Below are 45,314 nucleotides of genomic sequence, written 5' to 3' on the forward strand. Positions count from 1 at the left end.
GGGCCACGGCGTGGGCGCGGGCGCGCCGGGGCGGAGGCGCTCTCACGGCCCACCGGGCTCAGCGTCTCGGCCTGCACGAGCATGACGGCCGTGGTCTGGGCGAGCGTGTCGTGCAGCCGCCGGGCCGCGCGCTCGGCCCGGTCGGCGAGCGCGCGGCGGCGTTCGGCGCCCAGCAGCCAGGCCACCGCGGCGATCGTGACCGCCAGGACCGTGCCGTCGAGCGGGCCCTTCGCCGGGAACACGGCGGCGCCGACGGCCAGCGCCGCGGACGCCGCGAGCCACCGCTGCGGCGCGCTGTACAGGGCGAGCAGCACCGGCACGTACATCGTGTTGCGCGGCTGGTCGAGCAGCAGGTGCCCGGCCGTCGCGAGGGTCACCACGGCGAGCACGAGGGCCGGGGCGCGGCGCGACCACAGCAGCGGGACGAGCTGGGCCGCGCTGAGCCCGGCGGCGAGCCACCCCTGCTGCGGCGTCCACGCCCCGCTGGCGAAGAACACCGCGGCGACGGCCGCCGTCGTGACGAAAGACTGGCGCATGGGCCGACAGTAGAGTGCGGGCATGATCCGGGTTCAGGTCGTCGACGACCACGCGCTGGTGCGCGAGGGCATCGCGCTGATCCTGGGCGCGCAGCCGGACCTCGAGGTGGTCGCACAGCACGCGAGCGGCCCGGAGCTGCTCGCTTCGGCCGTCGAAGCCGACGTCGTCCTGCTCGATCTGTACCTGCCCGGGATGGACGGCCTCGAAGTCCTCCGCCGGCTCGGCCCGGCGGCACCCCGGGTGCTGATGCTGACGACGGTCGGTCGTCCCCGCGAAATCCGCGAAGCCCTCAGCGCGGGCGCGGCCGGGTTCGTGCTGAAGGACGCCTCGGGCGACGAGCTCGCGGCCGCCGTCCGGGCGGCCCACCAGGGCGTGACGGCACTGAGCCCGGCGGCGGCATCGGCACTGAGCGGCGGCGGTGCGCTGACGCCGCGGGAGCGGGACGTGCTGGAGCTGCTGGGCGAAGGACTGTCCAATCGCGACATAGCGGCCCGGCTCCGGCTGGCCGAGCGGACGGTGAAGGCGCACGTCGGCAACGTCCTGGCCAAGCTCGGCGTCACCAGCCGCACCCAGGCGGCCCTCGTGGCGAAGGACCGGTGAACCGGCTTTCGTCCTGGTGCGCGGCGCACCTGGGCGCGGCACCGGTCGAAGTGTTGTTCGAGCTGCAGTCCCTTTCGACGGTGTCCGGGCTTCGGCTGGCCGACGGACGGGACGTCGTCGTGAAAGCTCGTGAGGACGACGGCCGGGCGGAGTCGTGCGTCGCCGCGCAGGCCCGGCTGGCGGAGCGCGGGTTCCCGTGTCCCCGGCCGCTCACGCCTGTGACGGTTGTCGACGGGCTGGCCGTGCACGCCGAGGAGTTCCGGCCCGGCGGCGAGGTGCTGCCCGGCGACTCGCCGGAGATCGCCGAGCGATACGCCGCGGTCTTCGCTCGGTTGCTGGCCGAGCTGGCGACCGTGACCCTCGCGCCGCCCCTGCCGAACCCGCGCTGGGCGCGATGGGACCACCGCGATCCCGGCCTGTGGCCCTCGATCGGGTTCCTCGACGAGCAGGACCAGAGCGTCGTGCCCGCGTACGTCGTCGAGACGGCTACGCGAGCGCGCAAACGTTTGCTGGCCGCGGACCTGCCCTGCGTGCTGGGCCACGCCGACTTCGAAGCGCAGAACCTCCGCTGGCACGACGGCGGGATCGGGGCCGTGCACGACTGGGACAGCCTGGCGTGGCAACCGGAAGCGGCGCTGGCGGGAGCGGCGTGCGGCGCGTTCGCGAACGTGTCGCCGCCGACCCTGGCGCCGATCGGGAGTTCGGCCGGCTTCCTGGCGGCCTACCAGGTCTTCCGGGGACGCCGGTTCACCGAGGAGGAACAGGAAGTCGCGTGGGCGGCGAGCCTCTGGCCGGCACTGCACAACGCCCGGTGGGAGGCGCTGCACGGCGACCGCCCGGTGTGCCTGACCGCCGTCCGCGCCCAGGCGGCCGAACGCCTGCGCCGGGCGGACGCCTGACTAACGGCCGTACGCGGCCATGAACATGTCCAGCAGGTCGTCGACCGCCTTCTCGTCCACCGCGCGGGTCGAGAGCAGGTGGCGGTAGTAGAGGGTGCCGCACAGCACCTCGGCCGGGAAGGTCAGGTCCACGCCCTCGACGAGCTCGCCCGCCTCCTGGGCGCGGGTGATCCGGTTGAGGGTGCTCTGCTCGACGGTCCGCAGGAACCGGTCGTGCAGCGTGGCCCGCAGGGTTTCGTCGGCCTGCGCCTCGGCGATCACCGCCCGGTAGACCGGCCCGATCGGCGGGGCGGCGAGCGCGGGGGCCGAGCGCAGGAACTGCTCGCGCAGGTCCGCCCGGACGTCGCCGGTGTCGTGGTAGTCGAGGTCGGTGGTCCAGGCGTGGCTGAGCGCGTCCAGCAGGAGCGCCGCCATGGACGGCCAGCGCCGGTAGATCGTGTGCTTCCCGACCCCGGCGCGCCGGGCGACCGCCTCGACGTTCAACCCCGCGTAGCCGACCTCACCGGCGAGCTCGAGCGTCGCATCGAGGAGCCCGGCGGTCCGGGCGGCGCCCCGACGTCGCGGCGGTGCGGATTCGGCGGCCATGCCCCGGATCTTAACGGCACGCACCGTGCCATTGACAGCCGCCACGGCCAGGCTCCAAGATTTCCGCCAACGGCACGGGTCGTGCCGATAAGACGAAGGAGAACCACCATGGGGACGTTCACGGCCGAAGAACGCGCCGCGATGAAGGAGCACGCCAAGGAACTGAAGACCGCGGCGCGCCGGGCCTCCCAGGCGGACAAGGCGGCGCAGGCGGAGCAGGACGTGCTCGCGAAGATCGCCGAGATGGCGCCGTCGGACCGGGTCCTGGCCGAGCGCGTGCACGCCATCGTCAAGGCCAACGCCCCGGTCCTGGAACCGAAGCTGTGGTACGGCATGCCGTCCTACGCCCTCGACGGCAAGATCGTCTGCTTCTTCCAGAGCGCGGAGAAGTTCAAGGCGCGCTACGCGACCCTCGGCTTCAGCGACCAGGCGAACCTGGACGACGGACCGATGTGGGCGGCCGGCTTCGCGCTGACCGAAGTGACGCCCGCAGTCGAGAAGAGGATCGCCGCGCTGGTGACACAAGCGGTGAAGTGAGGCGGAGCCGGGCCTTGTACGTCACGTGTACCGGCCCGGCTTACCGTCGCCGACCATGTCGAACCAGTGGAAACTGCTCTCGCTCGGCGTGCTCGCCGCCCTCGTGGCCGGCACAGTCACCACGGTCACCGCCACCGAGGCCGGCGCCGCGCCGAACACCTACTACGTCGACCAGGCCCTCGGCAACGACAACGCCGCCGGGACCCAGGCCGCGCCCTGGAAGTCGCTCGCCAAAGTCGCCGCGACCGAACTGAAACCCGGCGAAACCGTGCTGCTGCGCCGTGGCCGGACCTGGACCGGCGGGCTCAGCGTCTTCGGCAAGGGGACGGCCTCCGCGCCCGTGACCATCGGCGCCTACGGTGACGGCGCCCGCCCGATCGTCCAGGGCAACGGAGAAGCCTGCATCAACCTGCCCGGCGACTACCTCACGGTGCAGGACCTGCAGGTCGGCGTCGCGGCCGATGCCGGGCGCTGCTCCTGGGCCGGCGTCGAGGTCGGCGGGGACCACGACAAAGTCCTCTCGAACTACATCACCGGAGCCGGCGCGGGCGTCTACATCGCGCCGAGCGCCGACGGCACCGAAGTCACCCAGAACGACCTCGTCGACAACAACCACATGACCGTCGTGACGCCGGGTGGCAACGACGACTCCGGCGCGTTCGCGATCCTCGTGCAGGGCAACGGTTCCGACATCGGCTGGAACCGGATCAGCGGGTCGATCGCGGTCAGCGACGACTTCGGCGGCCTCGACGGCGCCGCGGTCGAGGTCTTCTGGGGGTCCGACAACATCATCCACCACAACATTTCCGAGGACAACGAGTCCTTCACCGAACTCGGCACCGACGCCAAGGACCCGGATGGCGTGTCCCGCAACAACGTCTACGAGTACAACGCGGTCTTCGGCGCGAAGACGCGCGGCGGCATCGTGACGCGCGGCGCCCAGGACGGCAACGGCCCGGTGACCGGCACGGTCTTCCGCAACAACTCCGTCCGGCTCGGCAACGCCGAATCCGAAGGGTTCGTCTGCTACGGCGGCTGCACCAACCAGACGCTCACGCTCACCCAGAACGTCATCCAGGCCGCGATGAAGATCGGCTACGCCGACACCGGCTGGACCGCGACCGACCACAACGTCTTCTCCGGCGGCCAGCGGCAGTTCACCCCGGGCGCCACGGACAAGGTCGCCGATCCGAAGTTCACCTCCGCGACGAACCTGGTCCTCAAGACCGGCAGCCCGGCCATCGGGCTCGGCGTCAAGAAGTACGCGGACATCGACGTCGACGGCAACACCGTCGGCACCCGGATCGACGCGGGCGCCTACCAGTTCACCCCTTGACGTACCGCGTCAGCATCGCGACCATCTCGTCTTCGAGCCGCCGGGCGTCGATCGGGTCGGGCTCGGCCAGCAGGTCGTGGACGGCCAGCTCGATCGTCGCGATGACCAGGCGGGCCGCCGTCTCGGTGTCGGCGACGCGGACCTCCGGGTGGCCCTCCAGGAGGTCGCGGGTGTAGCCGACCATGGCCCGCTTCAGCCGGCCCATCCTCTCGAGCAGCTCGGTCGACCGCGGGGCCTGCTCGATCAGCATCCGCAGCAGGTGGGGGTCGTCCAGGTGGGATTCGACCGTGAGCCGGACGAAGACGCGGAAGACCTCCTCGATCGGACCGGGCAGCGGGCCGGTCAGGACCTTCGCCGCGGCCGCCGTGCCCTCGTCGAGGTGCCGGGTCAGCAGTTCGGCGAGGATCGCGTCCTTGTTCGGGAAGTACTGGTACAGCGAGCCGATCGAGATCCCGGCGCGCTCGGCGATGCGGTTGGTGGTGCCGGCCGCGTAGCCGTGGTCGGCGAAAACGTGAGCAGCCGCGGTCAGGATCCGCTGCCGGGTCAGCTCGGCGCGCACCTGACGCGGCTGTTTACGAGGCTGGATGCGGCGCTGGTCCGACGGCACGGATCCCTCCGGGAAAGCGAGTAGTCAAGAGCTGAGTATTTGCTCATAATTGTGCCATGACCAGCACAAACATGCTGCACCGCGTCTCCCCGGCCGAGGTGGCGGCCCGGCTGGGCGAGCCGGAGGCGATGATCAAGGCCAAGATCGGCGACCGCATCGACCGGCACGCCCGCCGCTTCATCGCGCACTCGCCGTTCCTGACGCTGGCCACCGCCGACGCCGCCGGCCGCGCCGACTGCTCGCCCCGCGGCGACTACCCCGGCTTCGTCAAGGTCCTCGACGAACGCACGGTCGCGCTGCCCGACCGGCCCGGCAACAAGATCGCCGATTCCTTCCGCAACATCGCCGAGAACGACGGCGTCGGCCTGCTGTTCTTCGTCCCCGGCATGCGGGAAACCCTGCGGGTCAACGGAAGCGCGTACGTCACCGACGACCCGGACGTGCTGGCCCGGATGCGCACCGAGGCGAAGGCGCCGATGCTGGCGATCGTCGTCGACGTCGCCGAGGTGTACTTCCACTGCGGCCGCGCGCTGATCCGGTCGCGCCTGTGGGACCCGGCGAGCCGGGCGCTGGCGGCGGAACTGCCCTCGGCCGGCGAGATCGCCGGCGAGAAGATGAACGTCGACCCGGCGCTGCTCGACCAGCTCCTCGAAGACGGCTACCGGAAGCTGTACTGAGGTGCCCGACATGCAGAAAACCATCCTGGAACGCGTCGAGCACGTCACCGGCGACGTCGTCGCCCTGGTCCTGCGCGGTGACGAAGGTCCCTTGGCCCCGTGGGAGCCGGGCGCGCACATCGACCTGGAGCTGCCGAACTGGCTGACGCGCCAGTACTCGCTGTGCGGCGACCCCGGTGACCTCTCGGCCTACCGCGTCGCGGTCCGCCACGACCCGCTGAGCCGCGGTGGCTCGGAGTACGTCCACCTGTTCCTGCAACCGGGACGGACACTGCGGGTTTCGCGGCCCCGCAACCACTTCCCCCTGCTCCCAGCGGCGGAATACCTGTTCGTGGCAGGCGGGATCGGAATCACGCCGATCGTGCCGATGCTGCGGTCCGCCGTCGCTTCCGGTGCCGCGGTGACGCTGGTGTACGCGGGCCGGTCCCGGCCGTTCGCCGCGGAACTCACTTCGCGGTACGGCGATCGCGTGCGGCTCGAGCGCCCCGATTTCGCGGCGCTGGCGACGGAGTTCCCGGCCGCGGAGGTGTACTGCTGCGGCCCGGCGTCGATGGTGGACGCGGCCGAGGCGATGTTCCCGCGGGTGCACACCGAACGGTTCGAGCCCACCCGGCGGACGTTCGGGCCGGACACCCCGTTCGAGGTGGTGTGCGCCCGTTCCGGGGGGACGATCCAGGTCCCGGTGGACGAGTCGCTGCTGGACGCGCTGAACCACGCCGGCCGCCCGGTGCCGGCCGCGTGCCGGGAAGGGGTCTGCGGGAGTTGCGAGATCACGGTCGTCGAGGGGGAACCCGAGCACCGCGACGACATCGGCGCCGCTGCGGGCCGGATGTACCCGTGCGTGTCCCGCGCGCTGTCACCGCGGCTCGTGCTGGACCTCTGACCGGATCCGCCGGCTGATCAGCGGCCAGGCGACGACATAACCGGCCGCCGCGAGGGCGCCGCCGCGGACCGCGCCGATCAGCAGGCACCGCACCCAGTCGTAGCCGCTGACCCGGCTCACCGGGTCGGTCAGCCCGAGCAGCGCTCCCACCACCAGCCCCGCGCCGAGCCCGGCCGCCACCACCGTCCGGCCGGCGCGGGGCAACGCCGGCCACGCCCGCTCGGCCCGCGGTGCGCGGCGGTACCAGCGCACGACCAGCACCGCGAGCAGGAACAAGCCGCCGGCCGACGACACGTACCCGATCACGTTGTACAGCCGGTGCGGGCCGGCGACGGAGACCCGCAGCCACGCCCAGTGCCGCACAGCGAAGCCACCGGTGTGGGTGAAGGCGTCCCAGAGCAGGTGGGTCGCCGCCCCCACGACGACCGAGACCACCGAGCCGAGCCACGGGACGCGGCCGGCCGGGCGCGGCACCCGCTCCCGCCAGCCGGCCGGCCCGAACGCCAGGACCGGCGCGAGGACCGCGTACCCCGCCGCCACCAGCGCCAGCCCGAGCAGCAGGTCCACGCTCACCAGGCCGACGGGCTCGTGGGTCAGGGCGCCACCCGGGACGGGCAGGTAATAGGCGACGTCGGGCGCGAGCGAACCCGCGACCAGGCCGGGCAGCCACAGCCACCGGGCCAGCGGCACCACGGCGGCCGGGTGCGCGAAGGTGAAGGGCAACGGACTCCCCCGTGTCTGATTGTCCGGCCGCCCAGCTTAGGGCGGGTACCATCGCGCTCAGCCTCGACGTCGAGGAGGCAGCGTGGGCGAACTCGGGCCGGCCGACACCAACGGCATCCTCGCGCTGCCCTGGGTCCGCCCCGACCGGACCAGCGCCGGCCTCGGCTGGGACCGGGTCTACGTCTCCCGCCAGCGGGAACGTCCCTATCGCGCCCAGTTCGGGGCCGCCCGCAGCCACCAGCTGATCCTGCACGTCGACGGCCCGGTGACCGTCCGGCGCGGGGTCGGGACCACGCGCGAGCAGAGCCGGCGGATGCCCGCCGGTGGGCTCTTCCTGCAGCCGTCGCACGCCGAGCTGTCCGTCGAACTCGGCGGCGCGCTCGACACCGTGCACGTCTACCTCACCGACGACGCCGTGCAGGAGGCCGCCGGGGAACACGCGCCCGTGCGGCTCGCCGAGGAGCTCGGCAGCCACGATCCGCTGCTCGAACAGCTCGTGCTCGGCCTCGACGGCGTCGTCCGCGACTGGGAGCCGGGCGCTCGCACCTACGCCGACCAGCTCGGTGCCCTCGTCGCCGCGCAGCTCGTGCGCCGGCACCGGGCCGGGCGGGTCCCCGGGCCCGAGCCGGCGCGCGGCCTCTCCGACCGCCAGTTCGCGCGGGTCCGCGACCTGATGGCCGAACGGCTGGCCGAGCCGGTGCCGCTGGCGGACCTGGCCGCGCTCGCCGGGCTGAGCGTCAGCCAGTTCTCCCGCCGGTTCAAGGCCCGCACCGGCTTGCCGCCGCACCGCTACCTGCTGCGGCTGCGCGTCGAACAGGCCGGGCTGCTGCTGCGCACGGGCGACGACCCGATCGCCGAGATCGCCGTCCGCTGCGGGTTCTCCCACCAGGAGCACCTCACGCGGGTGCTGCGCGCCCAGCTCGGCACCACACCGGCTGCGCTGCGCCGATCCCGCTGACACACCCTCTTGGGGGGGGTCCGGGTGGCGGAGCCCCCGGCCGGGGCGAAGCCCCGAATGACACACGCGTTTCGTGCCGTGGGACAGCACGAACGTGCAGGACCGTGCCTCGGCACCCGCCTGATACTCCGTCGCATGACCTCGTTCAGCTACGCCGCGAACCCCGTCCGGGTGGTCTTCGGCTCGCTCGACACCCTCGGCGCGGAGGCGGACCGCCTCGGGCTCGGCCGGGTCCTGCTGATCGGCCGTCCGCGCCACGGCGACCGGGCCGCGGCGGCGCTCGGGCCCCGGCTGGCCGCGCGCTTCGCAGACGCCACCATGCACACCCCGGTCGACGTCACCGAACGCGCGCTCAAAGTCGTCGCGGAGCACGACGTCGACGGCGTCGTCGCGATCGGCGGCGGCTCGGCGACCGGGCTGGCCAAGGCGATCGCTCTGCGGACGGGCCTGCCGCAGCTGATCGTCCCGACGACGTACGCGGGTTCCGAGCTGACGTCGGTCCTGGGCGAGACGGCCGACGGCCGCAAGACCACCCAGCGGACCCCGGCGGTGCGGCCGGAGACCGTCCTCTACGACGTGTCGCTCACCCTCTCGCTGCCGGTACCCGTGTCCGCGGCGAGCGGGCTGAACGCGCTCGCCCACGCCGTCGAAGCGCGTTACGCCCCGGACGCCAACCCGATGACCGACCTGCTCGCCGCGGAGGCGACGAAGCTGCTCATGAACGCCCTGCCGCGGATCGCCGCCGATCCGTCCGATGTGGACGCCCGCACCGACGCGCTGCGCGGCGCGTGGCTCGCGGGGACGTGCCTCGACGCCGTGTCGATGGGCCTGCACCACCGGCTCTGCCACCACCTCGGCGGCAAGTTCGGGCTGCCGCACGCCGAGACGCACGCCGTCCTCCTCCCCCACGTCATGGCGCACCAAGGCCTCGACGACGCTTCGGAGGTTTTCGAACTGGCCGCGTCGCTCCCGATTCCGCATTCGCTGGCCGAACTCGGGCTCACCGAAGCCGATCTCGACGGCGAACCGGAAGCGGACCTGCTGCGCCAGGCGTGGCGCGGCACCCGCCCGCCCGCGCGCCCGAGCCTCAAGGTGCTCACGAAGCAGGTCGTCGACAGCTTCGCCGGGGCACCGGACCGGGTGCGCCTGCTGGTGACCGACCTCGTCGAAACCCTGCACGGCTACGTGATCCGCACCGACCTCACCCAGGACGAGTGGGAGTACGCGATCGGCTTCCTGACCCGCGCCGGGCACATCACCACCGACACGCGGCAGGAGTTCATCCTGCTGTCGGACACCCTCGGCGTGTCGAGCGTGGTCGACGTCCTGACCAACTCGCGGACGCCGGACACGACGCCGTCGGCCGTCCTCGGCCCGTTCTACGTGGACGGCCCGCCGGAGACCCCGCAGGGTGCCGACCTCGCCTCCGGCTTGCCCGGGACGCCCCTGTCGGCGGACATCCGCGTGGTCGACACGGCCGACGTGCCGGTCGCGGACGCGATCGTCGACGTCTGGCAGTCCAATGAGGACGGTTTCTACGACGTCCAGCTGCCCGACGTCGACGGGCCCGTGCTGCGGGCTCGCTTCCGCACCGACGCCGAGGGGCGGCTGCGCTTCCGGACGATCGTGCCGAGCGCGTACCCGATCCCGGCCGACGGCCCGGTCGGGCAGCTGCTCGACGCCGTCGGGCGGCACCCCTACCGGGCACCGCACGTGCACTTCATGATCGCCAAACCCGGCTACCGCACGCTGATCACGCAGCTGTTCGTCGCCGGCGGCGAGTACCTCGACTCGGACACCGTGTTCGGCGTCAAGGACGGCTTGATCGTCGACTTCAGCGATGGGCTCGACTTCACCTTCCGGATCTCGGGGAGTACCGAATGAGCTTCGACACCGACGTCATCGTGGTCGGCAGTGGCCCGGCCGGCGGCTCGGCGGCGCTGCTGCTCGCCACCTACGGCGTGCCCACGGTGCTGGCCACCAAGTACGGCTGGACGGCCAACACCCCGCGAGCCCACATCACCAACCAGCGGACCATGGAGGTGCTGCGCGACCTCGGCGTCGAGGACAAGGCTCTCGCGGCGGGCACGCCGCCGGAGCTGATGGGCGACACCGTGCTCTGCACGTCGCTGACCGGGCCGGAGATCGGCCGGATCGCCAGCTGGGGCACCGGCGACCGGTCGGCGTCCGAATACGCCGCCGCCAGCCCGTGCCACATGATCGACCTGCCGCAGACCTACCTGGAGCCCATCCTGGTGAGCGAAGCCGCCGCGCGGGGCGCGAAACTGCGGCTGGACACCGAATTCCTCGACTTCACCCAAGACGCCACCGGCGTCACGGCCCGCTTCCGCGATCGGGTGCGCGGCGACGAGTTCACGTTGCGCGCCAAGTACCTCATCGGCGCGGACGGGGCCCGCAGCCGGGTCGCCGAGCAGGCCGGGCTGCCGATCGCCGGGCAGACCGGCAAGGCCGGCAGCATGAACATCACGTTCACCGCCGACCTCGCGCGGTACGTCGCGCACCGGCCGAGCGTCCTGTACTGGGTGATGCGGCCGGGCGCGCACCTCGGCGGGATCGGCATGGGCCTGGTCCGGATGGTGCGGCCGTGGAACGAATGGCTGCTGACCTGGGGCTACGACATCACTCAGCCGCCACCCGAGGTCGACGCCGAGGAAGCGACGCGGCTGGTGCGGGACCTGGTCGGCGACCCTTCCCTGGACGTCGAGATCACTTCGACGTCACTGTGGACGGTCAACCACAACTACGCGACCGAATACCGCGCCGGCCGGGTGTTCTGCGCCGGGGACGCCGTGCACCGGCACCCACCGTCCAACGGGCTGGGCTCGAACACGTCCGTCCAGGACTCCTACAACCTGGCGTGGAAGCTCGCGATGGTGCTGCGTGGCGAGGCGGGCGAGGGGCTGCTGGACAGCTACACCGCCGAACGGGCACCGGTGGGCAAGCAGATCGTCGACCGGGCGAACCTCAGCCGCGACCAGTTCGGGCCGATCTTCGCCGCGCTCGGCATCTCCGGCGACACCGACGCCGACGGCATCACGGCCGGGCTCGAGACCTGCCTCGCGCCGACGGCCGAGGGGGCGCGGAAACGGCGTGAACTGGAGCAGGCGATCGAGCTCAAGCACTACGAGTTCAACGCGCACGGCGTCGAGCTGGATCAGCGGTACGTGTCCGGGGCCGTGCTGCCCGACGGCGTCCCGCCGGTTCCGGGCCCCGACCCCGAGCTGTTCCACCGGCCGAGCACCGAGCCGGGGGCGAAGCTGCCGCACGCGTGGCTGGTCGGGCCGCACGGAGGTCGGGTGTCCACTTTGGACCTCGTCGGCGGCGGCCGCTGGACGGTCCTGACCGGGCTCACCGGCACGCCGTGGCTCGACGCGGCGGCCAAGGTCGGCGCCGACCTGGGCCTGGACCTGCGGACGGTCCGCATCGGCGACCCGGGCGTCCGCGACGCCTACGGCGACTGGTCGCGCCTGAGCGGCATCGACGAGGACGGCTGCCTCCTGATCCGTCCCGACGGCTACGTCGCCCACCGCCACGCCACGCAGTCCCCCACCCCCGCCAAAGCCCTCCAGAACGCGTTGCGGAGTCTCCTCGACCGCGCGTGACCGGGCACGGTCAAGAAACGCGGGTGAAGGTCACCGGAGTCTTCGGCGGACCGCTGCCGTCGCCGATGCCCGGCTTCGACGTGTCGATGCCGCCGCGGGCGACCCGATCCAGGACCTCGAGGCCGGGGTCGTCGATGCTGCCGAACACCGTGTACTCGGGCGGGATGTTCGTCTCGCCGAAGACCAGGAAGAACTGGGAACCGCCGGAGTCCGGGGCGGTCGTCTTCGCCATCGCGACGACGCCGCGGCCGTAGGTCAGCTCGGGGAACAGCTCGTCGCGGATCGTGTAGCCCGGGCCGCCGGTGCCGTCGCCGACCGGGTCGCCGCACTGGAGCATCTGCAGTCCCGTCGTCACCGACAGCCGGTGGCACGACGTGCCGTCGTAGAAGCGCTGCTTCGCCAGGCTCAGGAAGTTCACCACGGTGCACGGCGCCAGCGCGCGGTCCAGGGTGAGGCCGAGGTCGCCCGCGGTCGTCGCCAGCCGCACGCCGATCGTCCCGGTCGACGGCCCCGGCCCGTCGGGCGGCAGCGCGACCTTCTTCGGCGCCGGTGAGCCGGAGTCGGGGGTGAACGCGCACGTCACCGGGTCGGCCAGCGGCTTCGTCCGCTTCGGCATCGGGGCCCGGCCGCCCGGCAGCGCCACCGGGGTGCTCGGCCCGGTGGGCGTCGGGGTCACGACCGTCGCCGAAGCGGCGGGCCAGTGTCCCGGCGTGACGTCCCCCCGCCCGTCCGGCTCGCGCAGGAACCCGGGATACCCCCAGGCCAGGAAGGCCAGCACCATCAGGATGACGACCCCGACCGACCCGCTGATCAGCACCACGGCGGCCGGGGACGTCTGCTTCGGCGGCACCGGTGGCTGCCACTGCGGGTAGTGGTACGGCGGTTGACCGTGCTCCGGTCTGCCGTCCGGCTCACTCATCCACGCTCCCCTCGTCGGAGAGCACCATACTGCCGTCAGGACCGCCTCTCCGGGGCGGAAACGCCGATCACGGCAGGCCCCAGGGCGCACTCGCCCCGCCCGGCGCGACCGGCCGGACGCCGAAGTCCGGCCGATCCCCCTTCCGGTACACGAACGCGTCTTCGCCGCACCCGAGTTCGACCTGGACGTCCCCGCCGGCCAGCCGCCGCCAGCGCCGGGCCCGGCCCCGGGCGTCCGTCACCGCGAGTTCGCCGTCGATGCCCGGCCGCAGCACGCACGGCGCTCCGGCCTCGCTGTGCACTTTCAGCCAGCGCGTCTTCCCGCCGGCGCGGGACGCGCTGAGCAGGAACGCGCCTTCGGTGCGGAAGTCCCGCAGCGCGACGTCGCCCCAGGCCGCGGGCACCGCCGGGAACAGCCGGACCACCCCGCCCCAGCTCTGCACCAGCATGTCCTGCAGGGACTTCGCCGCCGAAAGCGGCGTCTCGATGACCGGACCGGACTCCTTGTACATCGTGTTCGGCTGGATGTACCGCCGCTGCAGTTCGCCCAGGTAGAACGCGGCCTGCTCGCCGCGCAGCATCTGGGCCGAGATCGACGCGGCCCCGGTGAAGGTGTAGCCCTGCAGCGCCCCTTCGAAGCCGACCCAGTGGTTCAGCGACGTCTCGATGATCGCCCGGTGCTCCGGCTGCTCCCAGGTGACGTCGTAGAGCGGGTAGATCTGCAGCAGGTGCGAGTAGTGCCGGTGCGACTTCGCGAACGGCACGCCGGCGCCGATCATGTAGCCGTTGGCGTCGGCCGGGTAGTCCACCAGGGTCGCCAGGACGTTCCGCCACTTCGGCGCCAGCGGATCGCCGGGCGCCGTCTGCAGCAGCGTCTTGCAGCCCCAGCGGATCAGCGAGAGGTCGTAGTTGCAGTCCGGGGCGTTGACGCCGTACTCGGGCGAGAACGTCGGCGGGAGGTGGAGCTTCCCGTCCGGCCCGGGCGCGAGGAAGTGCAGGTAGTAGTTGATCGCCTTGCGCAGCAACGGGAACAGCGTGCCGTGCAGCAGCTTCCGGTCCATCGTGTGCCGGTAGGACAGCCACACGTTGTGCAGCGCCCAGGTCAGGTTGCCGACTTCGGGCGTCGGCGTGTCCTGCCCCGGCACTCCGACGGGGAACCCGCTGGTGGCGTTCGAGACACCGTTGAGCAGCGTCATGTCGGTCGTCCGCGGGATCCCCGCCGAATCGGCCTGGTACGGCTGCGCCACCTGGCTGGTGAGGTTGGCGCGGTACTTGTCCAGCGCGTAACCGACCGCGTCCAGTTCCAGGTGGTTCGAGCCGTGGATGAGCCAGTATTCGAGCTGCACGTTGAGGTTCCACCACGTCGCCGGCCACGGCGTGTTCTCCAGCCACGGCCCCGAGGTCGCCATCACCGGCGCCTCGCGCCGGGCCGCCGAAGCCACCTTGTACAACTGGATCCAGTAGAAGCCCTGCAACCGGGTGTCCGGAATGGACAGGAAACTCTGCCGGTAGTAGCCGTGCCACCAGCGCCGGTGGTCCTGGGTGAGCGCGCCGAACTCCGCCGCCCGGCGGACCGTGCCCAGCGCCCGCGTCACCGACGTCTTCTCCGGGTGTGACCACGCCACCGACGTGTACAGGGTCCGCGCGCCGCCGCGCGTCACTTCACGCCACGCCGTCACGTGCTCGCCGCCGGCCAGCAGCGGCTGGACCGCCAGCCGCGCGTCACCACTCGCCGACAGCTGCACCGGCGGGTTCGCGGTGTACCCGGCCGGCGGCGGCTTGTTCCACACCGGATCGGCGCGCGGACTGACCGCCACCGCCGGGTGGAACACCCACCGGAACCCGCGTTCACCTTCGGACGGGCGGATCTCGACGGCGAGCAGTGACTGTCCGGTATGGACGATCGCGCGCAGGCTCAGGCTGCCCGCGGCGGTGGTGATCGTGCCGGTCAGCTCGGCGTTCCACAGGTCCATCCGCCAGTCGATCGCGGTGATCGCCCCGACCGGCTCGAGCGTGAAGTACCCGATCGGCAGCCGCGCCAGGCCGAACAGCGAGCCGAACTCCGGGCGGTGGTCCTGGACCTGGCTGTGCTGGACGTTGAACCGGATCGCGTTCTGCCCCGGTTCGGCGTAGATGCCGGAGCCGAGGAACCCGTTGCCCAGGAACGGGCCCTCGTACCAGGTCTTCGGCAGCCGCCGCCAGTACAGGTCCGCGGTGCCGAGGAACCCGGCCCAGCCGAAGTCGTCGCTTCCGGGCGCCGCGGCCGCGGCCGCTTCCGCGAACGCGGGGGTCAAGCCGGCGGTGGCCAGCCCGGCGAGCGCTCCGCCGAGCACGGTCCTGCGGGTGATGTCCATTCGACCTCCTTGTCGAAGAGCGGGTTCAGCTCGGCAGGCCCCACGCCGGGGCGGGGCCGAGCGCGGGGACGTCCCGCGGCGCGAAGTCCGGCCGGCCGCCCCGCGGGGTGACGACGGCGGTGCCACCGCGGCGCAGCGCGATCGCGATCCGGCCGGGCCCGGCGGCCCGCCACGACAGCCGGCGGCCGTGCTCGTCGCGGACGTCGACGTCCCCGCTGACGCCGTGCTGGAGAACCAGCGGCTCGCCGGCTTCGCTGTGCACGCGGACGAACTCGGTCTTGCCGTCGCGGCGGGAGGCGTCCACGAGGAACGCGCCTTCCGCGCGCAGCCCGGCGATCGAGGCGTCACGCCAGGTCGCCGACACCGACGGGAAGACCTTGAGCACGCCACCGGATCCCTGCATCAGCATGTCCACCACGGACTGGGCGGCGGTGATCGGGCTCTCGATCGCGAAGTTGGACCCCTCGCGGTACATGGTGTTCGCGGTCAGCCCGGTGTCGGCCACGACGTTCCGGTCGAGGAAGAACTTCAGATACCGCAGAGCTTCCTCGGGCGCGTCCATCACCGAGCTCATCGACGACGCGGCCGCGTAGCTGTAGCCGTGCCACGCCGTCTGGTCGGCGGCCCAGTGGGTGAAGGTGCGCGTCATGATGTCGCGGTCGCCCGGTCGGTCCCAGACCTTCTCGCGCAGCGGGTACAGCCACAGCAGGTGCGAGAAGTGGCGGTGCGACGCGGCCAGCGGGACGCCGTCGCCGATCAGCACGCCGTTCGCGGGGTCCTCGTGGTACGGCACGAGTTTCGCGCCGATCTCCCGCCAGATCGGCACGCGCGGCTCGTCGAGGCACAGGATCCGGGCGGCATCGACGAGCGTGCGGGCCGCCCACCGGATCAGCGAGAGGTCGTAGGTGCAGTCGGGCGCGTCGGCGTACTCCGGCGACCGGGTCAGCGGCAGGTGCAGCGAGCCGTCCGGGCCGGTGAACAGGAAGTGCCGGTAGAAGTTCAGCGCCTTCGCCAGCGTCGGGTACAGCACGTCGCGCAGCACGCGCTTGTCCAGGTGGTGCCGGTAGGCCAGCCACACGTTGTGCAGGCCCCACAACAGGTTCCCGGTCTGGTCGGTCTTGGACGTCGTCCCGGGGACGCCCACTGAGCGCGTGCCGCCGGGGCGCAGCCGCCAGTCGCCCGGGTGCGAGAGGGCGAACGTGTCGCCGTCGCGGTACGCGGGCGGGACGGACACCTCGAGGTTCGCGTGGTCGCGCCGGAAGGTCTCGGTGACGGCGTCGAGTTCGGGGTGGTTGCTGCTGTTGACGATCGGGTAGGTGACCTGGACGTTGAGGTTCCACCAGACGGCGGTCCAGCTGTTGCCGACCTCGGGGAACCACGGCCCCCATTCGGACACGACCGGCCCGTCCGCGCGGGTGGCGGCCGCGATCTTGTACAGCTGGATCCAGTAGAACCGCTGCACCTGCTTGTCGGGCACCGAAACGAAGCTGCGCCGGTGGTAGTCGTTCCACCAGCGCCGGTGGCGGGCGAGCAGGGCGTCCGGGTGGGCGGCAAGCGCTTTCCGGACGGCGGCCCGCGCGTCGGCGGTGTGCGTGGTGCCCGGGAAGCTGTAGGCGATGGCGGCGACGAGCAGGCGCCGCGTGCCGATCGCGCGTTCCTGCCACGCGGTGGTGTACCCGCCGCCGGCGAGCATGGGCTGCGCGCAGTACCCGGCACCGAGCTCGGGCGCCGGGTTGGCGACGTACTCGGGCGGCTTGCGGACGGTCCGGGTGGTCGCCGACTCCAGCGGCTGGAACGCCCAGGTGGCGCCCGTTTCCCCGGCACTCGGCGTCAGCGAAACGAGCAGCACGCTCAGGTCGTTGTGCACGACGGCGGAGAAGGCGACCGAGCCCCGCGTGGTGGTGATGGTGCCGCCGAGCTCGGCGTTGTAGAGGTCGAGGGTCCAGTCGACGGCGGTGATCGCGCCGGCCAGGGTGAGCGTGAGGTAGCCGATGGGCAGGCGGGACAGCCCGATGCCCGCTTCCCACTGGATCCGCTGGTCCTGCACCTGGGTGTGGCTCAGCATGAGCTTGAGCTCTTGCGGGGTCTTCCCGGCGTAGACCTGCGCGCCGAGGTAGCCGTTGGCGAGGAAGGGGCCTTCCTGCCAGTTCTTCGGCAGCCGCCGCCAGATCATCCGCGCGTCGGCGGCGACATCCCGGTGGGGATTCCCGCCGGTGGCGAGCGCGGGTGGGGCGGCCCGGGCCCACAGGCCCCCGAAGGCGGCGGCCCCGGCCAGGACCGAGGCAGAGCGGAGCACCGTCCGCCGGGACACTGCGTCCATGAAGCATCCTCCGAATTCATACTACGTTTCGGCGAGATCATGCGGCGGCGTGCGGTCATACTTGCAGAGAGGCACCCAAAAGGCCAGAGGTGTTCACTCGGAAAGCGGCAGAGACATCCGATGAATCGGGGAAGCGGCGAGCAGCGTCAAGAGTCGCTCTCCCGGCGGCAGAGCTGGGCGGCCAGGGTGTCGCCGGCCCACTTCTCCCACTGCTCGGCCGACCAGCCGCGGTCGCGGACGAACACCTGGTAGAGCTCCGGACTGAGCACCCCGAACAGCACATCGGCAGCGTGCTCGGCGGTCACCCCGGCGCGGGCGCCGGGCTTGGCGACCAGCGCCCGCGCGGCCTCGAAGTGCACCCTGAAGCGCGGGTCGCCGTCGTCCCACTGCCCGGCGAGCGCGGGGTCGGCCGCGGCGGCGGCGCGCAGCATCTCGACGATCGGGGCGACGCGCCCGAGGATCTCCCGCGTGCCCCGGACGTGCAGCCGCAGCTGGGCTTCGGCGACCGGGGCGGCGAGCGCCTCCCGGAACCACGGCCGGTCCATCGTCGCCACCGGCTCGGCGTCGCCGGCGATCGCCACGTCGACCAGTTCCTTGAGCAGGACCCGCTTGTTGCCGAAGGTGAAGTAGATCGTCTGCACGGCGACGCCGGCCTGCTCGGCGATCTCCTTGAGGGTCGTCGCGCCATAGCCCTGGCGCACGAACAGCTCGCGCGCCGCGTCCAGCATTCGCCGCCGGGTCTGCGTGGCGTTGCGAGTCCCGGGAGGCACTCATGCACGCCACCGCGCCCGGTACAACGCCATGGTCGGCGCCTTCAACGACAGCTTCTTCCGCACCGCCGCGATCGCCCCGGATGACCACGTCCTCGACGTCGGCTGCGGCACGGGCCACGTCACGCTGCTGGCGGCCCAGCGGGCCGCCCGCGGACACGTCGTCGGCGTGGACCTCTCGGCTCCGATGCTGGAACGCGCCCGCGCCGACGCGGCCGCCGACGGGATCGGCAACGTCCGGTTCGACCAGGGAGACGCCCAGGTCCACCCCTTCCCCGCCGCCGGCTTCGACGTCGCGATCAGCCGGGGCGGGGTGATGTTCTTCGGGGACCCGGTGGCCGCGTTCGCCAACATCCGGCGGGCGCTGCGGCCCGGTGGCCGGCTGGTGTTCCTCGGCCCGCAGGGCGGCGGCCCGGAAAGCGACTACGCCCGCGCCACCGCGGCGCTCAAGCCGCTGTTGCGCGCACCCTCGCCCGCGTCGCGCGGCATGGGATCCCTGGTCGAGCCGGAGCGGATCCGCGAAGTGCTGGACGCGGCCGGGTTCGGCACGATCGACGTCGAACCGATCACCGCACCGATGGACTACGGCCGGGACGCCGCCGACGCGGCCGAGTTCATCCTCGGTCAGGGCCCGGTGCGCGTGAACCTGGCCGGCCTCGCCCCGGACGTCGTCGAACGGACGCGGGAACAGCTGCGGAAAGGGCTCGAGGCGTACGAAACTCCCGAAGGCGTCCGGATCACCGGCGCGGTCTGGCTGGTGCGCGCGACCCGCCCCTGACCGGCGGACCGCTTCAGGGAAGCGGCGGCAGCGCCGGCGTCTCCAGCCAGCGGGTGAAGAACCCGCGCAGCGAACGCCCCGCGTGCGCCTCGGCCGCGGCGACGAAGAGGTCCGTCGTGACCAGCCCGTGCCGGTGTTCCTCGGCCCACGACTTCAGCAGCGCGAAGAACGCCGGGTCCCCGATCTCGGCCCGCAGCGCGTGCAGCGTCAGCCCGCCGCGCTTGTAGACGCGCTCGTCGAACATCCGGGCCACCCCAGGGTCGGCGATCCGGACGTCCGCCGGCTTGGCCTTGATGCGGGTGTACCAGCTGCGGGCCAGGGCCGAAGCCGGCTGGCCGCCCGACTCCTCCGACCACAGCCACTCGGCGTACGTCGCGAAGCCCTCGTTCAGCCAGATGTGGCGCCAGTCGGCCACCGTCAGGCTGTTGCCGAACCACTGGTGGGCCAGCTCGTGCAGCACCAGCCGCTCGTGGGTGCGGCGGCCGTCGACGTGGTTGGCGCCGAAGATCGCCATGCCCTGGGCCTCGATCGGGTCGTCGAGGTCGTCGTCGGTGACCACGATGACGTACTCGCCGAACGGGTACGGGCCGAACAGCCGCTGCAGGAACTCCATCATCCGGCCCTGCCGCCCGAAGTCCCGCTCGAACGCCCGCCGCAGCCGCGGGGGCACCGCCGCGCGCTGCGGCACAGCCGGGGTGACCGACTCGACGCCGCCGCGGCCGAAGCCGAGGCTCAGCACGCGGGCACCGAGGCCGGCGGGTGATCCCCAGCCGCGGCCGGTCAGCTCGACGTCGTCGTAGCGGCCGATCTGGACGCTCATCAGGTAGGTCGCCGTCGGCTCGGGCCGCTCGAAGACCCAGCGGCTCGTGCTGGCCGACGTCGAGCGCTCGACCAGGGTGCCGGTGACCGCGACCAGGTACGGCGACGCCGTCGTCACGCTCACCCGGTAGGCCGCCTTGTCCGACGGGTGGTCGTTGCACGGGAACCACGACGGCGCCCCGACCGGCTGGCTCGCCACCAGCGCGCCGTCGGTCAGCTCGTCCCAGCCGACGTCACCCCAGCGGCTCCCCACCGGGCGCGGGTTGCCGACGTAGTGGACCTCGACGATGAACGCCCCACCCGCCGGGATCGACTTCGCCGGCTTGACGTGCAGCTTGGTGCCGCGCTTGAGGTACTTCGCGGGCTTCCCGTCGACGAGCACGCGGTTGATCCGGAACTCGCCGAAGTCGAAGCTGACGCGGGAAAGCGCCTGTGTCGCCTCCGCGGTGATCACCGCCGCCGCCGAGAGCCGGTTCGGCGCGACCTTGTAGTCGAGACTCAGGTCGTAGTGCCGGGTCCGGTACCCGCCGTTGCCGTGGGCGGGCAGGTAGGGGTCGCCGGAGGTGTCCGCGCCGGGAGCGGGAGCCTTCGAAATCACCCGTGGCGAACCTTTCGTCGTGCGTGCTGGAACCAGGCTCGCACGGATGGGTGAGTCCGGCGCGCCTGGTCCTGCTTTCGTTACTTACCCGGCCAGGCCGAGATCGGGTTGCCCAGCCAGCGCGTGTCGGCCGGCACCTCGTCGCCGCGGGTCACCAGCGAGCCCGGGCCGACCGTCGTCCGGGCGCCGATGCCGGCGCCGGGCAGCACGATGCCGTGCGGGCCGAGCGTCGCGCCTTCGCCGAGGGTCACCGGGGACATGCTCATGATCCGGTCGTGGAACAGGTGGGTCTGCACGACGCAGCCGCGGTTGATCGTCGCGCCGTCACCCAGCGAGACGAGGTCCGCCTCGGGCAGCCAGTACGTCTCCAGCCAGACGCCGCGACCGATCTTGACGCCCATCGTGCGCAGCCACGCGGTCAGCAGCGGCGTGCCGCCGACCGAACCGATCAGCCACGGCACCGCGAAAGCCTCGACGAAGGTGTCGGCCAGCTCGTTGCGCCAGACGAAGGAGCTCCACAGCGGGTGGTCGACCTCGCGGAACTTCCCGACCAGCAGCCACTTCATCACCGTCGCGGTCAGCGCCGCGACGATCCCGGCGGCCAGCAGCGCGGGCCCGGCCAGCAGCGCGGCGACGCCGAAGCCGAACGCCGTCGCCGTCCACAGCAGCCCGAAGGCGACCACGACGGTCAGCGCGACCCCGCACATGACCGGGACGATCCGGCACAGCTCGACCAGCGCCCGCGCCGCCTTGAGGTGCAGCGCCGGGGTGTAGGTGCGGCTCGTGTCGGCGTCGCCGATCGCGCGGCGGACCGGCAACGGCGGCATCCCGAGGTACGACGAGCCCTTCTTCGCCTTCAGCGGCGTCGAGGACAGGACGCCGACCAGGCCGCGCTTCGGCACCGACCGGCCCGGCGCGGTCATCCCGGAGTTGCCGAGGAAGGCCTGCTTGCCGATGCGAGCCGGAGCGACGTGCAGCCAGCCGTGCCCGAGCTCGTAGGTGGCGACCATCGTGTCGTCGGCCAGGAACGCGCCGCTGTCGACCTTGGTCATCTTCGGCAGCGCCAGGACCGTCGACGCCTCGACGTTGCGGCCGACCTTCGCGCCCAGCAGCCGCAGCCACACCGGCGTGAACAGGCTGGCGTACAGCGGGAACAGGCCTTCGCGGGCCATGCTCATCAGGCGTTCGGTCGCCCAGACCTGCCACGCGACGCGGCCGTGCACCGGGTGGTAGCCCTCGACCATGCCGATGCTCAGCGACCGGACGCCGACCAGCACGAGCAGCATGTACGTGCCGAAGTACGCCACAGTCGCGACCGGGACGAAGACCAGCGCGCGGGTGAAGGCGTCCAGGAGCGTCGGGGCGCCGGCGATCGCGTAGCCGAGCACGGCGACGCCTGCCAGCGCGGCCACGCCGGGCAGGAACCCCAGCGCCAGGGAGGTCACGCCGTAGACGGCGGACCAGAAGTGCGACCGCGGCGGGCGGCTCGACGGCCACTTCAGCGCGTCCTTCGCGTCCTTGCCGTCCTTCCCGACGGGCGCCGCGGGTGAACCGGCGAAGTGCTGACCGGCCTTGACCACGCCGCGGACGGTCGACCCGGCCGCGATCTCCGCGCCCTTGCCGACGCGGACACCCGGGAACAGCGTGCTGCGCGCGCCGACGCGGGCTTCGGCGCCCACGTGGACCTTGCCGATGTGCACGACGTCGCCGTCGACCCAGTGGCCGGTCAGGTCGACCTCGGGCTCGATCGCGGCACCGCGGCCCAGCTTCAGGAAGCCGGTGACCGGCGGCGGCGAATGCAGGTCGACGTCCTTGCCGATCCGCGCGCCGAGCGCCTTCGCGTAGGTCGTCATCCAGGACGCCCCGGCGACGCTGTCCGCACCGGAGAACTCCGCGAGCTTCTCGGCCGTCCAGAGTCGCAAGTGGACACTGCCGCCGCGCGGGTAGGTGCCGGGGCGGACACCGGAAAGCAGCACGCGCGCGCCGCCCGCGGCGATGGCGATCCGGCCCGCCGGGCTGAACAGCACCACCCAGGCCAGGCCGATCCACGCCCAGCTCAGCGTCGGTGCCCAGGCGAACCCGAGCAGGGACAGGACGTTCGACAGCGCGGCGGCGAGCGTCGCCCAGCGCAGCCCGGCCAGGCCCATCAGCGGGACCATCAGCAGCGTCTGGACCACCCCGGCACGGCGCTTCGTCGGCGCGATGTCCCGGCGTTCGGTGGCCTGGCCGCTCAGCGCGTCCAGCATCGCGGCCAGCGCGCCCAGCCTGGGGTGGGCGTAGATGTCGGCCACCGACACCTGCGGGTGCCGGGTGCGGATGCGGGCGACCACCTGGGCGGCGGTCAGGCTGCCGCCACCGTGGGTGAAGAAGTCCGCCTTCGGGCTGTCGACCGAGACACCGAGGATCTCGGCCCAGCCTTCGGCGAGCCACGTCTCGGTCGGGGTCAGCCCGGAAGCCTCCACTGTGGACAGTGGCCACGGGAGGGCGTTGCGGTCGACCTTGCCGGAAGTGCGGGTCGGCAGGTCGCCGACGACGGCGAGCAGCGGGACCAGCGCGGCGGGCAGGTGCTCGCGCAGGCGCGTCGCGGCCTGGTCGAGGTCGAAGCCCGCCGACGCACTCTTCCCCGCGGAGGCGGCATCCAACACAGCGCTGCCGGGGACGACGTACCCGACGAGGACCTGGTTGCCCGCCTTGGTGCGGCGGACCGCGGCGGCCGCTCCCTGCACGCCCGGCAGGGCCTGCAGCGCGGCGTCGACCTCGCCCAGCTCGATGCGGCGGCCGCCGAGCTTGACCTGCTCGTCGAGGCGGCCGAGGAACAGCAGGCCTTCCTCTTCGGCGCGGACCATGTCGCCGGAGCGGTAGGCGCGCTGCCAGCCCAGCGACGGCAGCGGCGCGAACTTCTCGGCGTCCTTGGCCGCGTCGAGGTACCGGGCCAGGCCGACACCGCCGATGACGAGCTCGCCGGTCTCGCCCATGGCGACCGGCTCGCCCTCGTCGTTGACCACGGCGAGCTGCCAGCCGGCGAGCGGCAGGCCGATCCGGACCGGGCCGTCACCGGTCAGCTGCGCGGCGCAGGCGACGACGGTGGCTTCGGTCGGGCCGTAGGTGTTCCAGACTTCGCGGCCTTCGACGGCGACGCGTTCGGCCAGCTCCGGCGGGCACGCTTCGCCGCCGAAGATGAGCAGGCGGACGTCTTCGAGCGCGTCGGCGGGCCACAGCGCGGCCAGCGTCGGCACGGTGGAGACGACGGTGATGCGCTGCGCGACCAGCCACGGGCCGAGGTCGACGCCGGTGCGGACCAGCGCGCGGGGCGCCGGGACCAGGCAGGCGCCGTGGCGCCAGGCCAGCCACATCTCTTCGCAGGAGGCGTCGAAGGCGACGCTGAGCCCGGCCAGGACGCGGTCGCCGGGGCCGATCGGCTCGTCGGGGAGGAACAGATCGGCTTCGGCGTCGACGAAGGCGGCCGCACTCGCGTGGGTGACGGCGACGCCCTTGGGCTTGCCGGTGGAGCCGGAGGTGAAGATGATCCACGCGTCGTCGCCCGGGCCGGGGGCGCCGTCGCGGCCGCCCGGCGTCGAGTGGACGTGGATCTTGCCGCGGAAGTTTCCGGGGCTTCGCCCCGGGCCGGGGGCTTCGCCACCCGGAGCCCCCGAAAAGACATCGGTCGCGACGGCGGCGACCTGGGCTTCCTCGAAGACCAGCTCGGCACGTTCGTCCGGGTCGTCGGCGTCGACCGGCACGTACGCGGCGCCGACGGACAGGGTGGCCAGGATCGCGATGTAGAGCTCGGCGGTGCCGGAGGAGATCCGGATGCCGACGCGGTCGCCGAGGCCGACGCCGTAGCCCTTGAGGCGGCGCCCGTAGGCATCGATCTCCTCGAGGAGCCGCCGGTAGGTCAGGGTGGTGGTGCCGTCGTCGATCGCGGCGGCGTTCGGGTGCCGCTCGGCGGTGGCGGCGAGGACGTCGAGGAGGGTGCGCTCGGCCGCGCCGAGACCGGACCGGAACAGGGCCCGGTCGGCGACCGGGGGAGGCGTCACCTCGGCGGCGGATCCCGTGGGTTCGATGGTGACGGTCATCGGCCACTCACCCCGGGCAGGACAAAACCATGGGCGCGCAAGCCCACCACTCACCTTTCGGGAGCCTCAACCGGGCCAGCTCTCCGATTGAGGCGCCCGCAACGACCTTTCACCATACCCCCGGATCACCAAAAGATATCCACAGGGTCACGCGAGCGTGTCGGACCTCACGATCATCGCCCTGACCAGCGTGATCCAGCTCGCATCTCGCGTGATTGAAGCCGGAATCCGCGTGATTGGGGCCGTAACTCGCGAGTTCCGGCCCCAATCACGCGAGTTACGTCCCTGATCACGCGAGTTCCGGCAAATGGCTCACCGGGATTTGGTGGACCGGGCCGCTTTTCCGCCGACCGGCCGGGCCTTCTTTTCGCGGACCCGGACGTTCACCCGGACGGGGGTGCCGGTGAAGCCGAACTGCTCGCGGAACTTGCGCTCGATGAACCGGCGGTAGCCCGCCTCGAGGAAGCCGGTGGTGAACAGCACCAGCGTCGGCGGGCGGATGCCGGCCTGGGTCGCGAACAGCACCTTCGGCTGCTTCCCGGAGCGGACCGGCGGCGGGGTGGCCGCGATCAGGTCGGACAGCCACGCGTTGAGCTGGCCGGTGGGCACCCGCTGGTCCCACGACTTCAGCGCGGTCCGCAGGGCCGGCGCGAGCTTGCGCACGGAACGGCCGGTCAGCGCCGAGATGTTGACCTTCTCCGCCCACGGGACGCGGACCAGCCCGCGGTCCAGCTCACGGACCATCGCGTGGCGGCGGTCCTCATCGACCAGGTCCCACTTGTTGAACGCCAGCACGCAGGCGCGGCCGGCCTCGACGACCATGGTCAGCACCCGCAGGTCCTGCTCGGACAGCGGCTCGGCCGCGTCCAGCAGCACGATCGCGACCTCGGCCGCGTCGATCGCGGTCTTGGTGCGCAGCGACGCGTAGTACTCGGCGCCCGCGGCGAAGTTGACCCGCTTGCGCAGGCCCGCCGTGTCGACGAACCGCCAGGTCTCGCCGTCCAGCTCGACCAGCGAGTCGACCGGGTCGACCGTGGTGCCGGCCACCGAGTCGACGACCGAGCGCTCCTCGCCGGAAAGCTTGTTGAGCAGGCTCGACTTGCCCACGTTCGGCTTGCCGACCAGCGCGACGCGCCGAGGCCCCGACGTCACGGCGCCGCCCTCGCGGGGCGACTCCGGCAGGGCCTTGAGGATGGCGTCGAGCAGGTCGCCGGAGCTGCGGCCGTGCAGCGCGCTGACCGGGTGCGGCTCGCCGAGGCCGAGCGACCACAGCGACGCGGTGTCCGCGAGCAGCCGGTCGTCGTCGACCTTGTTCGCAGCCAGCAGGACCGGCTTCTTCGAGCGGCGGAGCACCTTGGAGACGGCTTCGTCGGTGGCCGTGGCCCCGACCGAGGCGTCGATGACCAGCAGCACCGCGTCCGCGGTCTGCATGGCCAGCTCGGCCTGGGCGGCGACGGAGGCCTGCAGCCCGGTCGCGTCCGGCTCCCAGCCGCCCGTGTCGACCAGGGTGAACTTGCGGCCACCCCAGTAGGCGTCGTAGGCGACGCGGTCGCGGGTCACGCCCGGCACGTCCTGCACGACGGCTTCGCGCCGGCCGAGGATGCGGTTGACCAGCGTCGACTTGCCCACGTTGGGCCGGCCGACGACGGCGAGCACCGGCTGTGCGAGCGCGGCCTCCTCGGCCGCTTCCGCCGCCTCGATCTGCGCGTCGAGCGCGGCGAACTCGGTCTCTTCCGACCAGGTGCCGTCGACTTCGCCGACGCTGTCCAACTCTTCCATCACTACCCAATTTCCCTTATACCGCACCGAATCCGTGTTCGGCACGCCAGTCGTCCAAAGTCTTGACGAGCGCCGCGAGCTCACCGCGCAGCTCTTCGGTGCCCTGGTCGAGCCCGGTCTTCCCGGGGCCGACCTTCGGCGAGAACGGCTCGCCTACGAGGATGTCCACCCGCGGCCGGAACCGTCGTTTGCCATCGGCAGGCTTGAGCGTCCCCCGTGTCGCGACCGGGAGCACGGTCGCGCCGGAGGCCCGGACCAGCCAGGCCGCGCCGCGTTCGGCCGCGCCGACGTCCCCGCTACCGCGGGTGCCCTCGGGGAAGATCCCGACGACACCGCCGTCTTTCAGGACGCCGACCGCGGTCAGCAGCGGCTTGCGGTCGATCTCGCCGCGCTTGAGCGGGATCTGCCCGATCGCCAGCATGAACTTGCCGACGACCCCGCCGAACATCTCGGCCTTGACCAGGAACGCCGAACGCCGCGGAAGCATTCCGAAGATCAGCTGCGGCTCGATCATGGAGCTGTGGTTGGCGATCACGAGCAGCGACCCGGTGGCGGGGACGCGCTCGCGGCCGTGCACCCGGATGCGGAAGGCCGAGCGCAGATAGTACCGGGCGAAGACCCGCCCGGCGTCGTGGAGCCTGCCGACGGAGCCTTCCGGCAATCCGTCAGCGGTCATCGCGCTACCTCGGCGTTGCACCCCGCCAGCAGGCCGCGGTGGCTGGCGAGCTCGCTGAGAGCGACGATCACCTGGTCGATCGACAGTTCCGAAGTGTCGACGGGCACGGCGTCGTCGGCCGCGCGCAGCGGCGAGGCGGCACGGGTCGAGTCGAGGCGGTCGCGGCGCTCGACGCTCGCCAGGGCGTCGGCGACCGACGACTGACGCCCGGCCGCGGTGTCCTGGGTGCTGCGGCGCGACGCGCGGACGTCGGCCGAGGCGGTCAGGAAGACCTTGAGCGGCGAGTCCGGCGCGACGACGGTGCCGATGTCCCGGCCCTCGACGACGATCCCGCCGCGGTGCGCCACGACGTCGTCGATGATCTGCCGCTGCCGCGCGACCAGCAGCTCGCGCACGTGCGGGACGGCGGACACGGGCGAGACGGCCTTGGTGACCTCCGGCCCGCGGATGTCGGCGGCGACGTCCTCGCCGGCCAGGCGGATCTCGGGCCGCTCGGGGCTGGTGCCGATGCTGAACTCGGCCCGGTCGGCCAGGGCGGCGACGGCCTTCGCGTCGGCCGGGTCGACCCCGGCGCGCAGCACGGCGAGGGTGACCATCCGGTACATCGCCCCGGTGTCGAGGTAGCCGGCCCCGAGGCGCTGGGCGAGCTTGCGGGCGACGGTGGTCTTCCCGGTCCCCGACGGGCCGTCCAGCGCGACCACACCACGTAGGGCTCCCGTCACCGGCACTCTCCTCGCGTTACTCGTCCCGTTCGGCTTCGTCCCCATTCTGCCGGTCGGGGTGTGGAGGAGATCAGTCGCCCCGGGCGCCGAAGCGCGCCACCACCAGCGCGAGGCGCTCGTCACGGTGGGCCGGGGACAGCCGGTGGCCGCGATCCAGGGTCACCAGGCCGTGCAACGTGCTCCAGAACACCTCGGTCAGCGCGCCCGCGTCCTGTCCCCTCGCCGCCGGCTCGACGACCGCGAGGAGCTCCGCGAAGCACGCCTTCATCACCTCCGGGGTGTCGTCCTCGGCGAAGCGCAGCTCCGAGGCGAGCGTGAACATCGCGTCGTACAGGCCCGGTTTCGCCTCGGCGAAGGCCACATACGCCTCCACCACCCCGGCCAGGCCGCCGGGACCGGCCGCCACCAGTGTCGCGGCCAGCTCGGTGAAGCCCTCCAGGGCGGCCGCCGCCATGATCGCGTCCTTGCCGCCCGGGAAGTGGCTGTAGAGCACCGGCTGGCTGTACTCGATCAGGCCCGCGAGCCGCCGGGTGGTGACCGCGTCCCAGCCCTCCGCCTCGGCGAGCTCCCTGGCCGCGGCGACGATCCGCTGCCCTCGCTCGGTCCGGTCGCGCACACGCCGTTGCCGTTGGGTCATACGTCACATGCTAGCACTGCTAGACAAACTAGCGCCGCTAGGTTAGCGTTGCTAGCAATCCTAGCAATGCTAGAAAACTGGAGGGAAACACCATGCTCGTCACCGGCTACGTCCTCGTCGCGATCGTCTCGCTCGGGATCATCTACGTCGGCCTCAACTACCTCTTCGCACCGAAGAAGATCGCCGCGGGCTTCGGCTTCAACGAGGTTCCCGAGAACGCCGACACCTTCTTGAACGTCAAGGGCGGCCGCGACGTCGGGGCCGGTCTCGTCCCGCTGGCCCTGATGATCTACGGCGACCCGCACGCGCTGGGCTGGGTCATCCTCACCGCGGCCGTCTGGCCCGTCTTCGACATGCTGATCATCCTGCGCCACCGGGGGAAGAAGGCCATCGCCTTCGGGGTCCACGGCCTGACCGCCGCCGTGATGGCCGTCGCGGGCCTGCTCCTGCTGCTCGGCTGAAATCCCCGCGAATCGGACACCTGGGTTACGGTGGTTGGGTGAACGTCGAAGTAACTCCCCTGCCCGGCATCGGGGTCCGCAAGGACTTCGCCACCCGTACCGGCCGCCGCATCGGCGTCGTCACCCAGCGGGACGGTCACATCGAGCTGATCGTGTCCAAATCGGACGATCCCGATGCCTGCGCCGCCTCGATCCCGCTCACCGCGGACGAGGCCGGCGCGCTGGCCAACCTGCTCGGCGCGCCGCAGCTGGTCGCGCAGCTGACGGAGGAGCACCGGGACCTGCCGGGGATCAGCACCCGGCAGCTGCCGATCAAGCCGTCCGGCCCGTTCGACGGCCGGACGCTCGGCGACACCGCGATGCGCACCCGAACCGGCGTCTCGGTGGTCGCGGTGGCGCGGGCGGGGCAGGTGCACCCGTCGCCGGCCCCGGACTTCACGTTCACCGGGGGTGACCTGCTGGTCGCGGTCGGCACGAGCGAGGGACTCGAAGCCGCCGTCAAGATCCTCAAGTACGGCTGAGCGGCCGATGGACCACACCGCGCTGTCCCTGATCGAATTGGGGGCGGTCTTCTTCGTGCTGGGCGTGCTCGGGCGCCTGGCCGGCAAGATCGGCCTCTCCCCCATCCCGCTCTACCTGCTCGGCGGCCTCTGCTTCGGCCAAGGCGGGCTGATCCCGCTGACCGACATCGGCGGCTTCACGCACCTGGCCGGCGAAATCGGCGTCGTGCTGCTGCTCCTGCTGCTCGGCCTCGAGTACTCCGCGGCCGAGCTGTTCACCGGGCTGCGCCGCTCGTGGACGGCGGGCCTGCTCGACATCGTCCTCAACGCGGCTCCCGGCGCGGCCGTCGCGCTGCTGCTGGGCTGGGGCCCGGTCGGCGCGATGGTGATGGCGGGCGTCACGTACATCTCGTCGTCCGGGATCGTCGCCAAGGTGCTCGGCGACCTCGGCAGGCTCGGCAACCGCGAGACGCCGGTGGTGCTTTCGATCCTCGTGTTCGAGGACCTGGCGATGGCGCTCTACCTGCCGATCCTCACCGCGGTGCTGGGTGGCGTCTCCCTGCTCGGCGGCCTGGAGGCGGTCGGGATCTCGCTGCTGGTGATCACCGTGGTGCTGGTGGTCGCGCTCAAGTTCGGCCGGTACGTCTCGGCGGCCGTCGACAGCCCGGACCGCGAGGTGTTCCTGCTCAAGGTCCTCGGCGCGGCGCTGCTGGTGGCCGGGCTGGCGTCGGCGATGCAGGTGTCGGCGGCGGTCGGGGCGTTCCTGCTCGGCATCGCGATCTCCGGCTCGACGGCGGAGAACGCGACGCGCATGCTGGAGCCCCTGCGTGACCTGTTCGCCGCGGTGTTCTTCGTGGTCTTCGGGCTCAACACGAACCCGGCGTCGATCCCGCCGGTGCTCGGCTGGGCGATCGTGCTGGCGGTCGTGACGACGCTGACGAAGGTCGGCACGGGCTGGTGGGCCGCGCGCCGCCAGGGCATCGGGAAGATGGGCCGGGCCCGCGCCGGCGCGGCTTTGGTGGCGCGGGGCGAGTTCTCGATCGTCATCGCCGGCCTGGCGGTGGCCGCGGGCGCGGTCACCGGGGAACTGGCGGCCTTGGCCACGGCCTACGTCCTGCTGATGGCGATCCTCGGCCCGACGGCGGCCCGGGTCGTCGAGCCGATCGCCCGCGCCCTGCAACGGAAAACGGCCCCGAAGACCGCCCCCGTCGAGGCGAACTAGCGCAGGCCCGCCCGGCCCGCCGACGGCACGAACGCGCCCGTGTCAGGAGCGACGGCCGGGTGGGTCGTCGCGGCGGGTGGGATGCCCAGCAGCGGCACCGACAGCGACGTCCGCGCCAGGTCCAGCGTCACCCGGCCCGGCTGGGCGGGCCCGCGGATGAAGCTGCCGTCCGTGCCGCCGATGATCAGCGCCAGTGCGTGGCCGCGGGGCACGACGTGGTCCGTCGACGCCAGCCGGAACGTCATCGTGTACGCCGTTCCCGGCGTCAACGGCCGTTCCTGGGACAGGGACGCGTAGTTCGCCAGGTCCGCCCAGCCGCGGCTGAGGATCGTGTAGCCCACCTTCTTCACGTCCGCCGTCGCCAGGCGGTAACAAGCGTCGTCCCCGGACGCCGACGAGCCCCAGCAGGTCTCCGACGTCCCCGTCTTGATCCCCTCGCCGCTGCCCGCGAAGTTGCGGATCGTCGCCGGGCCGAGGTCCACGAGCAGGGCCGACAGCCGCGCCGACGACGTGCTCGGCGTCGCCGTCACGGTGATCGACGAGGTCCCCGAGACCTGCAGGTCGGACTGGAGAGCCCCGGTCGAGTAGGTCAGCGCGACGCTGCCCGGATCGGTCACCCAGGTGTCCTCGCCGACGCCCGGGTTGTCGGTGAACGACGCCGTGCCGGTTACCGGCGAGGTGCCCAGCCTGCCGGAGGCACCCGGTCGCAGGGTCGTCGCCACCGCACCGGCCGCCGGGTACGCGCTCTGGTCGGCCCACTGGTCGGGCTGCCGCTCGACGCTGGCCTGCGGCCCGTTCTGGACGCCGTTGTCGATCCCGAGCAGGTAGTGGTCGAACCACCGGTGCAGCAGGTCGACCCAGTCCGCGCGCCGGTAGTCGAACGGGTCGACGTGCCCGGTCTGCGACAGCCAGATCTTCTTCTCGACGTTCAGCCCGGCCCACCACTGTCCGAAGTGGATGGTCTTGACGTTGAGGTCGTTGACCCCGTGCGACAGCAGGACGCTGGCGCGCACGTTATTCGCCCTCGTGACGTAGTCCCGGTCCGCCCAGAGCGGCCCGTAGTCGCCGTTCGCGGTGGCGCCCTGCGTCAGGACCTGGTTCTGTGCCGAGCAGTTCTGCCCGCTGTTGCGGGCCTCGACCGTCTGCGCCAGGCCGGCCGGGTTGAAGCCGAAGGTGGCGCCGTCGGAGCGGTAGTAGTCGTACCAGGAGCTGATCGCCGAGATCGGAACGATGGTCTTCAGCCCGGCGACGCCGGTCGCCGCGACGCCGTTGGCGATCGTGCCGTCGTAGGACTTGCCGATCATCCCGACGTTCCCGGTGCTCCAGCTCGCGGTCACCGCGCTGCCGCCGGTCTTCGCGGTGTAGCCGGTCGCGCGGCCGTTCAGCCAGTCGACGACCTTGCGGGCCGAACCGACGTCCGAGGCGCCGCCGACGTCCGCGCAGCCGGCCGACCGGTTCGTCCCGGCCAGGTCGACGAGCACCACGGCGTAGCCCCGCGGCACGAAGTAGTTGTCGTAGAACAGCGGGAACTTCACCGGTTTCCCGGCGCTGTCGTAGGACTTCAGCTCGCTCTCGTTGCCGCGCCCGCAGCACGAGTAGTACGGGCTGGCATCCATGATCACCGGAACGCGTGCAGCCGCTTCGCCCGGCCGGATGATGTCGGCGGCGACTCGATCGGGCCGGCCGTCGCCGTCGCCGTCGCGGCCGATGTCGACCCAGACGGTTTCGCGGACCGCCTTCGCGTAGTCGTAGACCGGTTCGCTCCCCGCGGGCGCCGCGGCGGCCGGAGCCACCGCGCCGGACAGGAGCACCGCGAGGACCCCGCACACCACTCCGAGTCGCATGCCGGTCACGCTAGCGAGCCGGGGTCGTGGCCTGCTACGGCGGAAAGTCGGGCGTACGTTGGGGAATCGTGACCGGATCCCTGCCCGCGGTGAGCCGCACCGCCATCGGTGTCGCCGCTCTGCGCGCCTACGAAAGCGGCCGCCCGGACCGCCTGTTCGACGACCCGTACGCGGCCGCGTTCTTCGAGGCGGGCCGTTCCGCGCTGCCCGACACCTCCCCCGAGGGGCCGCAGGCCGGGCTCGGCGCGCTGTTCTACCCGCAGGTCGTGATCCGCACCCGGTTCTACGACGACCAATTGCTCGGCGCCGGCTGCGCCCAGGTCGTGCTGCTCGCGGCCGGGCTGGACACGCGGGCGTTCCGGCTCGCCTGGCCGGACGGCATGCGGCTGTTCGAGGTGGACCTGCCGGAGGTGCTGGCGTTCAAGGACGAGGTGCTCGCCGGGCAGGGCGCCGAACCGGCGTGCGCCCGGGTCGTCGTGCCTGCCGACCTGCGCGAGGACTGGGCCACCGCGTTGCGCGGCGCCGGGTTCGACCCGGCCGTGCCGAGCGCGTGGCTGGCCGAGGGCCTGCTGATGTACCTGACCCCCGAGGAGGCCGAGCGGCTGCTGACCACCGTCGGCGAGCTGGCCGCGCCGGGCAGCCGGATCGCGTTCGAGCACCGGCCGGGCACCCCGCCGGGGAGCCTGATCGCCCGCGCGAAGGCGGCCGCGGGCGGCGAGCACGTCACGGACCTGTGGCGCGGCGGGCTCGGCGGCCGGGCACCGGAGTGGCTGGCCGCCCACGGCTGGGAGCCGTCGACGGTCACCCGCGCCGAGCTCGCCGCCGCCTACGGCCGCCCCTCGGACGACGACGCGACCGCCGGCGGCTTCGTCACCGCGGTGCGGTGACGAAGCTCGAAAAGCGCGAGTGTCAGAGCTCCACGTTGCGGTAGAGCGCGCCGACCTCGCCCTTCGTCAGCCGCCGGATCGAGCCGACGCGCTGGTTGCCGAGCTGGACGTCGCCGACCGCGGTGCGCACCAGCTTGAGCACCGGGTGGCCGGTGTCCTTGAGCAGGCGGCGCACGATGTGCTTCTTGCCCTCGTGGATGACCAGCTCCACCAGGGACTTGCCGGAGTGCATGTCCTTGACACGGAACTGGTCGACCTTGACGATGCCGTCCGGCAGCTCCCAGCCCTTGCGCAGCTCCTTGCCGAGCCCGCGCGGCACGAGGCCGTCGACCTCGGCGAGGTAGGTCTTGAGCACCCGGTACGACGGGTGCATCAGCCGGTGTCCGAGGTCGCCGTCGTTGGTCAGCAGCAGCAGGCCCTCGGTGTTTTCGTCGAGCCGGCCGACGTGCACGACGCCGGGCGTCTCCTCGTAGCGGCCGCGCAGGTAGTCGCCCACGCACGGGCGGCCGCGGTCGTCCGACATCGTCGAGTGCACGCCCTTGGGCTTGTTCAGGGCGAGGTAGATCAGGTCGTCGCGCAGGTTCACACGGGTGCCGTCGACGTGGATGATCGCGGCTTCCGGGTCGACGCGGCGGCCCAGCTCGGTGACGACCTCGCCGTCCACCTCGACCCGGCCGGCGACGATCAGGTCCTCCGCCGCGCGCCGCGAGGCGACGCCGGCCTGCGAGAGCACCTTCTGCAGCCGGACGCCGTCGGGGTGTTCACTGGATGTCATCGATGGTGTCCACTTCGGGTAGCAACGGAGCGATGGCGGGCAGGTCGTTCAGCGACGACAGCCCCAGTCGCTCCAGGAACAGTTCGGTCGTCACGTACAGCGTGCCGGTCGTCTCGGGGTCGGTCCCCATCTCTTCGATGAGGCCGCGCGCGAGCAGCGTCCGGATCACGCCGTCCACGTTCACGCCGCGCACCGCGGCGACCCTGGCCCGGGTCACCGGCTGCCGGTACGCGATCACGGCGAGGCTCTCCAGCGCGGCCCTGGTCAGCTTCGACCGCTGGCCGTCCAGCAGGAGCTTCTCCACGAACGGGGCATAGACGTCCCTAGTGTAGAACCGCCACCCTTCGCCGACGCGCCGCAGGTCGATCCCGGACGCCCGGTCGGTGAACTTCTGCGCCATGGTCCGCAGGGCGACGACGATCCGCGACTTGGGCTGGCCGAGGGTATCGGCCAGGAGTTCTTCACCGGCGGGCGAGTCGACGATCAGCAGCAGCGCTTCGAGAGCGGCTTCGAGAGTCTCGTCGGAGGTGACGTCCGGCATGGCATCGGCATCCCCGGCGGCGACCAGGCCGGACGCGGGATCAGCCGGGGCGGGTTCAGCTGCTTCGGCGGGCTCGGGGGCGGTTTCCTCGACCGGCACCTCCGGCTCGGCGGCGGTCTCGACGACCGGCACCTCCGGCTCGGCCGCGGCCTCCTCGACCGGCACCTCCGCCCCAGCAGCGGTCTCGGCGAGCGGCACCTCCGCCTCAGCCGCAGCCACCTCGGCAGACACCTCCGCCTCGGTCAGCGGCTCCACCGGGTCGCCGTCCTCGGTCACCGGCTCGCCGGACAGGGCTTCGTCCAGGGCCAGCTCCGCCGCGGCCTCCTCCGGCTCGCCCGTGGGCGGCTCCGGTGCCTCCGGCGTCTCGGCCACTTCGTCGTTCTCGGGGTTCACCCGTACTCCTCTTCGTCTCCGGCGGTGCGGTCCAGCTCGGCCGCCGCGGAGGCTTCTTCCTTCGAGCCGCCCGTCCAGCGGACGTGCAGCTCCGCCAGTGCCTCGCTCTGCTCGAACTGGACCGTCGCCTCGCGGTAGAGCTCCAGCAGCGCCAGGAAGCGCGCCACGATCTCCACCGTGTGCTCGCAGTCGTCGACCAGCTCGCCGAACGTGGCCTGACCGCGTTCGGCCAGCATCACCCGCAGGATCGCCGCGTGCTCGCGCACCGAGATGCGGCCCATGTGGATGTGCGCGGTGGACACCGTCGGCGGCGGCTTCGGCCGGAACACCGCCACCGCGATGTCGGCGAACTTCTCCGGCGTCACGCCCAGCATGACCTCGGGCAGCAGCCCGACGAACCGCTCCTCCAGCGCCACCGACCGCGGGTAGCGCCGCAGCGCGCCCTGCTCCAGCTCACCGAACAGCGCCGCCACCTGCTTGTACGCGCGGTACTGCAGGATCCGCGCGAAGAGCAGGTCACGAGCCTCGAGCAGAGCGAGGTCGTCCTCGTTCTCCACCTCGGCCGACGGCAGCAGCCGCGCGGCCTTGAGGTCGAGCAGGGTCGCCGCGATGACGAGGAACTCCGTGGTCTCGTCGAGGTTCCAGTCGGTGCCCAGCGCACGCGTGTAGGCGATGAAGTCGTCGGTGACCGTGTGCAGCGCCACCTCGGTGACGTCGAGCCGGTGCTGCGAGATCAGCTGCAGCAGCAGGTCGAACGGACCCTCGAAGTTCGCCAGCCGCACCTTGAACTTCGACGTGCTCAGTTCTTCGGTGTTGACGCCTTCGGGGATCATCCCGCCGTGCACCGTCTGGTGCTCTTCGGGTGCCTGTTCCTCCGGAGCCGGTGTCGGCTCGTCCATCAGCCCTCGGTTTCGCCGCCGTCTGAGCCGACCACCCGCAGCCGCTGCACCAGCACCGACTCCTCGCCGTTCTGGTCGAAGTCGGCCAGCAGCACCGCGACGGCCTCGCGGACCAGCCGGCCGCGGTCGACGACCAGGTCGTGCTTCGCGCGCAGCGTCAGCCGGGCCTGCTCCATGGCGACGAGCTCGTCGCCGGAGACGTACACGGTGATCTTCGCGTCGTGCTTGGTCCGGCCGGACCCGTGCGGGGCCGCGCTGCGGGCGAGCTGTTCCGTCCGGCCGTTGCCCGCGGGCTTGGCCGGCTCGGCGGGCTCGGGCGGCGCCTGGGGCGGGAGGTCGAGGGCGGGGCTGGAGGTGAGGCGGAAGAGTTCCGACGCTCCGGGCAGGGAGGCGCGCCTGCTCACCGAGCGATCACCTCGCGGGCCAGCTGACGGTACGCCGCCGCGCCGGCCGACTTGGGCGCCCAGGTCGTGATCGGCTCACCCGCGACCGTCGTCTCGGGGAACCGCACGGTGCGGTTGATGACCGTGTCGAACACGGTCTCGCCGAATGCCTCCACCACGCGAGCCATGACCTCCTTCGAATGCAGGGTTCTCGGGTCGTACATGGTGGCGAGAATCCCGACTATGTCCAGTTTGGGGTTGAGGCGTTCCTGGACCTTCTCGATGGTGTCGATCAGGAGGGCGACGCCTCGCAGACTGAAGAACTCGCACTCCAGCGGGATGATCACGCCGTCCGCGGCGGTCAGCGCGTTCACCGTGAGCAAGCCGAGCGAGGGCTGGCAGTCGACAAGAACATAGTCGTAGTCGTTCATGACCGGACGCAGGACCCGTAACAACGTGTGCTCGCGCCCTACCTCCGCGACGAGCTGGACCTCCGCCGCGGACAGGTCGATGTTGCTCGGCAGCAGGTCAACGCCGTCGACACGGGTTTTCATCAGCACGTCGGTGGCGCTGACCGAGCGCTCCATGATGGCGTTGTACACCGTCTGGTCCAGCTCGTGCGGCTGGATGCCGAGGCCGACGGCGAGCGCGCCCTGCGGGTCGAAGTCGACGAGCAGCACCTTGCGGCCGTACTCGGCGAGGGCGGCGCCCAGGTTGATGGTCGACGTCGTCTTGCCGACGCCGCCCTTCTGGTTGCACATCGCCATGATCTTGGCCGGGCCGTGCTTGTCCAGCGGCGCCGGATCGGGGTGCTCGCGGATCGGGCGGCCGGTCGGGCCGATGCCCTCGAGCTTGACCTTCTTGCCGTTGCGCTCCTGCTGTTCGTCGCCTTCGTGGATCGCGGGCGTGGCGATGGTGACCTGGCTGAGGTTCGCCGCCGCCGACCCGGCGGACTCGGCCGGTACGGCCGGCTGGTTCGGTGTCGACATGGCGCGAAAGCTCCTTGTTCGTCAGCGTCGCCGCAGCCTATGTCCGGAGTCGGAGCCCCGGCAAAGCAACGCGCCGGACCCGAGGGGGCAATGTCACTCGACTGTCGGTGCAGGCTGGCAAGGCTGTCGGCCGTTTCTACGGCCGTCTAGCCCAACGCTCGCGGGTGCGCCGTCGCGTAGACCTCGCGCAAGGTGTTGACCGTGACCAGCGTGTACACCTGGGTCGTCGTCACCGACGCGTGGCCGAGCAGTTCCTGGACGACGCGGACGTCGGCGCCGCCTTCGAGCAGGTGCGTGGCGAAGGAGTGGCGGAGCGTGTGCGGCGAGACGACGGCGGTGATGCCCGCCCGTCCGGCGGTGTCCTTGAGGACCTGCCACGCGCTCTGCCGCGACAGCCGGCTGCCGCGGGCGTTGAGGAACAGCGCCGCCGTCCCCCGGCCGTGCACCGCGAGCGCCGGCCGGGCGCGGACGGTGTAGGCGTGCAGCGCGGCGAGCGCGGGACGGCCGATCGGCACCAGCCGCTGCTTGCCGCCCTTGCCGTCGAGCAGCACGGTGCGCTCGGCGGGGTCGACGTCGTCGATGTCCAGGCCGACCGCCTCGGAGATCCGCGCCCCGGTGGAGTAGAGCAGCTCCAGCAGCGCCCGGTCGCGCAGCGGGCGCTCGCCGTCCGGGGGCGGGGTCTCGAGCAGCCGCAGCACGTCGTCGACCGGCAGCGCCTTGGGCAGCCGCTTCGCCGGCGTCGGCGGCCGGACTTCGCGGGCCGGGTTGTGCTCGGTGAGGCCCTCGGCGTGCGCGAACTTGTGCAGGCCCCGCACGGCGACCAGGGCCCGGGCAGCCGACGAAGCGGCCAGGGGCTGGTGCTCGTCGTCGCCCTCGCGCAGGGCGGCACCGAAGGCCGTGACGTGCGCGGCCGCGATGTCGGCGATCTTCGCGACGCCCAGGCCGTCCAGGTGCGCGGCGTACCGGCGCAGGTCGCGGGCGTAGCTGTCCAGGGTGTTGCGGGCGGTCCCGCGTTCGACGACCAGGTGGTCGAGGTAGGCGGCGATCACGTCGGCCGTGCTGTGCGGGCTGGAGGCCACGCCGTCACCTTAGGCCGCCGGGCGGTCGTGACCCGGGAGAAACCCCGTTCTCAGCCGCACGCGGTTACCGTGGATTCATGGAGTCCGACGAGCTCCGCATCGGCACGGCCGAGCGCGAGGAAGCGGCGAGGCTGCTCGCCGACCACTTCGGCATGGGCCGCATCACGCCGGACGAGTACGAGACCCGGGTGACGGACGCCTACGCGGCGGCCACCCTCGGTGATCTCCGGCCGCTGTTCCGCGACCTGCCGCAGCCGCACCCGGGCTTCTTCGGGCCACCGCCGGCACCGATGTACCCGCAGACCACCACGCAGCTGCCGGTGTACGGGCCGGACCTGTACCCGCCACCGGCCCCGGTGCCGTACGCACCGCCGATGCCGGTGCCGTACTCGTACCGGTCGAAAACGGTGGCCGGGGTGCTGCAAATCGTGCTGCCCTTCGGCGTCGGCCGGTTCTACACCGGCCAGGTCGGCCTCGGCCTGCTGCAGCTGTTCGTCTGCATGATCACCTTCGGCTTCGGCGCGATCTGGCCGATCATCGACGGCATCGTGCTGCTGGCCAACGGCGGCATGGACGCCGAAGGCCGCCCGCTGCGCCCCTGAGTCAGGGGCGCAGCGGAGCAGCTCAGGCTTGCTTGCGCTTGGCGAACGCCGTCGGGCGGTCCTCCCACGGGGCGTCGGCCGGACGCGGTGAGGCCACGCCGGTGAGCACCGCGTGGGTGGCCAGCACGCCGGAGACGGTGGCGCCGTTGAGCAGTTCGCCCGCCAGGGCCATCCGGACCGCCTCGGCGAGCGGGAACTTGCGGATGACCAGGTCCGCCTCCTCCTCGCCGAGCACGTCGCGGTCCACATCGGACAGCCCACGGGCCAGGAACACCCGCACGACCTCGTCGGTGAAGCCCGGCGACGCCGCGACGTCGACCAGAGTCACCCAGTCCGACGCGGCCAGGCCGACCTCTTCGACGAGCTCCCGGCGAGCCGTGCCCACCGGGTCCTCGCCGAGGTGGTCGATCAGGCCCGCGGGCAGCTCCCACAGCCGGTGCCCGATCGGGTGCCGGTACTGGTGGATGAGCGTGACCTGCTGCTCCTCGTCCAGCGCGACGATCGCCACCGCACCGAGGTGCTCGATCACCTCGCGGACCGCGGTGTCCCCGCCCGGCATCACGACGTCGTCGATGCGCAGGCCGACGACACGTCCGATGTGGACGTCCCGGCTGGACGCGACGCTGAACTCGTGCTCGCCCGGCGCGGTCACCGGGCCGCCACGGAGGCTTCGGGCAGCTCGACCGGCAGCCGCTCGGCGACCTTGCGGTCCACGACGGCCTTGACGAACGCGCTGAACAGCGGGTGCGGCCGGGTCGGGCGGCTCTTGAGCTCGGGGTGCGCCTGCGTGCCGACGAAGAACGGGTGCACCTCGGCGGGCAGCTCGACGAACTCGACCAGGCGGTCGTCCGGCGACGTGCCGGAGAAGACCAGGCCGGCGTCCGAGAGCTGCTTGCGGTAGGCGTTGTTCACCTCGTAGCGGTGCCGGTGGCGCTCGGACACCTCGGTGGTGCCGTAGGCCTTCGCGACCTGCGAACCCGCCTTGAGCTTCGCCGGGTACGCGCCGAGCCGCATCGTGCCGCCCATGTCCCGCTCCCCCGCGACGACGTCGCGCTGGTCGGCCATGGTCGAGATCACCGGGTGCTGGGTGTTCTCGTCGAACTCCGACGACCCGGCGTCGGTGATGCCGGCCAGGTGCCGGGCCGCCTCGATGACCATGCACTGCAGGCCGAGGCACAGGCCGAGCAGCGGGACACCGCGGGTGCGGGCGTACTCGATCGCGCCGACCTTGCCCTCGATGCCGCGGATGCCGAACCCGCCCGGGATCAGCACACCGTCCACATCGGACAGCACGGAAGCGGCCCCGGACGCGGTCTGCGCGTCGTCGGAGGCGACCCAGACGATCTCGACCTTCGCGCGGTGGGCGAACCCGCCCGCACGCAGCGCCTCGGTGACCGAGAGGTAGGCGTCGGGCAGGTCGATGTACTTGCCGACGACCGCGATCCGCACGACCTCGTTCGGGTTGTGCACCCGGTCGAGCAGGTCGCCCCACACCGTCCAGTCCACGTCGCGGAACGGCAGCCCGAGGCGGCGGACGACGTAGGCGTCCAGCGCCTCGCGGTGCAGCACCTTCGGGATGTCGTAGATCGACCGCGCGTCCGGGCAGGCGATGACGGCCTCGGTGTCGACGTCGCACATCAGGCCGATCTTGCGCTTGAGGTCCTCCGGGATCTCCCGGTCGGCCCGGCAGACCAGCGCGTCGGGCTGGATACCGATGTTGCGCAGCGCCGCGACCGAGTGCTGGGTCGGCTTCGTCTTGAGCTCGCCCGACGGCGCCAGGTACGGCACCAGCGAGACGTGCAGGAAGAAGCAGTGGTCACGGCCGACGTCGTGGCGGACCTGGCGGCAGGCCTCCAGGAACGGCAGGGACTCGATGTCGCCGACCGTGCCGCCGACCTCGGTGATGACGACGTCCGGCGACTGGCCGGCCTCGTCCGGTTCGGCGGCCGCGGTGATCCGGGCCTTGATCTCGTCGGTGATGTGCGGAATGACCTGCACGGTGTCGCCGAGGTACTCGCCGCGGCGCTCCTTGGCGATCACCTCGGAGTAGACCTGGCCGGTGGTGACGTTGGCCTTGCCGTCGAGGTCGCGGTCGAGGAACCGCTCGTAGTGGCCGATGTCGAGGTCGGTCTCGGCGCCGTCGTCGGTGACGAACACCTCACCGTGCTGGAACGGGTTCATCGTCCCGGGGTCGACGTTGAGATAGGGGTCGAGCTTCTGCATCGTGACGCGAAGCCCGCGTGCGGTAAGGAGCTGACCCAGGCTGGAAGCCGTGAGTCCCTTACCCAGAGAGGAGGCAACGCCTCCGGTGACAAAAACGTACTTGGTTGCCCGTGACTGAAGTCCCACGGGCCGCCAGCATATCCCACTGCTGCGGATCCGCGCGCTGTGACATGCCCGAGACGCCGGATCCGGCCGCGGCCACCCGTGCGGGTGAGGTCAGGCCGCGACCTTCAGCCGGGGCCGGCCGGTGAGCGCCCGGCTCCCGGGCAGCCGCCGCAGGACCTCCACGATCAGGATGGTCAGGACGATGGTCCCGCCGTAGATGATCACGCTCAGCCACGGCGCGCCGAACCGCTCCGCGACGTGCGGGATCGCCGGCCCGAGCAGCGCCAGGGCGAGCGGGTGCACCAGGAAGATGCTGAACGACCGGTTCGCCGCCCACGAGACCACCCGGGCCCCGCGGCTGCCTTCCCGGCGGCGCGCCGCCCACCTCGTCGCCAGCGCGTAGATCGCGGCGATGACGGTGAGGAACCACGGGATCAGGTACGGCTGGAACGGGTCGCTGGCCACCTGCGGAAAAGTTCCACTGTGGACAGTGTGGAAGTAGAACCACTCGGTGCCGCCCAGCACCGCCACGAACGCGCCGCCGAGCAGCAGCCGGTGCCGCCCCGCCCAGGCGTGCACGGTCTCGAAGTGCATGGCCACCACGGCGCCGAACAGCGTGTAGAACTGGTACGGCAGGATCGTGCCGTACAGGTGGGTGATCGTCTCGTAGCTCACGCCGAGCGGCTGGTAGGTCATGAACAGCGTGACGCCGACCTGCACTAGCCCGCTGCCGAGCAGCAGCCACTTGTGCTTGCCCTCGGTCGCCCGCAGCAGCTTCATCAGCGCCGGGAACAGCAGGTAGACCTGCATCGTCACGAGCAGGAAGTACAGGTGGTACCAGGCGCCGCCGGTGACGAGGTCCTTGAGCAGCAGGCGCATCGACGCTTCGAGCGAGCCCGGCTGCTGCTCCCCGGTCACCAGGCCGTACGCCCAGAAGAACATCGACCACGCGAGGTAGGGCGTGGCGACCAGCGGGAGCCGCCGTCGCCAGAAGTCACCCGCGGTGAACTCGCGGCGGCGGTTCTGGAACACCAGCACGAACCCGGTGAGCGCGAAGAAGGCTTCCCGGGTGAAGTGCAGCGGCGTCTCGACGGCGTTGGCGCCGACGTCCTGCGCGAAGTTCGTCGCGCCCACCACGTGGATGAGGATGACGCAGGCGAACGTGATCAACCGGAAGAGGTCGATCTGATGGAGGTAGGGCGCTTTGCCGCCCGGTCTCGTAGCGTGGGCGGGGGCCTCGAGCGTGGCCTGGGCAGTGGTCATCGTGCCGCCGATCCGGCACCGTCGTCGGCGTGGTTCACGTTGTCAGACTTGCCACCCATTCTGTGAATTTCCCATGAAGCCGCTGGGAAGCGCCTGTTGAGCGGGTAGTTCCGGGCTGTCGGATATGCCACTCCCGCTCAAGGAGCGAGGGCCCCGCGATCATGTTAACGCGTGAGCTGTCCGGTACGCAGCGTGACCTTCGTCATCAAGCTGTGACCTGCGGAAAGAGCGACCTCAGCGTGACGTCCCGATTGACTCGCACGTGCTCCACCGCGGACGCCTTGGCACGCTCCGCGTCGCCCGACGCGATGGCCTCGTAGAGCCGGCGGTGCTCGTCGAGCAGCTCGGCCCAGTGCTCGTTCTGGCTCGTGAGCCAGCGGAGCCTGCCCTGCAGCGGCTGGAGCATCGTGGTGAGCAGCGCGTTGCCCGCCATGGCGACGATCTCGTCGTGGAAGCGCGAGTTGAGCACGGTGATCCGGGCCGCGTCCCCGCGGGTGGTCGCGCGGGCGGCGTCGGCGAGCGTGCGCTCGAGCCGCTTCAGCTCCGCCGCGCCCGCTCGTTCCGCGGCGCGCCCGGCCGCGAGCCCTTCCAGGGCCTCGCGCACGTCGAACAGCTCCTCGACGTCGACCCGCGCCAGCTGCCGGACGACGATCCGGCGCGCCGACTGCTCGACCAGGAACCCTTCCGCCTCCAGGCTGCGGATGGCTTCGCGGACCGGCACCCGGGAGACGCCGAGGTCCTCGGCCAGCTCGCGCTCGACCAGCCGGTCGCCCGGGCGGAGCCGGCCGGTCAGGATCCGTTCGCGCAGCTCGTCGCGCACCCGCTGCCGCGTGGCCGCGAGGGGTTGCCGCTCGTTCACCGCGCTCCTCCCTCAACACCGGCGTAACCGGCCGTAACAGGAGTTTATCGGCGAGAGGGTTGACTCGGGCGGACGCTGGGGTGATATTTGGGATTCCAAAGTTTGGTATCCCAAATCGCCGTCCCTGCACGTCGATCGGAGGACCATCATGACCGCCGCCCCGCTCACCGAACCTTCGCACGAGACGACCACCCCGCCGGACCCCCGGCTCTGGAACGAAGACCTCGCCCCCGCGAAAGAACGCCGGTGGAAGGTCTACGACATCTTCGCGCTGTGGATGTCCGACGTGCACAACCTCGGCAACTACACCTTCGCGGCCGGTCTGTTCGTGCTCGGGCTGTCGGCGTGGCAGGTGTTCACCGCGCTGCTGTTCGGGTTCGTCATCATCTACGCCGGGATGAACCTGATGGGCCGGATCGGCCAGCGCACCGGCGTGCCGTTCCCGGTCGTGGCGCGGATCAGCTTCGGCACGTTCGGCGCCAACCTGCCCGCGCTGATCCGGGCGGTCATCGCGATCTTCTGGTACGGCATCCAGACCTACCTCGCCAGCGTGGCCATCACGCTGCTCGTGCTCGCCATCGACCCGGGCCTGAAACCCCTGACCGAACACGGTTTCCTCGGCCTGCACGCCCTCGGCTGGATCTGCTTCGTCGCGCTGTGGGCGGTCCAGGCGCTGATCCTCACCCGCGGCATGGAGTCGGTGCGCAAGTTCCAGGACTGGTGCGGCCCGGCGATCTGGGTCGTGATGATCGCGCTCGCGGTCTGGATCCTCGCCGCCGGGCACTGGAACATCTCCTTCACCAGCAGCCCGAAGCAGCTGTCCACCGGCGAGCAGATCCGGCAGTGGTTCGGCGCGGCCGGGCTCATCCTGGCCACCTACGGCACGCTCATGCTCAACTTCTGCGACTTCTCGCGGTTCGCCCCGGACCAGAAGACCGTGCGGCGCGGCAACTTCTGGGGCCTGCCGATCAACTCGACGGCGTTCGCGCTGCTGTCGGTGGTCGTCACCGCGGGCAGCATGCAGGTGTTCGGCGAGGCGATCACCGACCCGGCCGAGCTGCTGTCCAAGGTGCACAACACGCCGGTGCTCATCGTCGGCGCGCTGACGTTCGCGGTGGCGACCATGGGCGTCAACATCGTCGCCAACTTCGTCTCCCCGGCCTACGACCTGGCCAACATCTGGCCGAAGCGGATCAGCTTCACCGTCGGCGGGATGATCAGCGCGGTCGCGGCCCTGTGCGTGCTGCCGTGGAAGCTGTACTCCTCGCCGGCGGTGGTCAACTACTTCCTCGGCGGGCTCGGCGCGTTCCTCGGCCCGCTGTTCGGGATCATGATCGTCGACTACTACCTGATCCGGCGCGGCAAGGTCGACGTCGCCCAGCTGTTCGTCGACGGCGGGATCTACCCGCGCGTCAACCCGCGGGCGCTGGTGACGTTCTTCCCGACGGCCGCGTTGTCCGCCGTCATCGCGCTGGTGCCGTTCTTCGCGCCGGCCGCGCCGTACTCGTGGTTCATCGGCACGGCGTCGTCGGCTGCGTTGTACTTCGCGGTGTCCAGGAAGCATCGATGAGGATCGTCGTCACCAACTGCAACACCACCGAGGCGATGACCAAGGAGATCGAAGCCGGGGCCCGCGCGGCCGCGAGCCCCGGCACCGAGATCCTCGCCCGGACGCCACGCTGGGGCCCGGAGTCCGCCGAAGGCTGGCTGGACAGCTTCCTGTCCGCCGCGGCCGTGCTGGACCTGCTGCGGGGCCTGGACGAACCGTTCGACGCCGTCGTGGGGGGGGGGGGGGGGGGGGCCGGGCCCCCGCGGGCGCCCGCGCCGGGGGGGCGGCCCCGCGGGGCGCAACAACCACGCCCCCCCCCCCCCGCCCC

At 71.9% G+C, this 45,314-nt stretch carries 40 protein-coding genes and 2 pseudogenes; 17 read left to right on the forward strand and 25 right to left on the reverse strand.

Translation table 11 applies throughout. The features are described 5' to 3' along the window. Positions 1 to 536, reverse strand: a pseudogene (locus ACFVYA_RS28915) (histidine kinase); the annotation flags it as partial. 22 nt (positions 537 to 558) lie between these two features. Here ACFVYA_RS28915 and ACFVYA_RS28920 point away from each other — a divergent pair. Continuing rightward, positions 559 to 1,137 carry a LuxR C-terminal-related transcriptional regulator gene (locus ACFVYA_RS28920; protein WP_387049413.1) on the forward strand — a complete coding sequence of 193 codons (579 nt, stop codon included), beginning with the start codon at positions 559 to 561 and terminating at the stop codon, positions 1,135 to 1,137. Then, on the forward strand, positions 1,134 to 2,036 hold the full coding sequence (locus tag ACFVYA_RS28925) for a phosphotransferase (protein ID WP_387049415.1): 903 nt from the start codon (positions 1,134 to 1,136) through the stop codon (positions 2,034 to 2,036). The genes ACFVYA_RS28920 and ACFVYA_RS28925 overlap by 4 nt, the downstream gene beginning before the upstream one ends. On the opposite strand, the gene ACFVYA_RS28930 is transcribed toward ACFVYA_RS28925, so the two are convergent. Next, positions 2,037 to 2,621, reverse strand: a complete 585-nt coding sequence (locus tag ACFVYA_RS28930) for a TetR/AcrR family transcriptional regulator (protein WP_285993243.1) — start codon at positions 2,619 to 2,621, stop codon at positions 2,037 to 2,039. A gap of 108 nt (positions 2,622 to 2,729) precedes the next feature. Here ACFVYA_RS28930 and ACFVYA_RS28935 point away from each other — a divergent pair, with 108 nt between their 5' ends. After that, entirely contained in the window at positions 2,730 to 3,158 is a 429-nt protein-coding gene (locus tag ACFVYA_RS28935; RefSeq protein WP_387049417.1) for an iron chaperone, read from the forward strand. Positions 3,159 to 3,213: 55 nt separating this feature from the next. Next, a complete protein-coding gene (locus ACFVYA_RS28940) occupies positions 3,214 to 4,494 on the forward strand; it encodes a right-handed parallel beta-helix repeat-containing protein (protein ID WP_387049419.1) in 1,281 nt (426 codons plus the stop codon). Here the strand turns inward: ACFVYA_RS28940 and ACFVYA_RS28945 are convergent. Then, positions 4,484 to 5,101: a TetR/AcrR family transcriptional regulator gene (locus ACFVYA_RS28945; RefSeq protein WP_387049421.1), complete on the reverse strand. Its 618-nt coding sequence runs from the start codon at positions 5,099 to 5,101 to the stop codon at positions 4,484 to 4,486. The genes ACFVYA_RS28940 and ACFVYA_RS28945 overlap by 11 nt on opposite strands. Positions 5,102 to 5,157: 56 nt before the next feature. Here ACFVYA_RS28945 and ACFVYA_RS28950 point away from each other — a divergent pair, with 56 nt between their 5' ends. Both ACFVYA_RS28950 and ACFVYA_RS28955 read left to right on the forward strand, forming a co-directional pair. Further along, positions 5,158 to 5,778, forward strand: a complete 621-nt coding sequence (locus tag ACFVYA_RS28950) for an MSMEG_1061 family FMN-dependent PPOX-type flavoprotein (RefSeq protein ID WP_387049423.1) — start codon at positions 5,158 to 5,160, stop codon at positions 5,776 to 5,778. A 10-nt stretch (positions 5,779 to 5,788) separates the two neighbouring features. Then, entirely contained in the window at positions 5,789 to 6,661 is an 873-nt protein-coding gene (locus tag ACFVYA_RS28955) for a PDR/VanB family oxidoreductase (RefSeq protein ID WP_387049425.1), read from the forward strand. Here ACFVYA_RS28955 and ACFVYA_RS28960 read toward each other — a convergent pair. Continuing rightward, positions 6,635 to 7,384, reverse strand: coding sequence for a DUF4184 family protein (locus ACFVYA_RS28960; RefSeq protein WP_387049426.1), 750 nt, complete (start codon positions 7,382 to 7,384; stop codon positions 6,635 to 6,637). The two genes, ACFVYA_RS28955 and ACFVYA_RS28960, sit on opposite strands and share 27 nt — an antisense overlap. An 82-nt stretch (positions 7,385 to 7,466) precedes the next feature. Here ACFVYA_RS28960 and ACFVYA_RS28965 point away from each other — a divergent pair, with 82 nt between their 5' ends. The 3 genes from ACFVYA_RS28965 to ACFVYA_RS28975 all read left to right on the forward strand — a co-directional run bounded on the left by ACFVYA_RS28965 (position 7,467) and on the right by ACFVYA_RS28975 (position 11,965). Beyond that, positions 7,467 to 8,342: a helix-turn-helix domain-containing protein gene (locus ACFVYA_RS28965; protein WP_387049428.1), complete on the forward strand. Its 876-nt coding sequence runs from the start codon at positions 7,467 to 7,469 to the stop codon at positions 8,340 to 8,342. Positions 8,343 to 8,477: 135 nt separating this feature from the next. Then, positions 8,478 to 10,226, forward strand: a complete 1,749-nt coding sequence (locus tag ACFVYA_RS28970; RefSeq protein WP_387049429.1) for a maleylacetate reductase and hydroxyquinol 1,2-dioxygenase domain-containing protein — start codon at positions 8,478 to 8,480, stop codon at positions 10,224 to 10,226. After that, a complete protein-coding gene (locus tag ACFVYA_RS28975; protein WP_387049431.1) occupies positions 10,223 to 11,965 on the forward strand; it encodes an FAD-dependent oxidoreductase in 1,743 nt (580 codons plus the stop codon). The genes ACFVYA_RS28970 and ACFVYA_RS28975 overlap by 4 nt, the downstream gene beginning before the upstream one ends. Positions 11,966 to 11,975: 10 nt before the next feature. Here ACFVYA_RS28975 and ACFVYA_RS28980 read toward each other — a convergent pair whose 3' ends face one another. The 4 genes from ACFVYA_RS28980 to ACFVYA_RS28995 form a co-directional block, all read right to left on the reverse strand. Continuing rightward, positions 11,976 to 12,884 carry a peptidylprolyl isomerase gene (locus ACFVYA_RS28980; protein ID WP_387049432.1) on the reverse strand — a complete coding sequence of 303 codons (909 nt, stop codon included), beginning with the start codon at positions 12,882 to 12,884 and terminating at the stop codon, positions 11,976 to 11,978. A 67-nt stretch (positions 12,885 to 12,951) separates the two neighbouring features. Beyond that, a complete protein-coding gene (locus ACFVYA_RS28985) occupies positions 12,952 to 15,237 on the reverse strand; it encodes a Tat pathway signal sequence domain protein (protein WP_387049434.1) in 2,286 nt (761 codons plus the stop codon). 25 nt (positions 15,238 to 15,262) lie between these two features. Further along, positions 15,263 to 17,557, reverse strand: coding sequence for a glycoside hydrolase family 95-like protein (locus ACFVYA_RS28990; protein WP_387049436.1), 2,295 nt, complete (start codon positions 17,555 to 17,557; stop codon positions 15,263 to 15,265). Between the two features lie 146 nt (positions 17,558 to 17,703). Beyond that, positions 17,704 to 18,327: a TetR/AcrR family transcriptional regulator gene (locus ACFVYA_RS28995; RefSeq protein WP_387049438.1), complete on the reverse strand. Its 624-nt coding sequence runs from the start codon at positions 18,325 to 18,327 to the stop codon at positions 17,704 to 17,706. A 31-nt stretch (positions 18,328 to 18,358) separates the two neighbouring features. Here ACFVYA_RS28995 and ACFVYA_RS29000 point away from each other — a divergent pair, with 31 nt between their 5' ends. Then, positions 18,359 to 19,105 carry a class I SAM-dependent methyltransferase gene (locus tag ACFVYA_RS29000; RefSeq protein ID WP_387049440.1) on the forward strand — a complete coding sequence of 249 codons (747 nt, stop codon included), beginning with the start codon at positions 18,359 to 18,361 and terminating at the stop codon, positions 19,103 to 19,105. Between the two features lie 13 nt (positions 19,106 to 19,118). Here ACFVYA_RS29000 and ACFVYA_RS29005 read toward each other — a convergent pair whose 3' ends face one another. From ACFVYA_RS29005 to ACFVYA_RS29030, 6 genes are all read right to left on the reverse strand, one after another. Then, positions 19,119 to 20,522, reverse strand: a complete 1,404-nt coding sequence (locus ACFVYA_RS29005; protein ID WP_387049442.1) for a M1 family metallopeptidase — start codon at positions 20,520 to 20,522, stop codon at positions 19,119 to 19,121. An 80-nt stretch (positions 20,523 to 20,602) separates the two neighbouring features. Then, entirely contained in the window at positions 20,603 to 24,598 is a 3,996-nt protein-coding gene (locus ACFVYA_RS29010; RefSeq protein ID WP_387049444.1) for a Pls/PosA family non-ribosomal peptide synthetase, read from the reverse strand. 312 nt (positions 24,599 to 24,910) lie between these two features. Then, a complete protein-coding gene (gene der, locus ACFVYA_RS29015; protein WP_387049446.1) occupies positions 24,911 to 26,377 on the reverse strand; it encodes a ribosome biogenesis GTPase Der in 1,467 nt (488 codons plus the stop codon). Between the two features lie 16 nt (positions 26,378 to 26,393). Continuing rightward, entirely contained in the window at positions 26,394 to 27,053 is a 660-nt protein-coding gene (locus ACFVYA_RS29020) for a lysophospholipid acyltransferase family protein (protein WP_387049448.1), read from the reverse strand. Further along, on the reverse strand, positions 27,050 to 27,754 hold the full coding sequence (gene cmk, locus ACFVYA_RS29025; RefSeq protein ID WP_285993883.1) for a (d)CMP kinase: 705 nt from the start codon (positions 27,752 to 27,754) through the stop codon (positions 27,050 to 27,052). The genes ACFVYA_RS29020 and cmk overlap by 4 nt, the downstream gene beginning before the upstream one ends. 91 nt (positions 27,755 to 27,845) lie before the next feature. Next, positions 27,846 to 28,391, reverse strand: coding sequence for a TetR/AcrR family transcriptional regulator (locus tag ACFVYA_RS29030; protein WP_285993884.1), 546 nt, complete (start codon positions 28,389 to 28,391; stop codon positions 27,846 to 27,848). A 113-nt stretch (positions 28,392 to 28,504) separates the two neighbouring features. On the opposite strand from ACFVYA_RS29030, the gene ACFVYA_RS29035 reads away from it, so the two are divergent. Genes ACFVYA_RS29035 through ACFVYA_RS29045 form a run of 3 tightly spaced genes read left to right on the forward strand, consistent with a single transcriptional unit; the run spans position 28,505 to position 30,595 of the window. After that, entirely contained in the window at positions 28,505 to 28,873 is a 369-nt protein-coding gene (locus ACFVYA_RS29035; RefSeq protein ID WP_285993260.1) for a DUF4267 domain-containing protein, read from the forward strand. Between the two features lie 38 nt (positions 28,874 to 28,911). After that, the gene (locus tag ACFVYA_RS29040) at positions 28,912 to 29,394 is read left to right on the forward strand and encodes a cation:proton antiporter regulatory subunit (RefSeq protein WP_387049449.1); all 483 of its coding nucleotides are present in this window, start codon (positions 28,912 to 28,914) and stop codon (positions 29,392 to 29,394) included. Between the two features lie 7 nt (positions 29,395 to 29,401). Further along, positions 29,402 to 30,595, forward strand: coding sequence for a cation:proton antiporter (locus ACFVYA_RS29045; protein ID WP_387049450.1), 1,194 nt, complete (start codon positions 29,402 to 29,404; stop codon positions 30,593 to 30,595). Here the strand turns inward: ACFVYA_RS29045 and ACFVYA_RS29050 are convergent. Beyond that, positions 30,592 to 32,439, reverse strand: coding sequence for a Xaa-Pro dipeptidyl-peptidase (locus ACFVYA_RS29050; RefSeq protein WP_387049452.1), 1,848 nt, complete (start codon positions 32,437 to 32,439; stop codon positions 30,592 to 30,594). The genes ACFVYA_RS29045 and ACFVYA_RS29050 overlap by 4 nt on opposite strands. A 68-nt stretch (positions 32,440 to 32,507) precedes the next feature. Between ACFVYA_RS29050 and ACFVYA_RS29055 the strand changes: the two genes are divergently transcribed. Next, positions 32,508 to 33,326 carry a class I SAM-dependent methyltransferase gene (locus ACFVYA_RS29055; RefSeq protein WP_387049453.1) on the forward strand — a complete coding sequence of 273 codons (819 nt, stop codon included), beginning with the start codon at positions 32,508 to 32,510 and terminating at the stop codon, positions 33,324 to 33,326. 22 nt (positions 33,327 to 33,348) lie between these two features. Here ACFVYA_RS29055 and ACFVYA_RS29060 read toward each other — a convergent pair whose 3' ends face one another. From ACFVYA_RS29060 to xerD, 6 genes are all read right to left on the reverse strand, one after another. Next, complete coding sequence (locus tag ACFVYA_RS29060) at positions 33,349 to 34,101, reverse strand: pseudouridine synthase (RefSeq protein WP_285993264.1); 753 nt, start codon at positions 34,099 to 34,101, stop codon at positions 33,349 to 33,351. After that, on the reverse strand, positions 34,088 to 35,035 hold the full coding sequence (gene scpB, locus ACFVYA_RS29065; RefSeq protein ID WP_387049456.1) for an SMC-Scp complex subunit ScpB: 948 nt from the start codon (positions 35,033 to 35,035) through the stop codon (positions 34,088 to 34,090). Before scpB ends, ACFVYA_RS29060 begins: the two co-directional genes overlap by 14 nt. Then, positions 35,032 to 35,934: a segregation and condensation protein A gene (locus ACFVYA_RS29070; RefSeq protein ID WP_387049457.1), complete on the reverse strand. Its 903-nt coding sequence runs from the start codon at positions 35,932 to 35,934 to the stop codon at positions 35,032 to 35,034. Before ACFVYA_RS29070 ends, scpB begins: the two co-directional genes overlap by 4 nt. Beyond that, positions 35,934 to 36,338, reverse strand: a complete 405-nt coding sequence (locus ACFVYA_RS29075; RefSeq protein WP_387049459.1) for a cobyrinic acid a,c-diamide synthase — start codon at positions 36,336 to 36,338, stop codon at positions 35,934 to 35,936. Before ACFVYA_RS29075 ends, ACFVYA_RS29070 begins: the two co-directional genes overlap by 1 nt. Then, entirely contained in the window at positions 36,335 to 37,306 is a 972-nt protein-coding gene (locus ACFVYA_RS29080; RefSeq protein ID WP_285993267.1) for a ParA family protein, read from the reverse strand. Before ACFVYA_RS29080 ends, ACFVYA_RS29075 begins: the two co-directional genes overlap by 4 nt. Before the next feature lie 146 nt (positions 37,307 to 37,452). Then, positions 37,453 to 38,355 (reverse strand): site-specific tyrosine recombinase XerD, encoded by a 903-nt coding sequence (xerD, locus tag ACFVYA_RS29085; protein ID WP_387049482.1) that lies wholly within the window; start codon positions 38,353 to 38,355, stop codon positions 37,453 to 37,455. Positions 38,356 to 38,462: 107 nt separating this feature from the next. Between xerD and ACFVYA_RS29090 the strand changes: the two genes are divergently transcribed. After that, positions 38,463 to 38,987, forward strand: a complete 525-nt coding sequence (locus ACFVYA_RS29090) for a DUF1707 domain-containing protein (protein ID WP_285993268.1) — start codon at positions 38,463 to 38,465, stop codon at positions 38,985 to 38,987. 22 nt (positions 38,988 to 39,009) lie between these two features. Here ACFVYA_RS29090 and ACFVYA_RS29095 read toward each other — a convergent pair whose 3' ends face one another. From ACFVYA_RS29095 to ACFVYA_RS29110, 4 genes are all read right to left on the reverse strand, one after another. Continuing rightward, positions 39,010 to 39,639: an NUDIX domain-containing protein gene (locus tag ACFVYA_RS29095; RefSeq protein ID WP_285993269.1), complete on the reverse strand. Its 630-nt coding sequence runs from the start codon at positions 39,637 to 39,639 to the stop codon at positions 39,010 to 39,012. After that, a complete protein-coding gene (locus ACFVYA_RS29100) occupies positions 39,636 to 41,336 on the reverse strand; it encodes a CTP synthase (protein WP_387049462.1) in 1,701 nt (566 codons plus the stop codon). Before ACFVYA_RS29100 ends, ACFVYA_RS29095 begins: the two co-directional genes overlap by 4 nt. Before the next feature lie 90 nt (positions 41,337 to 41,426). Next, positions 41,427 to 42,578, reverse strand: coding sequence for an acyltransferase (locus ACFVYA_RS29105; RefSeq protein WP_387049463.1), 1,152 nt, complete (start codon positions 42,576 to 42,578; stop codon positions 41,427 to 41,429). Positions 42,579 to 42,783: 205 nt separating this feature from the next. Continuing rightward, positions 42,784 to 43,437 carry a GntR family transcriptional regulator gene (locus ACFVYA_RS29110; protein WP_387049465.1) on the reverse strand — a complete coding sequence of 218 codons (654 nt, stop codon included), beginning with the start codon at positions 43,435 to 43,437 and terminating at the stop codon, positions 42,784 to 42,786. Positions 43,438 to 43,585: 148 nt separating this feature from the next. Between ACFVYA_RS29110 and ACFVYA_RS29115 the strand changes: the two genes are divergently transcribed. Beyond that, entirely contained in the window at positions 43,586 to 45,007 is a 1,422-nt protein-coding gene (locus ACFVYA_RS29115; protein ID WP_387049466.1) for an NCS1 family nucleobase:cation symporter-1, read from the forward strand. Then, positions 45,004 to 45,232, forward strand: a pseudogene (locus ACFVYA_RS29120) (aspartate/glutamate racemase family protein); the annotation flags it as partial. The gene ACFVYA_RS29115 and the pseudogene ACFVYA_RS29120, both read left to right, overlap by 4 nt. Positions 45,233 to 45,314 lie beyond the last annotated feature (82 nt).

Origin of the sequence: Amycolatopsis sp. NPDC058278, assembly GCF_042881395.1 — a bacterium.
Taxonomy (GTDB): Bacteria; Actinomycetota; Actinomycetes; order Mycobacteriales; family Pseudonocardiaceae; genus Amycolatopsis.

What these genes read in the sequence shown, in the direction of transcription:
- ACFVYA_RS28920 (WP_387049413.1), top strand. Translation starts at nt 559, where the DNA reads ATGATCCGGGTTCAGGTCGTCGACGACCACGCGCTGGTGCGCGAGGGC.
- ACFVYA_RS28930 (WP_285993243.1), bottom strand. Translation starts at nt 2,621, where the DNA reads ATGGCCGCCGAATCCGCACCGCCGCGACGTCGGGGCGCCGCCCGGACC.
- ACFVYA_RS28935 (WP_387049417.1), top strand. Translation starts at nt 2,730, where the DNA reads ATGGGGACGTTCACGGCCGAAGAACGCGCCGCGATGAAGGAGCACGCC.
- ACFVYA_RS28940 (WP_387049419.1), top strand. Translation starts at nt 3,214, where the DNA reads ATGTCGAACCAGTGGAAACTGCTCTCGCTCGGCGTGCTCGCCGCCCTC.
- ACFVYA_RS28950 (WP_387049423.1), top strand. Translation starts at nt 5,158, where the DNA reads ATGACCAGCACAAACATGCTGCACCGCGTCTCCCCGGCCGAGGTGGCG.
- ACFVYA_RS28955 (WP_387049425.1), top strand. Translation starts at nt 5,789, where the DNA reads ATGCAGAAAACCATCCTGGAACGCGTCGAGCACGTCACCGGCGACGTC.
- ACFVYA_RS28970 (WP_387049429.1), top strand. Translation starts at nt 8,478, where the DNA reads ATGACCTCGTTCAGCTACGCCGCGAACCCCGTCCGGGTGGTCTTCGGC.
- ACFVYA_RS28975 (WP_387049431.1), top strand. Translation starts at nt 10,223, where the DNA reads ATGAGCTTCGACACCGACGTCATCGTGGTCGGCAGTGGCCCGGCCGGC.
- ACFVYA_RS28980 (WP_387049432.1), bottom strand. Translation starts at nt 12,884, where the DNA reads ATGAGTGAGCCGGACGGCAGACCGGAGCACGGTCAACCGCCGTACCAC.
- ACFVYA_RS28985 (WP_387049434.1), bottom strand. Translation starts at nt 15,237, where the DNA reads ATGGACATCACCCGCAGGACCGTGCTCGGCGGAGCGCTCGCCGGGCTG.
- ACFVYA_RS28990 (WP_387049436.1), bottom strand. Translation starts at nt 17,557, where the DNA reads ATGGACGCAGTGTCCCGGCGGACGGTGCTCCGCTCTGCCTCGGTCCTG.
- ACFVYA_RS29000 (WP_387049440.1), top strand. Translation starts at nt 18,359, where the DNA reads ATGGTCGGCGCCTTCAACGACAGCTTCTTCCGCACCGCCGCGATCGCC.
- ACFVYA_RS29010 (WP_387049444.1), bottom strand. Translation starts at nt 24,598, where the DNA reads ATGACCGTCACCATCGAACCCACGGGATCCGCCGCCGAGGTGACGCCT.
- der (WP_387049446.1), bottom strand. Translation starts at nt 26,377, where the DNA reads ATGGAAGAGTTGGACAGCGTCGGCGAAGTCGACGGCACCTGGTCGGAA.
- ACFVYA_RS29020 (WP_387049448.1), bottom strand. Translation starts at nt 27,053, where the DNA reads ATGACCGCTGACGGATTGCCGGAAGGCTCCGTCGGCAGGCTCCACGAC.
- ACFVYA_RS29035 (WP_285993260.1), top strand. Translation starts at nt 28,505, where the DNA reads ATGCTCGTCACCGGCTACGTCCTCGTCGCGATCGTCTCGCTCGGGATC.
- ACFVYA_RS29045 (WP_387049450.1), top strand. Translation starts at nt 29,402, where the DNA reads ATGGACCACACCGCGCTGTCCCTGATCGAATTGGGGGCGGTCTTCTTC.
- ACFVYA_RS29050 (WP_387049452.1), bottom strand. Translation starts at nt 32,439, where the DNA reads ATGCGACTCGGAGTGGTGTGCGGGGTCCTCGCGGTGCTCCTGTCCGGC.
- ACFVYA_RS29060 (WP_285993264.1), bottom strand. Translation starts at nt 34,101, where the DNA reads ATGACATCCAGTGAACACCCCGACGGCGTCCGGCTGCAGAAGGTGCTC.
- ACFVYA_RS29070 (WP_387049457.1), bottom strand. Translation starts at nt 35,934, where the DNA reads ATGGACGAGCCGACACCGGCTCCGGAGGAACAGGCACCCGAAGAGCAC.
- ACFVYA_RS29080 (WP_285993267.1), bottom strand. Translation starts at nt 37,306, where the DNA reads ATGTCGACACCGAACCAGCCGGCCGTACCGGCCGAGTCCGCCGGGTCG.
- ACFVYA_RS29090 (WP_285993268.1), top strand. Translation starts at nt 38,463, where the DNA reads ATGGAGTCCGACGAGCTCCGCATCGGCACGGCCGAGCGCGAGGAAGCG.
- ACFVYA_RS29105 (WP_387049463.1), bottom strand. Translation starts at nt 42,578, where the DNA reads ATGACCACTGCCCAGGCCACGCTCGAGGCCCCCGCCCACGCTACGAGA.
- ACFVYA_RS29115 (WP_387049466.1), top strand. Translation starts at nt 43,586, where the DNA reads ATGACCGCCGCCCCGCTCACCGAACCTTCGCACGAGACGACCACCCCG.